Below are 46,600 nucleotides of genomic sequence, written 5' to 3' on the forward strand. Positions count from 1 at the left end.
AGGTCGATCCAGCCGGGCGACATCCAAGCGCCCTTGCCATCGATCCTTTCGACGTCGGCGGAGACGGCAAGCGACGGCCCGACCTCGGCGATGCGCCCATCCGCGCCGACGAGCACGTCGACGACGCTGCCGGGAGTCGCCTGCCCGAACGCTATCGGCTTGACGTTGGTGATCAACAATGGCCGTTTCGGTTCATATCCGGAAGACATGAGCTACAAGTCCTTTCGAAGTCTGGGATCGAGAATGTCGCGCAATCCGTCGCCGACCATCTGCAGCGACAGGACGGAGAGGATGATGGCAAAGCCCGGGAACAGCGTCATCCAGGCGGCCTGATCGAGATATTGCCGACCGGCGGCGATCATCGTTCCCCAGGTCGGAATATCCGGGCTCACGCCAAGGCCGAGGAAGGAAAGGCCAGCTTCGGCAAGCATGGCGTTGGCAAACAGGAAGGTGCCCTGCACCAGGATCGGCGACAGCAGGTTCCTGAGCACATGTCGCGTCATGATATGCAACGTCGAAACGCCGAGCGCACGGGCCGCCTCCACATAGGGCAGTTCGCGGATGACCAGCGTCGAGGCGCGAACGATGCGGGCGAGCCGCGGCGCATAGACGATGCTGAGCGCGACGATGACCGTCGTCAGCGATGGTCCGAGGGCCGCGACCAGCGCGATCGCCAGCAGGATGTCGGGAAAGGCCATCATGGCATCGACCAGCCGGGCGATCGGCGTATCCAATTGCTTGAAGAAGCCGGCCAGCAATCCGAGCGTGACGCCGATCACAGCGGCCAGCAGGACGACCGCGCCGCCGACCAGCAGGGACAGGCGGCCGGCATAGATGGTACGCGTGAAGACATCGCGGCCGAATTCGTCTGTGCCGAAGAAATGAATGAAGCTCGGCGGCTTCAGCCGGTTGACGATGGACAGCTTGCCCGGCGCATAGGGCGCTATCAACGGCGCGAGGACGGCGAGCAGCACGAATATCGTCAGCACGGCGACACCAAAGACGACTGTCTTGCGCTTGAAGAGACGTCTGGCGAATTTGCGGCGCTCGGCGCCGACGGTGGTGTCTGATATCGCGGCCATCAGTAGCGCACCCTCGGATCGACCAGCAGATAAAGCATGTCGATCGCAAAATTGATCAGCACATAGAGCCCGGCGATGACGAGCAGCGCGCCCTGGATCACCGGATAGTCACGCCTGAGCACGGCGGACACCACGAGGTTGCCGATGCCCGGGAGACTGAAGATGGTCTCGGTCACCACCGCGCCGGAGATCAGCACCGCGGCGGTCAGACCGATGACGGTGAGGATCGGGATCAGCGCGTTTTTCAGCGCATGCTTCAGGATCACCTTGCGTTCGATAAGACCTTTGGCGCGGGCGGTGCGGATATAATCGTCGCCAAGCACGTCCAGCATCGAAGCGCGGGTGAAGCGCAGGATCAGTGCCGAGGAGACGACACCAAGCACGATCGAGGGTAGCGCCAGATGATACATCCGGTCCACGAATGACGAGCCTGGCCCGCCATATCCGGAGACTGGAAAGATACCGTGGCGAACGGCAACGGACTGAATGAGAATGAGGCCGAGCCAGAAGCTCGGAATGCTGGCCGCCAGCATGGCGAGCGCTGTCGCCGCCTGATCGAAAATCGAACCGCGACGATAGGCGGAATAGATGCCGATCGGCAGGGCGATGATGCTGGCGATGATCAGCGAAAATACGGTCAGAAAGAACGTCGGCTCGGCGCGCTCGACAAGCGCTGCGGACACAGGCTCGTTCAGAAAGATAGACTGACCGAGATCGCCCCGCAGAAGCTGGCCGAAATAATAGAGGTATTGCAAGACCAGCGGCTGATCGAGGCCGAGCCTTGCTCTGAGGCTGGCGATGTCTTGCGCCGTCGCATCCGGGCCGAGCATGACCGCGGCCGGATCACCGGGAGTGACGCGCACGATCACGAAGACGATCGTGACCACGAGGAACATCACGACGATCATGCCGAAGAGGCGCTGAAGGATATAGCGTATCATGTCCTGTCCGATCCTCCGGCCGCGTCAGTCGCGGCCGGAATGACGAGCCTATGGGCTGCTACTTCTTGATCGATGCGTTCCAGAAATACGGCCAGGGCGCCGCCTCTACCCCTTCCAGCTTCTGCGATTTGGCAGCCAGAGCATTGAAGTCGCCGATCTTGATCAGCGGCACTTCGTCGTACATCACCTTCTGGACATCAGCCCACAGCGCCACGCGCTTGTCGGGATCTACAGCGGAATTGAAGGCATCGACCGCGACCTTTCGGGCCGGCGTGTCCCACCAGCCGGGCGAGCTGGTCGACATTTGTCCCATCAAGGCCGGCTCGGGCAGGAAGGGGCTATGCGTAATATAGATATCCCACAGCTTCGGATCGGCGCGGCGCTGGGTCAGCGTTGCCCAATCGACCACCTGCATGTCGACATTGAAACCGGCCTGCTTCAGATATTCGGCCGCAACCTGCGCCATCTTGTAGTGGAACTCGTACTGGCGACTGGTGAGGATACGCAACGGCTCCCCATTATAGCCCGCCTTCTTCAGCAGAGCGCCGGCGGCCTCGGGATCGGCGACATTATAGGCGCCACTCGTGCCGGCATCCGTGTTCCACGCATAGGGCTTCGGGTAAAATGCGGCATCGAGCGAATAGAAATCGGTGCTACCGAAGGCGGCGGCAAGCATGTCCTCCATGCTGAGCGCAGTGCGTACTGCTTTGCGGATATCGACGTTCTTGGTGATACCGTTCGCCGTATTGAAGACGAAGACCGGATAGCCGAAGGGCTTCAGCATGACCGGCGCGGACGCCGTCGAGCTTTTCAGGCGATCGAAGGATTCGACCGGCAGCGAGTCGACATAGTCATATTGACCGGCAACCGCTGCCTCGACGCGGGTATTGGCGTCGGGAACGGGGACAAAGCGGATTTCATCGAGATATTGATGCCGGGCGCCGCCGTATCCATCAGCCTCGCCGCCGCGGGATTTATAACCGTCGAAGCGCACCAACTGAATATATTGGTCGGCCTTGCGCTCCTTCAGCATGTAAGGACCGGTGCCGACAAAGACGGTCATCGGGTCTTCCTGATGCTTAGCCGGAATGATGATCGCCGCCGAATTGTTGAAGGCGAGCAGCGAAAGCAGCGGCGCATAGGGCTGCTTCAGCATGATTTTGACCGTCGACGGATCGACCGCCGTGATGCTGTCGATGATACCGGCGGTCTGCTTGCCGCGTGAGGCAATCTTGGTCCAGCGATTGAGCGACGCAACGACATCCGCCGAGGTCATCTCGCTGTTGTCGTGGAATTTGACGCCAGTGCGAAGCTTGATCGTATAGGTTTTACCGTCGGCGCCGATTTCGGGCATGCTGTCGGCCAGAAGCGGCGTTACCTTCCAATTCTTGTCGAAGGTATAGAGGGTCTCGAAAATGTGCTGCGAGACGATGCCGACCAAGTCTGCCGTCGACGCCATCGGATCCAAAGTCGGCGGCTCGCCGATCGTTGCGACATTGATCACACCGCCCTTTTCCTGCGCCAAAAGCGCGGAAGGCATGACGAGAAGGGCTGCTCCCAGAAGAAAGGCAAATTTGTTTCGCACGACATCATCCCCTTGTTTATTACATTATTACGGAACATTAAATGTTATAATGGAATGATAGCGGCGGTGCGTGCGATGTCAATATGGCTGGGAACATCGGAGGGCGCCTTGGTGCGCCCCTATTGGTCGGCCGGATCGAGACCACGCCAACACCGGGACCGGCGCCCGTTGTGGCGGCGATCTCGAAAACATTGTCTATGTGGTAAAAGGCAACGCGCGTGCGCTTGGTGAAAAAGCCCGACTATATGGCGGGGGGCAAAAGCCGCCAGCCGCAGTCACCTGCGACGGTATTTAATGCCCCGTGGAATCGGGAGGAGCACTGCGCAACGCGGAAACTGGCCGCCGCCACGGTGCTCATCAGAAGAACTACTGCCCCACTGATCGGCTCTTGCCGAAAGCAAGGCCGACCAGATTTCTTCTGAAGGACTAGGCCGTCAGGAACGCCGACGGCGGCAGCTGAAGAGCGGTGGCGATCCGCCTCAGCTTGGCCGGATCTATATCCGCGCCATCTTCGATTTCCATGATCTCGTCGTTGGCAAGACCACATGTCACCGCCAGATCTTCAATGCTGTAGCCCACGGTTTCGCGAGCCGCTTTCACACGCGCCGCCACATCGTCCGCCTGCAGGGCTTCCGTTTGAACCCTATTTAAATTGTTGACTGAAATGGACATTATCGTCTCCTTCTCTGCATAGATTCTTGCGAAGTCTTTTATGAGTCTTGGGACAGCCGCCCGTTAAGACGCCGATAACCTTTTATTTCAACCTTGTAATATGAACAAGCGCAAATCGTTGCATTGCACCAATCGCCCATTTGGCCGCCCGGAGATGCCGTCGATGCGCGGCATGGCTGACAACTGACCACAGTTGACCAAACTACGGATAGTTAACGGATTTTTCACCGATCGCGGAGCGCAGGTAACGATAGCGGAGAGGTCGGCGCTCGGCTTATCGTGCCCGAAATATCTGTGCATATGGATGAACGCCAAACCGAATTGATGCGCGAAGACGCCGAGGTGGCTTGCTTTTCAGATAAAATTCACCTGCGATTCGTCCGATCCCGAGCATCTTATCGGCATGGCAAAACAACGTCTATCTCACGCAGATCTAGCCTTTGGACTTGGAGACGCGCTTTGGCCGGCGAACGGCTCTCAGCTTCCCGCTGCTTCCACCGCCGCAGAAGAACTGGTCGCCACCATCGGACTCCAGTCCCGACACGCCCGTTCCAGGTGGCATATCGAGCCTCTCCAGGACCTTTCCCGTTTCGGGATCGATCCGCCTCACATCGCTCTCGTCACCTTCCCAGGTGCCGTGCCAAAGCTCTCCGTCGACCCAAGTGACCCCGGTAACAACACGGTTGGACTCGATCGTGCGAAGGATCGTTCCTGTCTGTGGATCGATCTGATGGATTTTCCGGCCACGATGCTCGCCCACCCAGAGCGTTCCCTCGGCCCATGCCAGCCCCGAGTCACCGCCGTTGCCTGGCGCCGGGATGGTGGCAAGCACGCGGCCGGTCGCCGGATCGATTTTCTGGATGCGGTCCTCGGCGATCTGGAACAGGTGCTGACCGTCGAAGGCCGTTCCCGCATGCGCGGCGACGTCAATCGAGCGCACCGTCTTTCCGGTTGCCGGATCAAGGGCGTTCAGCCGGTCTCCTGACGCAAACCAGACATGCAGGCCGTCGAAGGTGACGCCATGTATCTGGTCGGCGCCTGGAAAGGGCCCATACTCTCGGAGGATTTCGGCAGCGGATTGTTTCATATTCTCATCCTACTCGTTCGGCAGCGGACCGGGGAGTAACAAGATCGTCGGGAATCCAAGTACTGGCGGGGTCATCCAACGGCGCGCTCTCCCCAAGCCTAACGACTGCACTTTGCCTGCCGCGGCAAGTTGTTCAAGCGCCCGCTGCACGGTACGCGGGCTGGCGCCAATCGCAATCGCGAGAGCCGAACTCGACCAGGACTCGCCGTCAGCGAGGAAGGCGAGCACGGCTGCATGCTGCTCCTCAACAGGCGGCGCCAGCACCACGACCTCGCGCCCGCGGCGCGGCACCAGCGCAAAGCCTCCCTTCGTTGCCTTGACGTCCGCCAGTGTCCGCAACTCGGCGCGAAGCCGCCCCATTTCGACTCTAAGCCGTGCCCGGTGCGATTCATCGGCGTGTTTCGCCCGGAAGGCGCGTGCGAGGAGCATATTCCTCGGCACGTCTCCGGGCCAGGCCTCACCCATCGCACGGGCAAGCGCGAACAAAACAGGGCGCGTCGCAAGCGAAACGACGACTCCCGCGTCCCGAACAACATTTCGGCATGCGTCCACTACGAGTTCCCCTGACGCCAGAAGCGTCTCCACCTCTTCAAGCAGAAGCGGGTGTTCCTCGCCACGACGCATCAGGCGCGCCGCCGGCGTATTCAGGACAAGGGCAGCGCTTTCGACTTCCGCCATCAGCGCCGGGATGTTCGCTGCGCGCGCTGCCTGCTCGGCTCGGGTGAATGCCGCGCGCGCGGCTGTCGTCTGCAGGCGCCGAACGGCGATGCCGGCGACCACCAATTCGTAAGCGGCCCTCGAAACAGCAGGGAGCAGGGCCGGATCGAGCTCGGCCAGCATCCGTTCGGCCTCATCAAGATGGCCGATCAGGAGCAGCCGCCGGACTTCGAGATTGCGTGCGTGCGCGGCATTCATCCGGTCGCCATGCGCTTCAAGCGTTGCCCGTGCTGAAGCGAGCGCCTTGGCGGGCCAGGCGAGATCGCGCGAGACAAGCGCAATCTCAGCCTCTGCGACGATACAGCGTGCTCGAGCCATGGCCTCTTTCGGACCGAACGCGCGCGCAGCACTTTTGAGGAGCGCCTTTGCCCGGGCGAGATCGCCGAGCTGTGCCATCGCGATGCCTCTGAGCGCCAGCGCAGGTGCGTCGTCACGCAGGGCGACCCGCTTCAATGCGCCGAGAGGATCACCCGCCGCCAGCGCCCGGGCCGCGGCGGTGATCATCGAGTCCATCGAAATCCCGTCAAACTTGTAACTCCCATCGTTTCGATAGGCGGGCGTATTTTATGACGGCCACCAAACAACACGTCGCATCTTGAGCGATACGACGACAAACAGTCAAAGGAGAAGCACAATGACGGCACATTTGACCGCGACTCGCGAAGAGTGGTTGGCCGCAAGGCTCGATCTGCTTGAGGATGAAAAGGAACTCACGCGTCGCAGCGACGAATTGGCGCTGCGGCGTCAAGCGCTGCCATGGGTCCGGATCGACAAGGACTATCGGTTCGAGACCGACGAAGGAAATGCCTCGCTGGCGGATCTCTTCAGGGGACGCTCGCAACTCCTCGTCTACCATTTCATGTTCGGCCCCGACTATACGGCCGGATGCCCCTCCTGCTCTTCGATCGCGGATGGGTTCAACGGTTTCGTCGTCCATCTCGAAAACCACGATGTCGCCTTCTCGACGATATCGCGCGCGCCGCTCGCAAAGCTGCAAGCATTCAAGCAGCGGATGGGATGGACCTTTCCGTGGGCATCCTCGTTCGGCAGTGAATTCAACCGCGACTTCGCCGTTTTGTTCACCGAGGAGCAGCAGCGAGAAGGTGGCATACAATACAACTTCCGTCGCGAAGCGCCCTCGCCTCAGCTTGTCGCGGGCAAACCCGAGGGACCGGTCACGCAAATGGCAGCCATGACAGGAACCGACGCCGCCACATTTACGCGCGAAAGACCAGGCGTCAGCGCCTTCGTGCTCGACGACGGCATCGTGTACCACACCTATTCCAGCTATGCGCGCGGGCTGGACGGCCTATGGGGCATGTATCAATGGCTCGACCGTGCCCCCAAAGGGCGCAACGAGAATGGCATCTGGTGGCGCCACCATGACAAATATGCCCGGGGCTGACGTTCGATGTCTCTTCAATCCAACAGCCCAAAAGAGACCTCACCCGCGGGCAGCGGCTCCGCCCTCGACCCAAGCGGCAACGCCGCAGCCAGGGGCATATCCGGTTGGCTATCCCTGGCCGCGGCACCGACGTTCGCTGTCATGGCGCTGCTGACGGCCACTGCCGGCGGCGCGGATATGATCTGCTCTGCCACCGACCGGGCTTCATCGCTCAGCGGAATGGTCCCTATGTACCTGCTCATGAGTCTGTTTCATTCCGCTCCCTGGCTGAAGCTTCTCTCCAGCGGCGCCCACCGGTCATGACCCGGTGGGTGCGAGACAAACGGCGATCGGTGGCGATATCACGCCCTCTTTGAGCAGCGATGTTGGTCGCTGAACTGTAAAGATTGCATTCAATCTTTTTTGGTAATTCTCCGTTAGCAATTCATGTCGGTGGTTTTCCGACGGCGTGGATTCGGTCGTCGACTGTTTTTTTGCGTACGGGTTGATATGCGTCTAGCGGCTGTTTCAGCAATCTTTCTTGCTTCTCTGATCTTGTCGGCTTGCGTCGCCAGCCCCGGCCCGGAAGACGTCCCAGCCGGAGCACCGTCGCAGGAAACAACCAGTTCCATCACCCGATCGAGTGGCCCCGTGCCCTCTGCTGACGTGGGCCACACCAGAGTCACTGTGCAGGTAAGCCAGCAACAGCAAGCATTGGTCTCGACAGGGCCGGAGCCGCAGGCATTCTTACCCACGGCCAAAAACGACGACATACCGATCCCGGCGGAAAAACCGGTCGCATTGCTCATGCCGGCCAACCCTATGGTCACGGCGGCTCCGCAAACACGCATGCAAATCTACAGCCGTCATTTCCGTGACGCCAAACCCATCAACTTCGGCAGTTCCTCACCGAAAAAGCTCGCTGTGCACGGCGTCGATGTTTCGCGCTGGCAGGGTGAGATCGATTGGGAGAAGTTGCAGGCGCAGGGCGCAAACTTCGTCTATTTGAAAGCGACCGACGGTGGCGATCACCTAGATCCGATGTTCAACAAGAACTGGCGCCGGGCCAAAGAGGCCGGGCTGAAACGGGGGGCCTATCACTTCTTCTATTGGTGCCGAACCGCCGGCGAACAGGCCGACTGGTTCATCCGCAATGTTCCAAGGGAGGCAGGCGCCCTCCCGCCGGTCATAGACGTCGAATGGAATGGCGACTCCAGTTGCAAGAGACGGCTTTCACGCGAGCATGTCCTGGAAAAAATGCAGGTTTTTATGGACAAGCTTGAGAGGTATTACGGCCAACGCCCGATCATCTATACCTCTCCGGATTTCTACCGCGACAACTTGAAGGGCGAGTTCGCCGATTATCCCTTCTGGCTGCGCTCGGTCGCTGCGCACCCCTCCAAGGTCTATCCGGGACGCAAATGGCTCTTCTGGCAATATTCCGGTTCCGGCCTCTCGCATGGCGTCGAAGGGCGGATCGACCTCAATGCTTTCCATGGCAGCGAGGAAGAGTGGCACAACTGGCTGGCGTCGCGTTCGAATTGAGCCGACGGATACGCCGAGGTCGCCTCACTTCCAGAAGAACCAACAGGCCAACCTACTAGCTTATACCGGAACGGCTCAGGACTGTTGGGCTGGATTTCTGCCAGCCGAGGTGCCATCATCCGTACCAAGCCTGTCCCTTGATGCCTTGCCGCATGCATGTGCCGGTTATTTGTGTCTGGGATCGTTGGACGCTATTGGGATCGCTCGCCATGTGGAACGAATCTTTCATCAGGATGAACGAGATTTCGCGCCGGACACTGCTAGCAGGCTCGCTTGCGTCCACGGCCGTGTGGATGATGCCGCCTTCCTTCGCCGCGGCTGAGGATGGCGACGTTTCCGAGTCTGCCAAAGCCGCGCATGACGCCGTCGAGGCGGTCCGCGAGGCGATCCTGCGAATCTCACGCGAGGTCTGGAAGACCCCGGAGCTTTCGCTACACGAGGAGAAGTCGTCGGAGATCCATCTTCGAGAATTGCGGGAGGCCGGCTTCAAGATCGTCAGCACCGGGACCTCCGGCATACCTACGGCGTTCGTGGCCGAATGGACGCAGGGCGAAAGCGGACCGAAGATCGGCTTCCTGCCGGAATACGACGCACTTCCGGACCTCGGCAATGCTGCCGAGTCGCGCCAGACGCCCGGCCCCACAGGTGTCGAGGTCGGTCATGGGTGCGGCCACAACATGTTGGGCGCGGGCTGCACCGGCGCGGCGTTCGCGTTGAAGAAGATGATGATCGACAAAAATGTGCCGGGAACCATCCGGGTCTATGGCTGCGCGGCAGAGGAAACCGAGGGTGCCAAGGTCTATATGGCCCGCGACGGGCTGTTCAGTGACCTCGACGCCTGCCTCGCCTGGCATCCGGGACCGATGAACGCCACAGGCCTGCTCAGGAGCGCGGCCGCCAACATACTGCGGATACGTTACATCGGCCAGACCGCTCATGCCGGCGTCGACCCTTGGGAAGGCCGCAGCGCGCTGAAGGGGGCCGAACTTTTCGGCATTGGCATCCAGTTCATGCGCGAGCATATGAAGCCGACTACGCGTCTGCACTACATCTATACGGATAGTGGCACCGCGGCGAATGTCATCCCCGCCTCCGCCGAGATTATCATGGTGATTCGCGATCAGGATCGGGAAGACGTCAATAGCGTCACGGAATGGGTCAAGGATGTCGCCAGCGGCGCGGCCACCTCGACGCAGACCCACGTCGAAATTGATCATTTCTTCGGGATGTACGATCTGCTGCCGAACGAAACGCTGGTGAACCAGATCCACGCCCATATGACGAAGCTCCCCATGGAGTGGACGGAGGAGGAGCAGGGATTCGCCAAGGCCTTTCAGCGCGAAATGCAGCTGCCGGAAGCCGGCCTCATGCCCGTCATCATGCCACTGCTGCCCGAAATCACCACTGGCGGCAGCACCGATGTCGGCGACGTGAGCTTCAACACGCCTACCGGCCTTTTCGCCATAGCAACCATGCCGATCGGCGTTGGCCTGCATACCTGGCCGGTGACAGCCTGCGGCGGTATGAGCATCGGCGACAAGGGGTCGATCTATTCGGCAATCATAATGGCCGGCGTCGGTTACGACCTGATGACCAGCGCCGAACTGCGCGCTGCCGCCCGTGCCGATTTCGACCGCCGCAAGGCCGGCCGGAAATATGTGTCGCCGCTGGCAGAAACGAGGCTGCGTCCCGATGGAATACCGCAGCATCTGCTCATGCGTGATGGAAGCCAGGAACTCGGCGTCGAGTTTGTGGAGGAGGCAGTCGACTCGAAGACGCCCATGCCGTAAGGCTGCTCGCAAAACGTTCGGATCGAAACCTTGCTTCAATCTACCGTAGTAGATACTCTCGGCAATGCCCCCGCAATGGCAAAGAGCAGCAATACCCTCCTCGCCGCGCAGGCCCTCCGGCACATTCGGATTTTGTCTTCGGCGGAGTGATAGTTGCGCGTCGCACACCGTATGTCTTCGGTGACCTGTTCGGCCACTGGTTTCTGCAGTCCGGATTTCTGTCTAAACATATTGCCACACTCTCCCGCCGCCACATCTAGAAAGCGAAATAATCAGCTCGCTCATCTTCGAGTGCTGAGGAATCGAATAACATTTTAGGAGAACCGCCATGGTCGACGAAAAACAGCTCATCTCGAAAATCACCTGGCGCCTGATGCCCTTCTTAGGGCTTCTATACCTGGTAGCCTACATCGACCGTCAGAATGTCAGCTTCGCCAAGCTGCAGATGGTCGATGCGCTCGGGATGAGCGAATATGCCTATGGCCTCGGCGCGTCCCTCTTTTTCATCGGCTACTTCATCTTTGAAGTGCCGAGCAATCTGATGCTGGAGAGATTTGGCGCCAGCAAATGGTTCGCCAGAATTCTCGTATCCTGGGGCATTGTGACGACACTCCTCGCCTATACGCAGAATGCGACGATGTTCTACATCCTGCGCTTCCTGCTCGGCGCTTGCGAGGCGGGCTTCTTCCCCGGCGTTCTCTACCTTCTCACGCTCTGGTTCCCGTCGGCCTATCGTGGGACGATGGTCGGGCTGTTCATGATCTTCAGCGCGTTTGCCAACGCCGTCGGCGCGCCGCTCGGCGGCACCCTGCTCGATCTCGACGGGCTCTACAATACTTCCGGCTGGCAATGGGTGTTCCTCGCAACGGGCATTCCAGCCATCATCTTGGGCATTGTGACACTGTTCTATCTATCGGACCGACCGGCGCAGGCGCATTTCCTCTCGGACGAGGAGAAGCGCTGGCTGCAGGACAGGCTCACCTCCGAAAATGCGGGCATGGAAAAAAATGCCGATAACGGTTTCAAGGCGCTCGTCGACCCGCGCGTGCTGCTGATGGCGCTCTGCTATGTCGCCTTTCCGCTCTCGGCCTATGGCCTGAGCTACTGGCTGCCGACGATCGTGAAAAGTTTCGGCGTCGGCAATACCGAGAACGGTTTTCTCAATATCATTCCCTGGGTGCTGGTCGCGATCTCCCTCTACGTCGTTCCAGCCATGGCGAAAAACGCGAAATCCAAGACGGCCTATATCGTCATCCCGGCTTTTGTCGGCGCGATAGCTCTGCTGCTTTCCGCGCTGATCCCGGACCACACGCTGCAGTTCGCGTTCCTGTGCATCGCTGCTGCCGGTATCTTTGCCGGTCAGCCGGTCTTCTGGAGCCTGCCCTCGCGATTCCTTAAGGGTGCCGGCGCCGCAGCAGGCCTCGCAGCGATCAACTCCGTTGGCAACCTCGGCGGCTTCGTCGCCCAGAACGTCGTGCCATGGATCAAAGATGCAACTGGAAGCACGATCGCACCGATGTTCTTCCTGGCCGCATGCCTGGCCATCGGCGGCCTGCTCGTATTCGTCGTGGAACAGCAGATATCGCGCCGGGAACGGATCGTCAGGGAAACTCAGGTTGGAGCCGCGGCATCCCCGAAAATCTGACTGGCCCACCATCTGCTATTTTGGCCGTCGGCGCGAAATCGTTCGGGCGGTCAGAATGCTCCATCAAAACCGCGTTATTTTGCGCGTGAAGGATCTTTTGTCTGCTTAAACTAGGTGGGCAGGCTTTCCGTACACTGAAGATGAACATGTCTTCGCCCTCCGCATTCGGGCTGGGCGAGTTTCATGTCGATTACACCAATCACATTCATCGACTGATTGATCGGTGACCTTGGCTCGGGATCTCCTCGACCCGGCCTGTTGGGCGCAGCGCCTCGATAGTTCGCGGCCGACAATCGCGGCTTGACAAACTATAAAATCCGATACGATATATGAAAATATAAAGTGCGCGGGGCCGGAGGAGGCAACCTTTGCAAGAACTTGATGATATTAAGCGTGATATCGAAGCGTCCCCTGCCACGCAGGTGAAGCGTATCGAGCTATTCCTGTTTTCGTATCCCATGATCGGCGTCGACCGCGGCGGCATCGATATGCCGGGCGCAAAATCCTCACGCGCACGTTTGGCCGTTTCCATCGAGACTCGTGACGGCGGGAAAGGCGCCTATGTCGGTGGCCAGGCCAACGCCATGGCGCAGGCTTCAGCCTGCGCGCGCGCTATTTTGGGCATGGATTGCTTCGCACGAGAAAAGGCCTACGAGCTGATCCGGCGGCAACTGCGCAAAGAGGATCGCATGGGCGCCGGCGTCATCGACGTGGCTCTCTGGGATCTCGCTGGACGCCGGCTCGGAACATCGGTGGCCAGCCTGCTCGGCGGCGGCAAGGATCGGGTCAAAGCCTATGCCAGCACCTGGTTTGGCGGCGACGGCGGCGGACTTGCGACCCCTGAAGCTTTCGCCGACTTCGCCGAAGCCTGTTACGAAAAAGGCTACCGCGGCTTCAAGATGCATGGCTGGACCGACGGCGGCTATGAGCGCGATGCCGCGACCGTGCGCGCCTTGGGCCGGCGCGTCGGCGGCCGCATGGCGCTGATGCATGACTCTGCCTGCCACTTCAAGACATTCGCCGATGCGCTCGCGGTCGGTCGCGCCTGCGACGACGCCGGCTTCTACTGGTATGAAGACCCCTATAGCGATGGCGGGCTCGCGGCGCATTCGCATCGCCGCATGCGTGAATTGATCAAGACGCCGCTGCTGCTTGGCGAACACGTTCGCGGCCTGGAGTCGATCGCCAATCTGGTTCTTGCCGACGGCACGGATTTCGTCCGCGCAGACCCCGACTTCGACATGGGTATCACCGGCACGATGAAGATTGCGCATTTTGCCGAGGCGCTCGGTCTCGATGTCGAGCTGCATGCGCCTGGCCCGGCACATCGCCATTGCATGTCGGCCATCCGCAACACGAATTTCTACGAACTTTCGATGGTCGGTCCTTCGGGCGCCGATTTCAATGCGCCTGTCTATACCTGCGGCTACAGCGACCATCTCGATGCCGTCGGTGAGGACGGCTGCTTCCCGGTTCCGACCGGTCCAGGCCTCGGCGTGGACTATGACTGGGATTTCATTCGGAGCAATGCCACGGCGCACGCCGTCATCGAATAGGTCGTCAATCAAGCGAAAGGGAGATCGCTTCGGAGATGGACCAAACATCCAGAGAACCAGGCGCTGCGATCAAGCGGATCGAGATATTTCTGTTCTCGCAGCCGGTGAAGAACGTTGCGTTCGACGTCAGCCCGAGTGGCATCGATATGCCAGGCGCCGAGAGCCAACGCACGCGCATCGCGGTGACGATCGAAACAGCCGATGGCTCGCGCGGCGAATATAGCGGCGGGCGGTCCGATGCAGTTGGACAGACGCGATTCTGCGCCAAATGGATTTTGGGCGAAAACGCACTTGGCCGCGAACAGATCTATGAGCGGATCCGTCGCTTCCTGCGCAAGGAAGATCGGATTGGCGCCTGCCAGATCGACAACGCGCTCTGGGACCTGGCGGGCAAACGGGCCAGTGCCTCCGTCAGCCAGTTGCTCGGCGGCTTTCGCACCCGGCTTCCGGCCTATGCCAGCACATGGTTCGGCGGCGATGGCGGTGGCTTGGCGACGCCGGAGGCCTTCGCCGGGTTCGCCGAAGAGTGTTACGGCCTTGGCTATCGCGCCTTCAAGATGCACGGCTGGACCGACGGTTCGCCGGATCGCGATATCGCCGCGATCAGGTTGCTTGGCAAAACCGTCGGCGGTCGCATGGCGCTGATGCATGATTCCGCCTGCCATTTGAAGACCTTTGCCGATGCGCTTGCTGTCGGCCGCGCCTGCGACGAAGCGGGCTTCTTTTGGTATGAGGACCCTTACAGCGATGGCGGTCTGGCAGCGCATGCCCATCGCAGGCTGCGGGAGCTGATCAAGACGCCGATCTTGCTCGGCGAGCACGTTCGCGGACTTGAAGCCGTTGCCAATCTGGTGCTGGCGGATGGCACCGATTTCGTCCGCGCCGATCCGGACCTCGATATCGGCATTACCGGCACGATGAAGATCGCCCATTTTGCCGAGGCCCTTGGCCTTGACGTCGAACTGCACGGCAACGGGCCGGCCCATCGGCATTGCATGGCGGCCATCCGCAACACGAACTTCTATGAACTTGCCATGGTTGGTCCGTCGCGCGGTCAGGCGACAGTGTCGATCTACCGGGATGGCTATTCGGACCTGCTGGACGATGTCGGTGCCGATGGATGCTTCGCCGTGCCCGACGGCCCGGGTCTCGGCGTCGAATATGATTGGGAAATGATCAAACGAAACACGCTCGAACATTTCGTCATTGAGTGACGTTCGCAATACCCGGAGGAGGAGGGACGAACATGACAAGAAGAACAAAGGCCGCGCGGCCGCCTGAGGCCGGCGCCAAGGGCGGCATCACCCGCCGCACCCTGTTGGCCAGTGTCGGCATCGCTGCCGCGATGGCCCATATGCCACGCGCTTTCGCCGCCGGCGATCCGAAGAGGATCAGCATCCGCCTGGGATCGCGCGATATCGGCTCGGTCGATCCGGCCATGACCAAAACGGGCGACGATGAAACTGTCGCACTGCAGATTTTCAATTCGCTGGTTTCGCCCCCGCGCGGGACGCTCGACGTCGATTTGGACAAGTTGCAGCCGGTTCTGGCAAAAAGCTGGGATATCTCGCCGGATCGCAAGACCTGGACATTCCACCTTCGCCCCGGCGTGAAGTGGCACAAGGGTTACGGCGAAGTCTCCGCAGAAGACGTCAAATTCTCGTTCGAACGCCAGATGGATCCAAAGCTCGGCGGCGTGCACGGAGCAAGCTTCAAATCGATCGACAGCATCGATATCGTCGATCCGTTGACCGTACGCTTCAATCTGAAGGCGACCGATCCATTCTTCCATGTCGAGGCGCTGATCCCCGGCTTCGGCCGGTTCATCGTGCCGAAGAAGGCTGTGGAAGAGCTGGGCGAAAAGTTCGGCTTCCAGCCGGTGGGCAGCGGTGCCTTCGAATTCTCCGAATATCGCCCGCAGGAGGCGATTATCCTGAAGGCGTTCGACGGTTACTTCGGCGGCCGCGCGCCGCTCGACGAGCTTGAGCTGCGCTATATCCCCGACAACAATGCCGCGACCATCGCCTTTATCGGCGGCGAGCTCGACGTCACAGGCGGCGATCGCGATCCGAAATGGGTCAAGAACATGCAGGCGCAGAATCCGGATGCCGTGATCAACACGCTGCTGCCGGGAAGCTTGCAGTTCATCTCTTTCAACATGACGGTCAAGCCCCTCGATAACCTCAAGGTCCGCCAGGCTCTGGCCTATGCCATCGACCGCAGCCAGTGGGCGAAGGCCTTCGGCGTTGTCCATGGCGATCTTCCAGCCATCGTTCCCGAGGAATTCTTCGGCGCCCTCAAGGCCTCCGACATCCCGGCGGAGCTGCGTTACGACTACAGCCCCGAGAAGGCCAAGGCCCTGCTGGCGGAGGCCGGCTATCCCAATGGCTTCTCGCTCGACGCAATCATCAGCGAGCGCGACGACTACAAGACCAATATGCTGATGGTACAGGACATGCTGCGCAAGATCGGCGTCAACCTGAACCTGCAGGTGCAGGATCACGCCAGCTACCAGGCCAATATCCGCCAGGATCGGGGCACGGTCGTCGAATTGTCGACCGCCATGGAACCGACGGCGCCGCAGGTTCTGAACGAATTCCTGTCGAAGCAGGCGGCTGTCGGCAAACCCTCTTCGCTGCGCAACTTCTCCCATTACGGCGAAGTCGGCGGCAACATCGACGATCTGGTTGCCAAAGCAGTCGCGGAAGCGGATGCCGCCAAGCAGCTCGAATACCTCAAGCAGGCGCAATTGCAGGTGTTGAAGGACGTTCCGCTCATCACGCTGCAGACGGCCCCGATCATTACCGCTTTCCAGGGGAAAATCGACCTCGGATACAAGCCGGTCAGCGGATACGGCCAATTCGAATATTCGACCGCCAAGCTCACCGATAGCTGATTGTTTGACGGACCGGGCCGTCGCGCCCGGTCTTAAGCACCAACCGGCATCACGCGTCGGAGGAACCAGAATTGCTCGGCTTTGTCCTCAAACGAGCGGGGGAAGCGATTTTAACCGCTTTTCTCGTCTTCAGTTTCGTCTTCTTCGCCATGCGCCTCCTGCCGGGTGATCCCGTCGTCGCCATGCTTGGGGACCGGGCCGGCGCGGAGGCGATCGAGAATGCCCGCAAGGCTCTCGGCCTCGACCAGCCGCTGATCGTGCAATACGGGCAGTTCCTTTGGGGTCTGCTGCATCTCGATCTCGGGCATTCCCTGGTCAACAAGGTGGATGTCGGCGCCACCATGGCACGGCATCTGCCCTATACGATCATGCTGACCATCGCCTCGACGATCATCGGCATTATTGTCGGCCTGCCACCGGGCGTCTGGGGTGCGCTGAAGCCGGGCGGCGGCGCCGACCATTCCTCACGCCTGGTTTCCCTGTTCGGCTCGGCGCTCCCCGACTTCTATGTCGGCCTTGTGCTGCTCGTCATCTTTGGCCTCAGATTGCATTGGTTTCCGCTGCTTGGCGGCGGCAAGACTCCGTTCGATCTGCGCTACCTGGCTTTGCCGGCGATCACGCTCGGCGTACTCAAGGGTTTCGGGTTGATCCGTTTCACCCGCACTGCAGTGCTCGATGCCAGTGGCCGCGACTTCGTCCGCACGGCCCGCTCGCTCGGGCTGTCGGAGCGCACGGTCGTTTGGAAACACATCTTCCGTAACGCCATGATCCCGATCACCACGCAGATTTCGTTGTCCATCATCGCCACGCTCGGCGGCACGATTGCAATCGAACTGGTGTTCAACCGCCCCGGCGTCGGGCAACTGCTGGTGGGCGCCATCACCTCCCGAGACTATACGCTGATACAGGGAGGGCTGGTCATTCTGTCCGTTCTCGTCGTCGCGGTGAACCTCGCCACCGATCTCCTATACGTCGTCTTCGACCCGCGCGTGAGGACCAATTGATATGCTGGACCGCTTCTTCATCGGCATCGCCCTCATCATCCTGGTGGTCCTGCTCGGGGTCGTGGCCTTAGGTCCGGTCATCGAACCGCATGATCCTCTGCTGCAGAATGTCGACATGCAGGAGGCCGGCCCCTCCGCACAATATTTGCTCGGCACCGACACGCTCGGCCGCGACGTTCTCTCCCGGCTGATCGAAGGGGCAAGGCTTTCAATGACGATCGGGCTCGCCGCGCCGCTGATCGCCGGCGCCGTCGGCATTTCGCTAGGCATGGCGGCTGCTTTCTTCGGCGGCTGGACCGAGCGCATCGTCACACGCGTTACCGACGTGATGATGTCTTTCGACCCATTGCTGCTCGGCGTTCTCATCGTCGCCATGCTCGGGCCGGGCATCCAGAATCTCTCGATCGCGATCGCGTCGGCACTGGTGCCTTCTTTCGTCCGCTTGGCGCGCGCCTCCGCTCTCTCGGTCAGGCAGGAAAGTTACGTCGATGCCTCGATCGCCATGGGCCGGCCGAGCTTCGGCACGATCTTTGTTCATATCCTGCCGAATATCGCCGGGCCCCTTGTGGTGATGACCACTATCTGGATCGGCACGGCCATTCGCCTGGAGGCGTCGCTAAGCTTCATCGGCTTGGGCGCCCAGGCGCCCGCACCGTCGTGGGGCAACATCGTGCGCGAAGGCGTATCGAACCTCTTCAGCTCGCCATTGCCCGCCCTGTTCGCCGGTCTCGCGATCACGCTCGCCGTATTGGCCTTCAACATATTGGGAGATGCCCTGCGTGACTATCTCGATCCGGATCGGATGACGCGATGACGATGCCATTGCTTTCGATCAAAAATCTGCGGGTCAATTTCAGGAACAAGGGAGCGGATGTACCGGCCCTGCGCGGCATCGATCTGGCCGTCGCTTCCGGTGAATGTCTTGGACTGGTCGGCGAATCCGGCTCCGGTAAGAGCCTCACCGCACTTGCCGCTATGGGGCTGCTGCCAATGGCGGCCGATGTTGTCGCCGGCGAGATTTCCTTCGATGGCCAAGACCTGCTGCAGCTCAACCGCACGCAGCTCGATCAGGTCAGGGGCAAAGACATTTCGATGATCTTCCAGGAGCCAATGACCGCACTCAATCCCGTGATGACGGTCGGCCGGCAGATCACCGCGCCGATCATGCAACACCTGAAGCTCTCGAAGGCTCAGGCACGGACCCGGGCACTCGATCTCCTTGCCCGCGTCGGCATCCCGGACCCGGTCGCCCGGTTCTCGGCCTATCCGCATGAATTGTCCGGCGGCATGCGCCAGCGCGTGATGATCGCCATGGCGCTGTCCTGTGAGCCCAAACTGGTGATCGCCGACGAGCCGACCACGGCACTCGACGTGACCATTCAGGCGCAGGTGCTTGAGCTGCTGCGCAGCCTGCAGGAGGAAATGAACCTCGCGGTCATCATCATTACCCATGATTTCGGCGTGGTGGCCGAACTTGCCCAGCGCGTCTGCGTCATGTATTGCGGCAAGGTGGTCGAAGAAGCCCGGGCGATCGATCTCTTCGATCGTACGATGCATCCCTATTCGATCGGCCTTTTGGGCTCGACGCCATCCCTGGAAAGCCCGTTGGTCCGCCGACTGCCGGCAATCGGCGGCGCCGTGCCGCATATCTCCGAAATCCCCTCGGGGTGCGCATTCAATCCGCGCTGCGGCGAGCGGCTGGCCGTTTGCGACAAACAAATTCCGGCTCTTGAGAACTACGACCGCGGCCAGCGCGTCGCCTGCTGGGCGAGGAGCCAGGCAAGATGAGTGCATCCATTCTGAAAGTCGAAAACATCGCCAAGACTTACGGCAGCAGCTTGCGGGCGGTCGATGGCGTCTCCTTCGACATCAAGGAGCGTGAGACGCTGGCGCTGGTCGGCGAGTCCGGCTGCGGCAAGTCGACGGTTGCCCGTCTGGTGCTCGGCCTCACCAAGCTGACGGCCGGCCGGATCGAGTTCGACCAAGCTAATATATCGCAACTCTCACAGCGACAGCTACGCTCGGTGCGCCGCGAACTGCAGTTCGTTTTCCAAGACCCCTATTCCTCGCTGGATCCGCGCATGACCGCCGGCTCCATCGTGACCGAACCGATGGTCGTGCACGGCATGATTTCCGGTCCCAAGCAGCGCCAGACGATCGCCGGTCAATTGCTGGAAGCCGTCGGCCTCAGCGCCAGGCACATCGGCCAGCGACCGCGGCAGTTTTCGGGCGGCCAGCGTCAGCGACTGGGCATCATCAGAGCTTTCGCCCTCAGCCCGAAGCTGATCGTCGCCGATGAACCGGTTTCGGCGCTCGACGTGTCGATCCGCTCGCAGGTCCTCAACATCCTGCAGGACCTGCAGGAGGAAAAAGGCACCGCCTATCTGTTCATATCGCACGACATGCCGACCGTTCGCCATATCGCCGATCGGGTTGCCGTCATGTATCTCGGCAAGATCATGGAGATCGCGCCGAAAGCGAAATTCTTCCAGGAACCGCACCATCCCTATAGTCAGGCGCTTCTCTCGGCCGTGCCCGCGGCGCATCCGGCGCGTCGGAAGAAGCGAATTCTTCTGCCTGGCGACCCGCCAAGCCCGGCCGCGGTTCCGGCCGGCTGTCGTTTCCATCCGCGTTGCCCGATGGCGAAGGACATCTGCAAGACCACCGAACCTCCGCTGCAATCCGTCGGCGACGGACATTCTGCCGCCTGCCATTTCGCCGGCCCCTGGCCGATCAAGTTCAAAGAGCTCGCTGGAGCCATGCTCAACGATTGAGCGTCGAAGGACTTTCTGCGAATGCCCCTCCATATCGACCAAGGCGCGATCTCTGCCTATCTGCAGGTGATCGTGGTCAACATCCTTCTGTCCGGCGACAATGTCATCGTCATCGGCATGGCGGCGGCTGGACTGGACAATAGGTTGCGGAACAAAGCGATCGCCGCGGGGATCACGGCCGCCGCCATCATCCGCATCCTGTTCGCGCTCGTCGCGGTGCGGTTGCTCGATATCACAGGTATCACCTTGGTCGGCGGCTTGCTCCTGCTATGGGTCTGCTGGACGATGCTGAAGGAATTGCGGGTGGCTGATGAGGAGGAGGCCGCCGATTTGACGCCCGGTGCCTGTGGTGTAGTGGCGATGGGATCGAAGCTCTTCCGGCAAGCGATCACGCAGATCATCGTTGCCGACGTCTCCATGTCGCTCGACAATGTCCTGGCTGTCGCCGGTGCCGCCGAACGGAACATGGGTGCATTGATTTTCGGCCTGGTTCTCTCGGTGCTGCTGATGGGCTTGGCATCGTCCTTCATCGCCATGCTATTGAGCAGGTATCGCTGGATCGGCTGGGTCGGCCTTGTCGTCATCCTCTACGTCGCAATCGGCATGATCTACCGCGGCGGCGAGCAATTGCTGCCTTTGGTAACGGCACTCTAGCCGTGACACTTCCATTGAAACGGCCCGCGACCGCGACAGCTTCACAAACGGGCGCGACGTCACAGGTTTGTTGAGCCTTTTTCAGCACAATAGAAATCGATGGAAGCGCTTGCCACCTTACCGTTTGGCACGCCCGCCATATATTCATAAAAATGAACGCTCGGCGAAGGATAGCGCAGTGTTTGAAGCTTTGGCGACGAATGCCGCCAATCCTCGCCTTGATGCTGGCTCTGGCATCCGCTTTCAGCCTGGCTGCCCCGCTGACATGGGGAGCAGAGCGTGTAGCCATAGTCCTGAGGATAAACGGCGCCATCGGCCCGGCAACATCAGACTATGTGAAGCGCGGCCTTCAACGCGCCGCCGAACAGGGTGCGAGCCTTGCCGTACTACAGATGGACACACCCGGCGGTCTCGACACGTCGATGCGAGACATCATACGTGCCATACTCGCCTCGCCGGTGCCCGTGGCTGGATTTGTGGCCCCTAGCGGAGCACGAGCCGCCAGTGCCGGCACTTACATTCTTTACGCAAGCCACATCGCCGCGATGGCGCCGGGTACCAATCTAGGCGCGGCTACTCCGATCATGATCAGCGGCGGTCCCTTCGGCGGTGGCACGGAACCCGACCAAGGGAACCCCGGGGGAACGCCCGGCAAGCCAGATAACACGCAGGGACAAGCCCCCCATAACGCCAGCGAGGCGAAAGCTGTCAACGATGCCGTCGCCTATATTCGCGGGCTTGCCGAATTGCGCAATCGCAACGCCGATTGGGCTGAACGAGCGGTGCGCGAGGCCGCAAGCCTCTCATCGACTGCAGCCGTGCAGCAACACGTCGTCGATTTCACGGCAACCTCCGTCGAGGACCTCTTGACCCAGGCGCAGGGCCGCATCGTTCGGGTCGGACAAGCGGATGTCCGCCTCGATACCGCCGGCCTTACCGTCCACGAATTCGAGCCGGACTGGCGGACGCGCGTGCTTTCAGTGATCACCGATCCGAACATAGCACTCATCCTCATGATGGTCGGCATCTACGGCATAATCTTCGAATTTCTCACCCCGGGGACATTTGTCCCTGGCACGATCGGGGCCATCTGCCTGCTGCTCGGTCTCTACGCCCTGGCATTGCTGCCGGTGAGTTACACCGGCGTAGGATTGATTGCCCTCGGCGTAGGGATGACGGTCGTCGAAGCTCATTCGCCATCCTTTGGCGCCATCGGCGTCGGTGGTGGGATTGCGCTCGTGCTCGGCGCGGCCATTCTGTTCAATACGGATGTTCCCGGCTTTGAGGTGTCCTGGGGCGTGCTGGGTGGCATCGCCATCGCCGCCATCGCATTCAGCCTCATCGTCGCCCGCCTAGCGATCCTGTCGCGCTGGCACAAAGTCAGCACCGGCACCGAACAGATGATCGGCATTTCAGGCAAGGTCGAAAGTTGGACAGGTGGTTCGGGGTACGTCTTTGCGCGTGGCGAACGCTGGAAGGCAATTTCTCCGGAACCGCTTGCCGCCGGTGACGCCGTCAAAGTGATCGCCCGCAACGGTCTGACGCTCGAGGTGACACGCAGCGCATAACAAACTCGCGACTTTTGAAAGCAGGAGGAAAAGTCATGGGCATATTCGCGGATCTCGCCTTCTACCTGGTGATCGTCCTTATTTTGCTGCTCGTCGTCGCATCTGCCATCAAGATCCTGCGCGAGTACGAGCGCGGCGTGGTTTTCACGCTTGGCCGCTTCACCGGCGTGAAAGGCCCCGGCCTGTTCCTTCTCCTCCCCTACGTCCAGCAGATGATACGCGTCGACCTGCGCACGCGGGTGCTCGACGTTCCCGGCCAGGACGTTATTTCCCATGACAACGTCTCGGTTCGTGTCAGTGCGGTAATCTATTTCCGGGTCATCGAGCCTGAGAAATCGACGATCCAAGTCGAGGACTTCATGATGGCGACAAGCCAGCTCGCCCAGACGACGTTGCGTTCGGTGCTCGGCAAGCACGACCTCGACGAGATGCTGGCAGAGCGCGACAAGCTCAACAACGATATTCAGGAAATCCTCGATGCCCAGACCGATGCCTGGGGCATCAAGGTCGCCAATGTCGAGATCAAACATGTTGACATCAACGAATCCATGATCCGCGCGATCGCCCGGCAGGCGGAGGCCGAACGCGAGCGGCGCGCCAAAATCATCAATGCCGACGGCGAGCAGCAAGCGGCAGCGAAGCTGCTCGAAGCGGCCGAAATCCTGGCCAAGCAACCGGAGGCCATGCAACTTCGTTATCTAGGCACGCTGAATGTCATCGCCAGCGAGAAGAGCTCGACGATCCTGTTCCCCTTCCCCATGGAATTCGCCAACTTCCTGCACGCCAAGACGGATAAACCACCGCAATAGCCAAGCGGCAATCTGACCCGCAATTGCTAGCCGCGAGCCTGGATCTTTCGCGGCGCAAGGAAATTTTCCATCTCCTCGAAGGAGAAAGCCGAAATCGGCAGCGGTGTACCACCGTCGATCGCGAGATCGGCAAGAATTTCTCCGACAACGCTGGTGAACTTGAAACCATGGCCGGAACACGGCGAGGCGACGACGACGCGCGGCTCGCCGGGCACGAAATCGATCAGGAAATCCTCGCTCGGCAACATCGTGTAGCGGCAGGTCACGGCATTGACGCGAACGCCCGCAGCGGCTGGGAGACGCCTTCCGATGAAGCCGTCCAGCAGTGCCGTATCCCTATCATTGACAGGCGGGTTCGGCCGGTTCGGATCGATCGGCTCCATGAAATGTGCGTGGCGGCCGATCTTGACGCCGTCGACGCCGATTGCCGGGAAGCCGAAATAGGAGCCATCCTCGCCTTCGTCGCGGAGGAAAGCGGGCATGCGATGCGGCTGCGTCACGAAGCCGTCGCGCGGCTGATACCAGGCGACGACCTGCCGGATCGGATTGGCGTGTTCCCGCAACTGCGGCACCAACTCGGCGATCCACGAACCGGTCGAGACGATTACCTTCCTGGCACGATAGCGACCGACGTCGGACGAAATCGTCACTCCGGCATCATCGGGCTCGATCGCCGTCACCTTCTCGCCGAAATGCAGGATCGCGCCATCCGTCGCCGCCAGCTTCAGATAGCCCATGACCGCCGCTTCCGGCCGGAGATAGCCGCCTTGCGGATCAAGTAGCGCGATCTCGTCTTCGTCCAACGCGAAGGCCGGAAAACGCGCCGCCATCGCCTTCCGATCCAACTCCTCATAGGGCAGAAGATGCAGTTCGCAGGAGGCCCGCGTGCCGCTGACAATCTTGCTGTCCGGCTTGCCGATCTGTAGGACACCGGTAATCGTCAGGACGTCGGCGCGCAACCGCGCTTCCAGCGCCCGCCAGTTTTCGTAGGCACGCTGCAGCAGCGGCACATAGGACGGGTCTTCGAAATAACCGAGGCGGATCAGCCGGCTGTCGCCATGCGACGAACTCAAGGCATGGGCGGGAAAATGAGCGTCGATGCCGATCGCCTTGACGCCACGCGCCGAAAGAAAGGAAATTGCGGCACTCCCCATGGCGCCGAGGCCGATGACGGCGACGTCAAACTGAGCGGTCATGAAGATATCCTATTATGTAAAATCGGGTGGCAGCGTCTCGCGGATCAGGTTCCGCAAGCTTTCGATATCGCCGCTCAAGGGCCGGTCGTCGGCATAATGAGGTATGCGCTCACGCACCATCCTGTAGATGGCATCAGTGCCCGCCGCACGAGCCCCGGCAGCGCTGAGGAAATCATGCGCCTGTGCCGCCGCCATCAATTCAATTGCCAGGATATATTCGGCGTTGTCGATCACCGCGAGCAGTTTGTTCGCCGCCGCTGTCGGATGCGCCAGGAAATCCTCCTGCAGGCCGGAAGTCACTCCGCCGTCGGTGCAGGCGGGTGCCGCCAGCCGGCGGTTTTCGTTCGCAAGTGCCGCGGCCGTATATTGGGCGATCATGAAACCGGAATTGCTGCCGGCGTCGCTGGCGAGAAAGGGCGGCAGACCGCTGACCAGCGGATTGACCAGCCGGTCCATGCGCCGTTCGCTCATCGCCGCGATCTGGGCGAGCGCGATGGCAAGGCTGTCGGAAGCTTGCCCGAGCGCCGGCGCAACCGCATGCGCTTCCGACGAGACTATCGGGTTCGCCGGCGTGCCGGAAACCGCTGGATTATCGGTGACGGAGGTAAGCTCCTGATCGACAACACCAGCGGAATTATCGAAGACGTCACGGGCGGCGCCATGGGCATGCGGAATGGCGCGTAGGCTGAGAGCATCCTGCGTGCGCCGGCCCAAAGCTGCGGCGATGAGGCCGCTACCCTGCAGCCGGGCGCGCAACGAGGCGCCGACCGTGGCAATGCCCTTGGAGGGGCGCAGCGCCAGCACGGCTTCATCGAATGCCGCCACCTGACAACCGGCCGCCTCCAGCGTGAGCACCGCGATCGCATCGGCCCAATTAAGCAAGCGCTCGGCACCAGCCAGCGCCACGCTGGAAAGACCGGTGGCGCATGCCGTGCCGTTGACGAGGCTCAGTCCTTCCTTGGCGCCGAGCACCAGCGGTTCGAGACCGATCGCGGCCAAGGCTTCGCGACCGGACATGGCTTTACCGCTGACCCTGGCGTTCCCCTCCCCGATCAGCACCAAGGCGATATGGGCATTGTGTATCAGATAACCTGCAGAACCTTTCGAAGGCACGTCGGGAATGCAATCTTTTTCGAGAAAGGCCGCGAGATGACTGACAATCTCCAGCCTCACGCCGGAATGGCCATGGGAAAAATTGGCAATCTCAGCCGCGATAATGGCACGCACCTCTCGCGGCGCCAGCAGCTCTCCGACGCCGCAGGCATGGCTGAGGATGATATTGCGCGACAGGCGGCTCTGGGATTCACGGTCGACCACGGTATCCGACAGCGCGCCGACGCCGGTATTGACGCCGTAGGCGCGCGCACCGGTCTCGACGATGCGTTCGACGATCCGACTTGCATGAATGATGCGTTCCCGGACGGCCGGTGCGAGCGATAGAGGCGCCCCGTCCGCCACGCTAGCGATATCCCGCCAGCTCAGCACCGTTCGAAGCGTAACAGTCATGTCGGATTTCCGAAATGTCCGATGAACTGGCGGAAGGCTGGCGAGGCGCCGCTGCCGAACATCTCCTGCGGCGGGCCGCTGCTTTCGATCAGGCCCTCGCGCATGAAGACAACGCGGTTGGAGACGTTGCGGGCAAAGCTCATCTCATGCGTGACGACGAGCATGGTCATGCCCTCTTCCGCCAGCGAGCGCATGACGCGCAGCACCTCCCCGACGAGTTCCGGATCGAGCGCCGAGGTCGGTTCGTCGAAAAGCATGACCTTCGGTTTCATGGCGAGCGAACGAGCGATTGCCGCGCGCTGCTGCTGGCCGCCGGACAGGAGCGCCGGATAGGCATGGCGCTTGTCGGCGATGCCGACCTTTTCGAGCAATGCCTCGGCCTCGGCGATGCATTCGGCCCGCGGCCGCTTCAGCACATGCACGGGACCCTCGATGACGTTTTGCAGGATCGTCATGTGAGACCAGAGATTGAAAGACTGGAACACCATGCCGAGCTCGGAGCGGATATGATCCACCTGCTTCTGGCTGGCCGGCTTGGTTTTGCCGCCGTTATGCACCATCCGAATCTGCTCGCCGTCGACCCAGATCTCGCCGTCATTGGCGATCTCCAGGAGATTGATACAGCGCAGAAAGGTCGATTTGCCCGAACCCGAGGCGCCAAGCAGCGAGATGACATCGCCGTCCTGCGCCTCCAGGGAAATGCCGCGCAGAACCTCGTGCGTGCCGAAGCTCTTGCGGATATTGCGGACCGAAAGTCTGACGACGCCGGGCATGATCGCTCCAATCCAGATCTAGGCCAGTTTCCTTACGCCTTCAGCGCCGCCGGAACGGCGCGACGATGGCGAGACAGATGATATTCCAGCAAGCCAAGCGCCTGCAGGATGATGAAATTCAAGATGAGATAGATGGCGGCCGCGCAGAGGAAGACTTCCATCGTGCGGTAGGTATGCGAGATCAGCCGCTGGGCCACACCGGTCACCTCCCAGACAGTGACGAGACTTGCGAGCGCCGTCGACTTCATCATCAGCACGATTTCGGTCGAATAAGCAGGGAGTGCATGGCGGAAGGCGATCGGCGCCAGGACGCGCCGCACCAGCAGGAAACCGGACATGCCGATCGAACGCGCCGCTTCGATTTCGCGCGGCGAGACCGCGCGAATACCGCCGCGGAAGATCTCCGCAGTATAACCTCCGGTGCAGAGCGCCAGCGACAACACCGCACAGACGAAAGGTTCGCGCAGCAGCGGCCAAAGGGGCCCATAGCGGATGAAGCCGAATTGGGCGAGCCCGTAGAAGATGAGGAACATCTGGATGAGCAGCGGCGATCCTCGGAAAACGAAGATGTAGCCCTTGGCAATGGCGGACAGGATTGGATTGCCGCCCACCCGCATCCAGACGATCAGGATTGCGAGAACGCCGCCGATGGCGACCGACAGGAAGAACAGCGCCAGCGTCGTCGGCAGAGCTTCGAGCAGCGTGGCCATGGTCTGTGCGAGAAAAGCGAAATCCATGATCGAATCCTCAGGCCTGGCCCATCGCGGAGGGCATGCTGCGATTGGCGCGCCGTTCGGCGCCGTTGAAGACGCGATCCGACAGGCTCGTCAGGATGAGATAGAGTGCGCCACCGACGACGAAGAACAGAAAATATTGCCGTGTCGAACCGGCGGCGACCTGACTGGTCCGCATCAGCTCGGCAAGGCCGGTGACCGAGATCAGCGCGGAATCCTTGAGGCTCAACTGCCAGACATTGCCCATGCCCGGAATGGCGAAGCGTAGCACCTGCGGCATGATGATGCGCCGAAATCTCAAGGCCCCATGCATTCCAATCGCCAAGGCGGCTTCGAGTTCGCCCTTGGAGACCGCGAGATAGGCGCCGCGGAATACTTCGGCCTGATAGGCGCCCGAGATGATGCCGACCGCAAGCGCGCCAGCCGCAAAGGACGGCATGCCCAAAAAGCCCTCATAGCCGAAGGACTTGCCGATGCTGGTGATCGCGCTCGATCCGCCGAAATAAATGAGATAGATGATAAGCAGCTCCGGCACGCCGCGGAAAACGGTTGTATAGACGTTTCCAAGCGTCTTCAGAATGAGATTGCCGGAAAGCTTCGCGGCCGCGACAATGGCACCGAAGACAGCACCGATCGCCAATGCGACGGCGGTGACGCATAGCGTCATCAGCGCCCCGAGCAAAAGCAGCGCCCCCCAGCCGGTCGAGCCGAAACCGATCAATTGCAATGTCGCCATCACCTTCGTTCCCCGTATCGAGCGGTCAGTCTTCTTGATTGCTCAAAATCATAGCATGCAGGAAGCGGCATTGAAGCCGAGAGCCGGCGCTTCCGCCATGCGGAGGCGCCGGCTAAGGATTATTCCTGCGGGGAGACGTCCGTCTTGAACCACTTCATCGAGAGGTTCTTCACGGTGCCGTCGGCCAGTGCCGACTTGATTGCCGTGCTGAACATGTCACGCAGATCCGCGTCGGACTTGCGAACGCCAAGGCCTTCGCCGACGCCCCATATCGGGCCGGCAATTTGCGGGCCGGTAAAGGCGAGCGCGCCGTTGGCGGCATCGAAAGCCGTCTGGAAATAGACGGCATCGTCAAAACCAAGATCGATACGGCCGTTCTGCAGATCGAGGTCGCGGTCGGCGCCGGTCTTGTACTCGCGGATCGTCGCGACGTCGCCGAAGTTGTCGTAGATGAACTTGGCGTAGACGGTAGCGGCCTGGATGCCGATCGTCTTGCCCTTGAAGGCTTCCTTCAACGCGTCGATCTCCTTAACGCCGGTCTGACCGGGCGTCATCTTCACGGCCGCTCCGGTGCCTGTGGCATTGGCCAGTGGGCTATCCTTTGCAGTCGCAAAGGCGGCCGGAGTCGCGGCATAGGGAACGGTGAAATCGATGACCTGCTTGCGCTCGTCTGTGATCGACAGCGCATCCATGATCACGTCGAACTTGCCTGCGTTCAGGGCGGGAATCATGCCGTCCCAGTCGGACGCCACGAGCTTGCAGTCGACCTTCGCCCGCTCGCACAGAACCTTCGCCAGCTCCGGTTCGAAGCCGCCGAGCGTGCCGTCGGAGTTGGTCAGATTCCATGGCGCATAGGCGCCTTCGAGCGTGATGGTAACCGTTTTCCAGTCCTTCGCCTGAGCTGCGGGACCGGCGAGAACGGAAAGCGCCAGGGCGCTGGAAAGAAGCGCATGCCTAATCTTCATCGAAGTTCTCCTCTTGAGATCGAAATAGCCAATCTTTGTTTTATGCCAGTCTTCGCCGGCTTGCCGTTCACCGACCGGCATCCGCCGGTCAGTTCAATCGGGTAGTTGTATAGGGTACCATATGTGATATTTTGTGATATGCAAGTCCCAAGTCGAATTACAGGCGAAATTCCTGCTGCACAAGGATTAGGCAATGAAACGCGGTACCGATCGGAAACGTGAGCTGGCCGAAAACGACACCGGCCCATTATACGCCGGCGTCAAGCAGATGATTCTGGATCGGATCCAAAGCGGCGAATGGCCGCCGAAGCATCGTGTCCCCTCGGAAAACGAGCTGGTCGTGGAACTTGGCGTCAGCAAGATGACCGCCAACCGCGCGCTGCGAGAACTCGCCAACGAAGGGGAACTCGTGCGTATTCAGGGCGTAGGCTCCTTCGTCGCCGAACGCAAGGGCTATTCGGCCCTGTTCGAGGTTCGCAACATCGCCGACGAGATTGCCGAACGTGGCCATGTTCACGAGGCCTCAGTCGTCGTTCTGGCCCGGGAAACCGCCTCTCCAGAGGTTGCCGACGCGCTCGAACTGGAAATCGGAGGGGCTGTTTTCCACTCGCTGATCGTCCACAGCGAAAACGGAGTCCCGGTGCAGATCGAGGACCGTTTCGTTCATCCCGAAGCAGCGCCCGAATATCTCGAGCAGGATTTCACGACGCTGACACCGAACGCCTATCTGACGGCCGCGGCTCCACTCAGCGGCTCCGAGCACATCGTCGAGGCGGCGATGCCACAGCCCTGGGAATGCAAGCTGTTGACGGTCCTGAAGACCGAGCCTTGCCTGACGATCCGCCGGCGCACCTGGTCGGCGCGCCAGGTGGTTTCCATCGCCCGCCTCGTCTATCCCGGACATCGCTACCGACTTGAAGCGCGCAGCGGCAAGATGTTCGAGGAATAAAACACCGGTCAGCTTGTATATGGAAGACGGTACGCTTAAGCGAAGAGCGCTCTGAGCAACCGCACTCAGCCGCCGCCTCGCCTTTCCCTGCTCTTCGCTGCCGGATCCGGCAGCACCGTGCCAAACACGTGGTCCCAGAAAAGCGACGAAACGCCATAATTCCCCTCGTCGGTAGACGCATGATGCTGCGCGTGCCAGCGCTTGGCGCGGTAGAGATAGGTATCATGCGGAATCCGCCAATGATGCATGGCGTGATGCATTGTCCCGTAAGTGAGATAGCCAAGGGTCATGCCAACGGTGAAGCCTGACGCCACGCCAAATCCAAAGGCCCACCACGATGGCAGCAATACGCCCGCGACCATGAAAAACAGGCTCAGCCAGATCGGCGTGTCAATCAGTTCTGCCGGTGCGTGGTGGTGTTGAATATGCATGTCGCGCACATAGACGACATGGTGCAGCACGAAGCGGTGAATCAGGTACTCGACCAATGTCCATGCGGCTGCGCCGATCACGATCGCAGCGATCCAGATCAATGGTTCGCGATCATAGCCCAAAGTGAAGTAGGCCGCACTCAGTCCGACAACGGTGATCGGGTAGACGACGAAATCGGTATAATAAGCGATTGCATTTGGTTTTCGCGAGATTGGCCGCCTCATATAGCTTGCTCGCTGCATTTGCTGTGAATATTCGTGATGAAATTCTTCGGTCTATACAGGCGGAAACCAATCATATGCCCTCTATCACCATCTGCTTGAGAATACGCAAAGAAGCCAAAGCACGTTAATATTCACATCGTAAAATCAGCATCCCGCTCCATTTCGGTCGCGAGAGACCAGCGCTCAAAGCCGGCTAATTTCGAGGCGGCATAGAAACATGCCGGATAAGATGTCTCTCAAAAAAATGACACGCAAGTGAACATCCCGCCAAGTCGTGTGATGTCGGCTACGTCGGACAGGACGCCGCTCTGCCCGGAGCAGGAGAGTTGAGAGAGATTAAGACAGCCCACCGACTAAAACGATAGGGCGCGTTGTCGCTGGCTAGATCGCCCGAAATTGGGTTCGCTATGGTGTCAAGCAGCGCGGGTATAGTCGCTTTGCGGGCCGCCTGATTCATAGCTTTCAAAATTACTGATTTAGGTCTTTCAAAATTAGGTTCTTATGTTTAGGGTCACCCCCGATCAGAGGAGCTGTTTATGCGAAGGTATAATTTGCGATTGGACGGCGAGGCGAAGTGGAAAATTGTCGACCGCGTCACCATGCGCACGGCTGAGCTAGGCGGTGTTGCTTTGCAACGACTGCCGTGGGCCGAGGCCTGCGATATGATTTCGATATTGAACTCACTCAGCGCGATTGAAAGCGCCTCGCGCGACTATGAGGCTTTGACGGCAGCCGAGTAATTGGCTTGCCATCCCCCAGTGCTTCAGTCTGGTTAATCTCCGGCGACCTTTCAATCGGCGGGTTCCGTTACATCGTCCGATGGCGCCGTTTCAACACTGGATCTTTCCAGGACATCACGAACCTAATCTATTTTCCCGACGGCCGGGCCGACACCCAGGATATCCTTGGCCTCGGCTAGCGTCTTTTCCGTCACGACCCCAGTCTTTGACGCTTGAGCTAGGGCGCGGGCTCATTAGCACGCAGCCAAATTCGGATTGATGCGAGCTTTACGAACGCCAGATAGTTGGCTGCGAGCTTGTCATATCGGGTTGCAACGCGCCGACATTGCTTGATCTTGTTGAAGAACCGTTCGATCATGTTGCGCGCGCGATACAGATACGGGCTGAAGCAGATCGCGTCTTTGCGATTTCGTTTCGGCGGAATATTCGCCCATGCTCCTTGCTGGCGGGCAAGCTCCCAGATCCAATCCGCGTCGTATCCGCGATCCGCGAGTAACATCGTTTGTGGAAGCAAGGCGCTGAGGAGAACCGAACACAACCGATTGTCGTGCGCCTCACCGGGCGTGAGCGCGAGATGGACCGGCGAGCCATTGGCGTCCACCACCGCGTGAATCTTGCTCGTCGGGGGCCCTCGTGAGCGACCCATATCTTGATGATTGTTGTCGGCGATGCAAGCTCCGTGCTGGTGCTCGCGGACGACCGAGGTATCGATCATTTGCATCGCCGCGTCACGACCGGCGGCCAGTGCATCCATGATCCGGTCCCAGACGCCAGCCCGCCGCCACCGAACGAAGCGATTGTAACAAGTGGTGCGGGGACCGTAGTTCTTCGGCGGGGTCGCGCCATGGCGCACCAGAACGCAGTACCCAAAAGATGCCATTGAGCACGCGACGGTCATTTACGCGACGAACGCCGCGCGGCTTGTTCGGCAGCATCGGTTTGATGGCGGTCCATTCGTGATCGCTGAGTTCGTAGCGCATGATTCGTGACTTCGATTTCGGAGCTTGAATCGCGCCTCGGGCCGCGCCCTACGGCTGTGCCACTAATGCTCTGACTTGACTTCCGCTTTCGGCGGCATAGCAGACTTGGCCGGACTTGGCGCGACCCGGTCGCGAATGACCCGACTCCGACATTGGCAGCTTGTTCTTGGGCCCATGTGGAGCACCGTTTCCGCTCGCTAATGTGGTAGACTCTATCCTCGGCCTGAGGACGCATAGCTCGCAAGAGAGTCTCGTGCGGCCGAACGAGGGAAACCGCCCATGCCCACTTTGCAGCCCGTGGATCGGTTGGAATTTCAGATCCTGATCGACAATCTGACCGATAGTTTGTCCACGGCCCCGCCGAATGTCACGCTTGAGTGGACAGCGCTTATGCGGGCGGGCATGCGACAATTGTCCGGCCGCTGCCAATGTTGTGCGAATCACGGCTTGGCAGTCGTCGTCAAAGCGTTTCGCGGCGCGGCGAGCCGCGTTGTTCTGTTCGATGCCGGTCCGGTGGAGTTCGCGGTCGAATACAATGGGACCCGGCTGGGCATCGACTTCGCCAGCATCGATGCTGTGGTGCTCTCGCACGGGCACTGGGACCACGCCGGCGGGCTGCCGATTGCGTTTGACCTCATCACCAAAGCAAACGGCGGCCGCGCGATTCCCTGCTATTTGCACCCCGGCATGTTTCGCCAGCGCGCCTTGCCGCTCACGGGCGGCGGATTACTTCCCATCCGCGAGATCCCCTCGCCGGACGATCTCGCTGCGAAGGGAGCCGTCCCGGTCGTCACGACAGAGGCGCAAGTCCTGCTCGACGATATGTTTCTAGTCAGCGGCGAGATTCCCCGCATGACGCGCTACGAGAAGGGGTTCCCCGGCCACAAGCGGCGGAGCGAGGACGGCCAATCTTGGGAAGATGATCCGCTCATCATGGACGAACGCTTTCTGGCCGTTCACGTGGGCGGCAAAGGCATTGTCGTACTCACGGCCTGCTCGCACGCAGGTATCATCAACGTTCTCAAACACGCGCAATCCAGTTTCCCGGCAATCCCGCTCTATGCTGTTGCTGGTGGCTTCCACTTGGCGGGCGGCAACGAGAAGATCATTGCCGAATCCGTGCGCGACATCGGAACGTTCGGTCTTACCTTGATCGCGCCGGGCCATTGCACGGGCTGGCGGGCGGTGAATGCCCTCGCGAACGCCTATGGTGACAGCACCGTGGCACCCTTGGCCGTCGGAAAGATATTCGCAATCTGACGCGCGATGATAGCCGCCATCTTCGGATACTTAGAATTCATATAGGCGTGATAATTGCGCTTCAGCGAGTTGAGGCTGCCAAGCTCCGCCGTTTCCGCTTTGACCTTGGGCGGCGTACTTCTCGAGCTTCTCGCTAGCTACGCTCAGCTCGTCGCGATTCGCGCAGCGGCGGAATCATTGGCACAGGCATCGTCCACCCCGAAAACACGGGGATAGGACAACCCCCTTGAATTTCCTTGTCAGATTTCCTCGTTAAGGACGTTTTCGACCCTCCCTTGCCTGTTATTTTTGAACGGTCTAAATTACGCAAGAAATGGTTGCATCTATCGGCGCATGGCACCGGATCAATCCAGCCATTGCGGCTATGGCGATATTGTTCGGAATCAAAATGATCTGGAATCATCGCGTTACACGCATCACTATCGGCCTCGTGCTACTGGCGGTCGCCATTGTTGTCTTACTGCCGGGATTAACAGGTTTCACAAGCCTCGACGGCACGGTCAATGCACGGTTTGCGGTCGTGAACGCCCCGATTGATGGAATGATTGCGGGAGATCCGTTAAGGGTCGGTGCGCCGGTCAAAGAGGGACAGACACTTGCCGAGATCAACAATCCACGCGTAAACCGCGCAATCCTCGCGTCGCTACAAGCGGACCAAAATACGGCGCGCGATAGTGTGGCGGCGCTTCAGAAGGAGCGGGACGAGCTTACTCAGCTTCGCGATCAGCTTGCCACGCGATTGGAGGTCTATAAGAACACCACCATCGCCAACCTTGAACGTGAAGTCGAGATCCTGCGGAAGCGGGTTGCGGTTTCACAGGCACAGGATCTTGTCGCGCAAGTCGACCTAAACCGTCGACTGGACCTCGAATCAAAGGGCATTCTCACCCAAAGGATGGTCGATGCGGCCCGCGCTGCCGGAGCCGTGACCGGCGGCGAGGTCGAGATCAGCAATTTGACGGTCGATCAGTTGCAACAAAGGCTTGACGCTGTTCGACAGGGCATATTCGTTTTCGGCGACGGGCAGAATGATGTGCCTTATTCACGACAACGCCAAGACGAGGTCATCGTTCGCATCAACGACCTGAATTCGCGCATAGCGGAAAATCAGACACGCGCCACTGAAGTCGGAAAGCAGCTAGCCCAGGAAGAGAACCGAATTCACAGCCTTGAATCGGCAGCAGCGATCGCTCCATTTGATGGTGTCGTTTGGAGCAGAAATATCGTCAATGGCTCCAACGTCGTGCTCAACAATGAGCTGATGCGCGTGCTCGATTGCCGCGAACTGTACGTTGATATTCTTGTTCCGGAGGTCGACTACGACGAAATTTATCCGGGACTTGCTGCGGAGGTACGGCTGTTCGGGCGCGCCGATGTTTTCAACGGGGAAGTCATCTCCGTGCGGGGCAGCTCAGCGGTTATCGAAACGGATTCCTTTGCAGCCACTCAGCCTGCCTCGACTCAGCGCAGCGCCCGTATCCGGGTTCGTCTCGAACCGTCCTTTCTGAACGGTGATTTCGGCAATTTCTGCCAGGTGGGGCGGACAGTTCAGGTGCGTTTCTCAAAGAACGGTGTCGGCTTCGATAGCGCCGGCCTGTCAAAATGGGTGAAGAGCCTGTGGTTCAGCATCTTCTAGCGCTCGCGCCGACTATTCTTGTTTTAGCGTTCTTTATGCTCGGCCCTTTCAACTGGTCGCGTTACCATACCTGGGCGCGGGCGATTACGTGTGCTTTCGTCGCAGCGGTCGCGCTGCGCTACATGCTGTGGAGGCTGATCGAAACCGTTCTTCCTTATCCCAATGACGGCTTCGGTTTCTACTGGGTCTGGTTTCTTTTCATCGTCGAGATTCTGGCTTTTTCGGAGGTCGCCCTCTTTCTGATATTGATGAGCCGTTGCGTAGATCGAAGCGCAGAAGCCGACAGGCTTGCACGGACCTTCTTTGCACGTGCCGAAGGTGAGCTGCCGAGTGTTGATGTCTTCATTCCGACCTATAACGAGCCTCTCGATGTCCTCGAAAGGACGATCGTCGGGGCGCTCTCGCTGGATTACCCGGCTGACAAGTTGAAGGTATACGTGCTCGACGACCAGCGACGGGACTGGCTCAAGACCTATTGCGAAGAAAGGAATGCAATCCACGTCACGCGCCCGGACAACGCGCATGCCAAAGCAGGCAACATGAATAATGGCCTGAAGGTTAGTGCGGGCGAGTTCGTGGCGATTTTCGACGCGGATTTCGTTCCCTACCGGCATTTCCTTCGCCGGACGCTGCCCTTTTTCTCCGATAAGAACATTGGCATCGTGCAGACCCCGCAACATTTCTTCAATGTCGATCCGGTGCAGTCGAACCTGGGGCTTGAGAATATTTGGCCGGATGAGCAGCGCTTGTTCTTCGACGAGATTGCGCCCAGTCGGGATGTCTGGGATGTCAGCTTTTGTTGCGGGTCGTGCTCGATTGCGCGGCGCAGCGCCATCGATGCAATCGGCGGGTTTCCGACCGAGTCCATCACCGAAGACCTGTTGACGACACTATCTATGCTCAACAAGGGTTACAAGACGCGCTATCTGAACGAGCGCCTGTCGATGGGATTGGCCGCCGAAAATCTCACCGGCTATTTTGTGCAGCGCGAACGATGGTGCCAGGGCGGCATTCAGACGCTCTACCTCCACAACGGCCCGCTACGCGGCCCGGGCTTGTCGCTGTTTCAGCGGATCATGTTCCTGCCGGCATCGTGGCTCGTCCAATATTTGACTCGCTTCACGATATTGATCGTACCCGTCGTTTATCTCTGGTCTGGTCTGCTGCCACTTTATTTCACCGGCATCACCGACTACATCTCCTATCAGATTCCGTTGTTAGCCGCTTATTTCCTTCTCATGTTGTGGATAACGCCGACACGGTACCTGCCTGTTATTTCAAGTGCCGTCGGCACCTTTGCGACGTTCCGCATGTTGCCGACCGTCGTCTCCAGCGTGGTCCGGCCTTTTGGTAAGCCGTTCAGGGTTACGCCAAAGGGTAGCAGCAACGAGGCGAACCAATTCGACCGATATAGTTTCGCCTGGATCGCAGGCTTGATTACTGTCACGGCCCTCGGCTTGTTGATCAACATCGTGCCGGAGACGTCGCATGTGCAAGGGCAATTCTCGCCCATCGCCGCCTGCTGGTCCGGCATCAATATCATCGTGCTTGCCGTTGCATCCCTGATTTGCTTCGAGAAACCCCGGCGATTGTTTCATGCATTCAAGCTTGACGAAGCTGTCACTGTCGGTGGCGTTGAGGGTCGCGTCGTCAGCCTGGCGCTCGACAAGGCGGTCGTCGCAGTCCCTGTCGAGACCCGCTTTCAATCCAAATCCGTCGCGCTCCAGATCGATGGCTTTGAACCCATCGCAACGGAACTCAAGCAAGTTACACAGCGAGGCAAGAGCATAAGTCGCAGCGGAGACAAGCAGGCCTACTACTTGCATCTGCATTTCGACATCAAGGGGGCTGCCCGCGACAAGATGATCGTCAAACTCTACACGGGCGGCTATTCACGAGATGTTCCCGACATCGACAAGGTTGCTGTCTCAATCAATCTATTGCTGCGCACATTCGGGCGAACGCGGACATTGTAGGTGCGGCAATTGCTCGCGTCTTCCCCGCGCCGGGAAAGAACAATGACGGCTTGCGCCTCACGATCACCGCAAACAATCGATCGGCGCCATGGCTCCACTGGCACCATTTTCTATCGAACAGCGGAGGTGGAAGGCGGTGCATCTATTGCTCCTGCTCCGCCTCCCACCTTTTGTCGCCGGCTAATTTAGCTCAGGCCAAATATTGGCCGGACAGGAACCTGTCCAGCGGCCTTTCAGCAAAATAGCATCCGCTCGCTCCAGCGGATTCGACCGGCAACCTCGTTCATCACTGCATTTTATAGATCCGGAAGATACTGTGGCACCCGCCGCAGGCGAACTCTCAATCGGCAGGCTCTATTTCATCGTCCGACGGTGCCGTTTGAACGGTGGATCTTTCCAGGGCATCACGAACCTGATCTATCTTGCCGACAGCAGGCCCAACGCCCAGGATATCCTTGGCCTCGGCCAGCGTCTTGTCCGTCACGACCCCAGTCTTTGACGTTTGAGCTAGAGCCGAGCGCAGGGCTTCGTCGCTAAGGGCCGGATCAGTCGGAACAGCATTGATCCCATTCTTGAGTTCGAACTCGGCATAATCCATGACATAAGCTCTGACAGCAGCCATCTTCGGATCATTTGAATTCATATAGGCGTGATAGTTGCGCTTCAGCGAATTGAGGCTACCAAGCTCCGCCGTCTCCGATTTGACCTTGGTCGTGGCGTGCTTCTCAAGCTTCTCGCTCGCAACTGAAGACTTCGAGAAATGAGAATGGGAATGAAGGGAATGAGCCGCGTGCTTCGCGTTCCCCGCATCTCCATCATCATCGGTTGCCGCGGCGGTTGCCCGATCGTCCGCCCGCTCACTTGCTCGATCATTGGCCCGATCGCTTGCCCGATCACTTGATTGTCCGTCGTCGGACTTGTCATGACTGGAATTTTCGCTGCCATGGCTTCCGCCATTGCCGTTTCCATTGCCGCCGCCATTGCCATTGCCGCCGCCGTTACCGCCTTTGGCATATGCGATGCTTGCGAGACCGATCGCAGCACCACCCGCCGGGACAACGGCAAGCGTCATGGCGACCATGGTCGTTCCGAAGACTGAACCGAATTTCATGCGCTTCTTCCTTTCATTCCTGGTCGTGCTCATCCGCTGCCACGTCACCGTGACGCGGGACGAGCAATGGGCAACCACATCGCTCGCCCCGTGCAACTGCGACGCGGGACGAGCAACGAGTAACCGCGCTGATGTCCACAATATTGCCGGAAATAAAAGTTTCTACCGGGGCGGGACCAATGCTGTCTGTGATCGGACCTTAGGCTTATTGCGGATGGCCAAAAGTCCGATAGGTTTCACAGGCGCCTAGGGGGCGTCGATGCCGGAACTTACCGGCGAGACGAACCCACCGTCATTTGACGCGCTGCCCGGCTGCAATAGGTATGCCGAAGGTGGTCATCGCTGAAAGTAGCCAGAGATGCAGACGAATCTCAAATCAATGCTGTCGCCTGCCCGCTTAATCGCCAGCTGGAATTCCCAATCCCTGGCGAAACAATTTCTGCTGTTTGGCGGCTTCGTTTCCGCTTGCGCGATGCTCCTCGTCGGCGCCTTCGTCACCGACCTCATCGAGGAGACCGTCACGCGCAATTCTGCGGCCAGCACCGCGCTTTATGTCGACAGCGTCATTGCGCCTCTGCTTCCGGATATGCAGACGACCGAATTCCTGGATGATACCGTGACGCGCGCCCTCGACGAAACGCTTGGTGAGGGTGCGCTCGGCAGCCGCCTGATGTCCTTTCGCCTCTGGCGCAGCGACGGCACCATTCTTTATTCCAACGACAAAAACCTCGTGGGTAAGAAGTTTCCGCTCAGCAATGACCTGAAGACGGCATTTGCCGGGACGATGGTGGCGCAATTCAATCAGCTCGACGATGTCGAAAGTGTTGCCGAGCGCAACAGCGGCAAGCCGCTTCTGGAGATCTACAATCCGGTCCTCCAGCCTTGGTCGGGAAAGGTCGTGGCCGTTTCTGAATTTTACGAAGTGGCGTACGACTTCGAACGCAGCCTGAACGAGGCCCGTTTCAGAAGCTGGGTGGCGGTCGCGCTGTTCACGCTGACATTCTTTCTCCTTCTCTCCATTATCGTCCTTCGCGGAAGCCGGACGATTGAAAGTCAGCGCAGCGCTCTCAAAGCGCGCATCGGGGAACTGTCGACGCTGCTGCGGCAGAACGATATTCTGCACGCCCGCGTTCAACGCGCTTCGCAACGCGCCGCCGCGCTCAACGAGAGCTATCTCAGGCGCATCGGCGCCGATTTGCATGACGGACCAGCCCAGCTCGTAGCCTATGCGTCCTTGAGATTGGACAGTCCGGCTTTGGTGAACCCAGCCACTCCGGCGCATGAGCGAGAACAGTCGCTTAGCGCGATCAAAGCAAGTCTGGACGACGCGATGGCAGACATCAGAAGCATCTGCAGCGGGTTGGTGTTGCCACACATCGAGGCGGCAAACCTCTCCGAGCTGTTACAACGCGCGGTCCGCGCCCATGAGCAACGAACCGGCGTCAAGGTCGGCCTATCCTATTCCGACACGACGCGAGAGCTTTCGACATCCGCCAAGATATGTGTATATCGGTTCGTGCAGGAAGCGCTTAACAACGGCTATCGTCATGGTGAGGGCGCCGCGCAGCAAGTGAGGCAGACCATCGAAGACGGGCAGATCACGATCGCAGTGTCGGACAAGGGGCCCGGCTTCGATCCGGCGTATATACCTCCGAGCAGCCTTGGTTTGGCAGGCCTCAGAGAGAGGGTGGAAAGTCTTGGCGGTACTTTCGACTTAAAATCTTCCAAAGACGGAACGATCGTTCAAATGTCGCTGAACGCAATGGAAATGGAGCAGACATGACGACAGCAATCAGTCTAGCGGTGATCGACGACCATCCATTGTTCCGGGAGGGGGTCATTCGCAGCCTCGCCGAGATCGATGGTTTTGCAATCGTTGGCGAAGGAAGCACGAAGGAAGATGCGATTCGGATTTCCGAGGAAAAGCGTCCGGACGTTCTGTTGTTGGATATCTCCATGCCCGGTGGGGGCCTCGACGCACTCCCGCTGATCCTCGAGCGAGTGCCCGGTCAGAAAATCGTGATGTTGACGGTCTCCGAAGCAAGCGACGATGTGACAACGGCTCTCAAGAACGGAGCAAAAGGGTATGTCCTGAAGGGCGTAGGCTCTAGAGCACTGGCCGACATCCTCCGCACGGTGGCTTCCGGAGAGAGCTATGTCGCTCCCACTCTTTCCGCCCGCCTGCTTTCCGGCGGCAGCAACGGCTCCGTGCAAAAAGCCGATCTTCTTCGAGACCTGACAGACAGGGAAAGCGAGGTACTTGAGTTCGTCGCAGCCGGACTGAGCAATAAGCAGATCGGCCTGAAGCTTGATCTCCACGAGAAGACCATCAAGCATCATATGACCCAGATCTTCACGAAACTGGGTGTTGCGAACCGAACAGAGGCCGCAATGGCTTTTCGCGATGCGCTTGAAAATCGTGGTTAGAGCGCGGCGCGTTTATTTGAACGCGCAAAGGTCGCTCTAATCTATGGAATCTAGTGAAGGAGATTCTGCAGTCGCAGGTGATCGGCCGTGGTCGCGCCGCGATTGATGATGGTGCGGCCCTTCGAATCCTTCATGACATAACGTCCATTTTGTATTGCTTCACTGATGCCGTCGTCGTGGCGTACTTCCATCGACCCATCATTGGCGTCGGTCGAGTCGTCAGAGTCGGTTTGCGACTGTGTGGCGCTTTTTCCGTTGGCTTTGCCATTGCCGTTGCCGTTTCCGCTATTGCCACCGTTGCCGTTACCGCTTCCGTTACCCCCGCCATTTCCATTGCCGTTTCCGCTATTGCCACCGCCGTTACCGTTGCCGCCGCCATTGCCATTACCTCCGCCGTTGCCCCCGCCGTTACCGTTGCCGCCACCTTTTGCATGGGCGGTTTGCGCAACAAGTCCGACAGAGGACCCGCGAATCTCGACGGTGTAAGGCGTAGCCACGAGCACCAGCGCAAACGAGGCACCGAGAAGAACCGCGATCGACTTTTCGCGTAAAGACATGGCTGGCTTCCTACACGCCTATAAATACACCACTGTGCCGAAGAACCGTTCACCGGATTCGAAACAGCTACTCCGCGACGATATCAGATCGCTTTTGCAACCGAACCGTCAACCTTTGTCTTGGCTAAAACGCAAATCTCGGACTTTTGCAATACCGGCTAAGACCTTGGTCCAGCGCATCTATCGGACAAAGGTCGCAAGGACCAGCCGACTGAAGCCCAATTGCGAACAGCGAGATTGAAAGAGCGTTCGTCCTGCGCGTAGTACTGCGTGGGGAGCAATCGATTCATCAGACGGGAAGTGCAGACGAATGCCTTTCGTTGCACTCGGTTGTTGGTGGTTCTGTTGCATGCGGCAAAGGGACAATCTGTCATGGGCGCCGCGGAGATTCCCACCATCCCTTCCGTTTCATGTCGGGACAGCTGAACGCGAAAGACGTCAAAATGAAAACGCAGTGGAAAAAATACCTGGATCAAACGAGACCGCCCGGCGCGGTCGCCGATTTCTCAGCCGCCGCTTTCGTCCTTCAGGTAGCGATGAATATCCGGGTCTTGCTGGACTTTGTGGACCCGACACCTGAGTGCAATTATTACGCGGAACGCGTTATCGCCTGTGCTGAAATATACGGCCATGCAAGAGAGGCAGGTTCGGCACTGCCGTTTACGGACGCCGAGAAGGCGCTAGCCGAGACCGTAACGCTTTTTGCAATCGAGTTGCAACAATGTCCGCCAACGCCGCGAGCAGGCGAAGTGTGGTTGGCCAGAAGACGTCGAACTGCACCGTCTCAGCCGACAACGATCAATGAAGGCCAATTCGGAAGCGCCTCCTTGTAACGACCATCGCGAGGAGGAAGACTGCTGCCCGCTGCGGCAGTCGTCAGGCGCTACGCTTGATCCTCTGCCGGCGTCGCGGGCGGAGGGCTTCTGAACGGTGTATCCATACCGAGAACTCGCCGGACGAGATAATCCAACGACAAACGCCCCGGCCCCCAAGCCATGATACCAAGCGCCATCGCCACCCAGGTGATATGAACGGGCCATCCGTCGGGAACAGTCAGTTCGACAACGGCGGTCATAATGAGAAGACCTGTCGCGGCAAAGCGCGTGGCAAGGCCGAGCACCAGCAGAGTTGAAAACACCACCTCCCCTGAACCCGATAGGAATGCCATCACCGCCGGCGCCGGATAGGGATATGGCCCACCTGGAAGATGCAGCATGAACTCACTCGAAAAGAGCTCGACGGCCGTGTCGCTCAACTGTAGGAATCCGTCCCATTTAAGGATGCCGGAGCGCCAAAACGGCACGGCCAGTCCCACACGCAAAACCAGTTGCGCAAAGGACGGCTGAGCGACCATCTGGACCAGCCAGTTTGCTTTCTCGACTAATTGGACAAGTGGCGCGAATGGCTTGGTGACAGCCAGTGCTTCAAGCGTTTTCGACATCGGAATTCTCCATGTAGATCTCAGCAAAAGCGCCAGCTTCGATCATCTCAGCCAACATGCCCGCAAGATCGAACGCGGGGTCGACCTCCAGTGCCGCGGCCGCGGCTGCCTCGAGAGGACCACCATCGGCAAGACAGACGAGGAATGCGGCTCCGCCGGGAGGCAGCAATCGAACCATGACGTCGAGTTCCGGTCGGGTGACCAGCGCATCTTCGGGGACGATGTGCTCGATGCGGTTCACCGGTTCGGAGCTTCGGTTTGCGGCGAAGATCGTCACTGCCGGAAATTCGGAGGACAGAATTCTCGTCGCGGGATGGGCGCGAAATCGAAGTTCGGGCAATTTCTCCGATGCCACGCGCGATAGATCGTCTGACGAGACGATCGGGCAATCGGCGGCGTGATAGGCATCCAACCAGGCCCGCTCCAGCCGCGCGACGTCTCCTAACCACGGCATCGGCTGTGCATATTCATAGGCATCGATAAAAGTAGGGAAATCGCGGCCGTATTCGAACAAAAGCGGTGAAGTTGGCGGCGTCTCACGAATATGGAAACGCGCCATCGCGCGAAAGAAATCCGGTCCCGTTATGCGTTGGGTCGCCGGGAAAATCGCGATCAGCGCCTCGATCAGGCTCACGGTGACATTGTTGCGGTAGACGTTGTAGCGCTTGTCCGCAGCTTTGCCACGCGGACCAATCACCGAAACCGGCGTTTGCTGTTCCGGATCGAGCAGGGACGCGGAGAAAGTCGAGGTGAATGACCGATCACCGCGCCCGATGGACAGGACGTCAGCGGATCGCATAGCACTGACCCACGTTCTGCGAGCGCCTATCGAGGATAGCCTGGGCCGCAACGGCCTCGGTGCGCAGGATCGGCCAATCCGGGATCTTGCTGTCCCATTCGACCAGGGATGGAATTGCGCCGCAGCGGTCGATGACGATCTCATAAAGGCGCCACACCGCGTCGGCGACCGGCCCGTCGTGACTGTCGATCAGCAGCAATTCGCCCTCGTCGTCCGTCTGCTCGGCATGACCTGCGAGATGGATTTCACCGACTTTCGACAACGGGAAATCGGCAAGATAGTCCAGCGCCGAATATCCCTGGTTCGTGGCCGAAACAAAGACATTGTTGACGTCTAGCAAGAGACCGCACCCAGTCCGCCTTGCAATCTCGCTCATGAAATCCGTTTCGCTCATGGAGGATTCGGCGAAGAGCACGTAGGTCGATGGATTCTCCAGCAGAATGGCACGCCCGATCGTCGTCTGCATTTCGTCGATGTGATCGCAGACATGGGCGAGCGTGGCGCTCGTATAAGGCAAGGGCAGCAGGTCATTCAAATAGGTGTTCTCGTGGGTCGACCACGCCAGGTGCTCCGACACAAGTGCCGGTTCGTATCTGATCACCAACTCGCGAAACCGCCGAAGATGATCCCTGTTCAGGGGCTGCGGCCCGCCGAGAGACATGCAGACGCCATGGAGCGAGATCGGGTGAACCCGACGCACAAGCTCGAGCGCGTGATGAGGAGGGCCGCCGGCGCCCATGTAGTTTTCGGCATGAATTTCAAAAAATCCCTGCCGGTCGGTTTCGGCCAGAATTGCTGGCAGATGTTCCGGCTTGAAGCTTGTGCCCGCCAAGCCGTGAACGGAATGGAAGGGAAAGCGGAGCTCAGCACCCGCTTCGACGACAGGAGCGACGGTTCGATTGTGGGCGTTCATCTTGTCTTCTCCGCTTTCCAATGGCCGTGTCGATCAGAGGTCGCGCTTGAGCGGCGTCAGCGAGCCATGACGGCCACCCGGGATGTCGAGCGAGGCACAGGTGCCGCCCTGAACGAACTTCCAGGAATTGCCCTGGAAATCGATGGTCGACGTACCTTGGCAGGTGGTTCCCGGGCCGGCGGCGCAATCGTTTTGGCCCTTCAGAGCGACACCGTAGCACTTCTCCTTGTGGGCCGCGGTCGCTGCACTGACTTCAGCCTTCGTCAGCGGCGCCGCGGCGGCCATGGACGCAAGCGCCGTCGTCACCGCGCCGGCGAGCAGGACAGAACTCACAGTAGCTTTCAACATGAACTATCTCCATTGGGTTCGTTGACACCCCTGTCATTGGGGCACGTCAGGTACTCGTTTGCAGAGCGAGATTCGTTACAGTGGAGATTGTCACGAAGGCGTGATCGTCGGCGTTTCGGCCCGAGCAGCGTTGCGGCTGCCGCCGCGCGCGATCGCAAGCCCGCTATTGGGCAAAATTCGTCAATTAAAGTTTTTTTAGAGAAATAAAGTCATTCTTAATTCTACCGGTAGCCGCATGTCTTTTCAGCAGCAGTAGATTCGTCGGGTTTCACCTGGCGATCGCACAGGCGGGATCAAACCGCACCGGAGGTTCACTGATCCATCCTGTTGCGGGGCGCCATGAAAAATTTGAAGATTTCAAGCCAGCTTATATTGCTCGTTACCGGGCTTATGATCGCCTTCGCGGCGGCTACCTATTTGCAAATCCGCTCGTCCGTCGACTCCATCTACAACGAGCGATACGAGATGCTACGCACGCAGGTCGAGTCCGGCATTTCCGTCCTGAAATTCTATTATGATCAGGAAAAGGCCGGCAAACTGACCGAAGAACAGGCGAAGGCCCAGGCCTATGCCGCCGTCAACGCCATCAGATACACACCGGACGGCTACCTCTTCGGTTACGACTACGACATCACCATGGTCTTCCATTACGATACCTCGAAGGTCGGCAAGAATCAGAAGGGCCAGCCCGACCAGACGGGTCACTACTATCGCGAGGAACTGGTCAAGCTCGGCCAACAGGGCGGCGGTCTCACCGACTACTACGCCAGCAAGCCCGGCGAACCGGCGGACGCCACTTTCCGCAAGACCGCCTACGCCCGCGCCTTCGATCCTTGGAAGGTCGTCGTCATTACCGGCGTCTATATGGACGACCTCGATGCACAGGTCCATGCGAAGATCTGGACGGCCTTGTGGTCGAGCCTCGTGCTCTTCGTCGTCGCACTCGCCGGCGCCTTCGTTGTGATCCGCGGCATTTCGAAACCCCTGACGGAGGTTCACGCCGCATTGAAGGCCGTTGCCGATGAAGACGTGAAGGTCGTGATCCCGCATGTCGGCATGCGCAACGAAATCGGCCTGATGGCCAGGGCTACCCTGGCGCTGCAGGAAAAGATCCGCGAACGCCATGCGCTGACCGAGCGCCAGGCGGCCCAGGAGCAGGAAATCAACGCCGAACGCCAGCAGAACCTG

General features: G+C 59.6%; 45 protein-coding genes (1 of these 45 only partly in view). 24 read left to right on the forward strand and 21 right to left on the reverse strand.

All coding sequences use genetic code 11. The features are described 5' to 3' along the window. From PY649_RS24090 to PY649_RS24120, 7 genes are all read right to left on the reverse strand, one after another. On the reverse strand, window positions 1–209 hold the beginning of the coding sequence (locus PY649_RS24090) for an amidohydrolase/deacetylase family metallohydrolase (RefSeq protein WP_285871310.1). Its footprint begins 994 nt before the window's first position; the window shows 209 of its 1,203 coding nt (coding positions 1–209); it begins with the start codon at window positions 207–209; the stop codon falls past the left edge of the window. Between the two features lie 3 nt (window positions 210–212). Continuing rightward, on the reverse strand, window positions 213–1,082 hold the full coding sequence (locus PY649_RS24095; protein ID WP_285871311.1) for an ABC transporter permease: 870 nt from the start codon (window positions 1,080–1,082) through the stop codon (window positions 213–215). Continuing rightward, the gene (locus PY649_RS24100; RefSeq protein ID WP_285871312.1) at window positions 1,082–2,023 is read right to left on the reverse strand and encodes an ABC transporter permease; all 942 of its coding nucleotides are present in this window, start codon (window positions 2,021–2,023) and stop codon (window positions 1,082–1,084) included. The genes PY649_RS24095 and PY649_RS24100 overlap by 1 nt, the downstream gene beginning before the upstream one ends. 58 nt (window positions 2,024–2,081) lie before the next feature. Continuing rightward, window positions 2,082–3,563, reverse strand: coding sequence for an ABC transporter substrate-binding protein (locus tag PY649_RS24105; protein WP_432761397.1), 1,482 nt, complete (start codon window positions 3,561–3,563; stop codon window positions 2,082–2,084). 471 nt (window positions 3,564–4,034) lie between these two features. Then, window positions 4,035–4,280 carry a helix-turn-helix domain-containing protein gene (locus PY649_RS24110; RefSeq protein ID WP_285871315.1) on the reverse strand — a complete coding sequence of 82 codons (246 nt, stop codon included), beginning with the start codon at window positions 4,278–4,280 and terminating at the stop codon, window positions 4,035–4,037. 433 nt (window positions 4,281–4,713) lie between these two features. After that, window positions 4,714–5,367 carry a Vgb family protein gene (locus PY649_RS24115; RefSeq protein ID WP_285871316.1) on the reverse strand — a complete coding sequence of 218 codons (654 nt, stop codon included), beginning with the start codon at window positions 5,365–5,367 and terminating at the stop codon, window positions 4,714–4,716. Between the two features lie 9 nt (window positions 5,368–5,376). Next, the gene (locus tag PY649_RS24120; protein ID WP_285871317.1) at window positions 5,377–6,597 is read right to left on the reverse strand and encodes a helix-turn-helix domain-containing protein; all 1,221 of its coding nucleotides are present in this window, start codon (window positions 6,595–6,597) and stop codon (window positions 5,377–5,379) included. 121 nt (window positions 6,598–6,718) lie between these two features. Here PY649_RS24120 and PY649_RS24125 point away from each other — a divergent pair, with 121 nt between their 5' ends. The 15 genes from PY649_RS24125 to PY649_RS24200 all read left to right on the forward strand — a co-directional run bounded on the left by PY649_RS24125 (window position 6,719) and on the right by PY649_RS24200 (window position 23,709). After that, complete coding sequence (locus tag PY649_RS24125) at window positions 6,719–7,489, forward strand: DUF899 domain-containing protein (RefSeq protein ID WP_285871318.1); 771 nt, start codon at window positions 6,719–6,721, stop codon at window positions 7,487–7,489. Window positions 7,490–7,495: 6 nt separating this feature from the next. Continuing rightward, window positions 7,496–7,792 carry a hypothetical protein gene (locus PY649_RS24130; protein WP_285871319.1) on the forward strand — a complete coding sequence of 99 codons (297 nt, stop codon included), beginning with the start codon at window positions 7,496–7,498 and terminating at the stop codon, window positions 7,790–7,792. Between the two features lie 186 nt (window positions 7,793–7,978). Further along, window positions 7,979–9,013, forward strand: coding sequence for a glycoside hydrolase family 25 protein (locus PY649_RS24135; RefSeq protein WP_285871320.1), 1,035 nt, complete (start codon window positions 7,979–7,981; stop codon window positions 9,011–9,013). A gap of 209 nt (window positions 9,014–9,222) precedes the next feature. Beyond that, window positions 9,223–10,803, forward strand: coding sequence for an amidohydrolase (locus tag PY649_RS24140; protein WP_285871321.1), 1,581 nt, complete (start codon window positions 9,223–9,225; stop codon window positions 10,801–10,803). A gap of 328 nt (window positions 10,804–11,131) precedes the next feature. Continuing rightward, window positions 11,132–12,448: an MFS transporter gene (locus PY649_RS24150; protein ID WP_285871322.1), complete on the forward strand. Its 1,317-nt coding sequence runs from the start codon at window positions 11,132–11,134 to the stop codon at window positions 12,446–12,448. 368 nt (window positions 12,449–12,816) lie between these two features. Continuing rightward, window positions 12,817–14,004, forward strand: a complete 1,188-nt coding sequence (locus PY649_RS24155) for an enolase C-terminal domain-like protein (protein WP_285871323.1) — start codon at window positions 12,817–12,819, stop codon at window positions 14,002–14,004. 35 nt (window positions 14,005–14,039) lie between these two features. Continuing rightward, the gene (locus PY649_RS24160; protein ID WP_285871324.1) at window positions 14,040–15,218 is read left to right on the forward strand and encodes an enolase C-terminal domain-like protein; all 1,179 of its coding nucleotides are present in this window, start codon (window positions 14,040–14,042) and stop codon (window positions 15,216–15,218) included. Between the two features lie 32 nt (window positions 15,219–15,250). After that, window positions 15,251–16,900, forward strand: a complete 1,650-nt coding sequence (locus PY649_RS24165) for an ABC transporter substrate-binding protein (protein WP_285871326.1) — start codon at window positions 15,251–15,253, stop codon at window positions 16,898–16,900. 71 nt (window positions 16,901–16,971) lie between these two features. Continuing rightward, window positions 16,972–17,904: an ABC transporter permease gene (locus PY649_RS24170; protein ID WP_285871327.1), complete on the forward strand. Its 933-nt coding sequence runs from the start codon at window positions 16,972–16,974 to the stop codon at window positions 17,902–17,904. Between the two features lies 1 nt (window position 17,905). Then, window positions 17,906–18,718, forward strand: coding sequence for an ABC transporter permease (locus PY649_RS24175; RefSeq protein ID WP_285871328.1), 813 nt, complete (start codon window positions 17,906–17,908; stop codon window positions 18,716–18,718). Then, a complete protein-coding gene (locus PY649_RS24180) occupies window positions 18,715–19,692 on the forward strand; it encodes an ABC transporter ATP-binding protein (protein ID WP_285871329.1) in 978 nt (325 codons plus the stop codon). The genes PY649_RS24175 and PY649_RS24180 overlap by 4 nt, the downstream gene beginning before the upstream one ends. Beyond that, complete coding sequence (locus PY649_RS24185; RefSeq protein WP_285871330.1) at window positions 19,689–20,678, forward strand: ABC transporter ATP-binding protein; 990 nt, start codon at window positions 19,689–19,691, stop codon at window positions 20,676–20,678. Before PY649_RS24180 ends, PY649_RS24185 begins: the two co-directional genes overlap by 4 nt. Before the next feature lie 21 nt (window positions 20,679–20,699). Continuing rightward, window positions 20,700–21,332, forward strand: a complete 633-nt coding sequence (locus tag PY649_RS24190) for a YjbE family putative metal transport protein (RefSeq protein ID WP_285871331.1) — start codon at window positions 20,700–20,702, stop codon at window positions 21,330–21,332. 200 nt (window positions 21,333–21,532) lie between these two features. Continuing rightward, entirely contained in the window at window positions 21,533–22,900 is a 1,368-nt protein-coding gene (locus PY649_RS24195) for an NfeD family protein (protein WP_285871332.1), read from the forward strand. A gap of 35 nt (window positions 22,901–22,935) precedes the next feature. Further along, window positions 22,936–23,709, forward strand: coding sequence for a slipin family protein (locus PY649_RS24200; RefSeq protein ID WP_285871333.1), 774 nt, complete (start codon window positions 22,936–22,938; stop codon window positions 23,707–23,709). Window positions 23,710–23,735: 26 nt separating this feature from the next. Here the strand turns inward: PY649_RS24200 and solA are convergent, their stop codons facing one another. The 6 genes from solA to PY649_RS24230 form a co-directional block, all read right to left on the reverse strand. Then, window positions 23,736–24,905 (reverse strand): N-methyl-L-tryptophan oxidase, encoded by a 1,170-nt coding sequence (solA, locus tag PY649_RS24205; protein ID WP_285871334.1) that lies wholly within the window; start codon window positions 24,903–24,905, stop codon window positions 23,736–23,738. A gap of 12 nt (window positions 24,906–24,917) precedes the next feature. Then, window positions 24,918–26,411, reverse strand: a complete 1,494-nt coding sequence (locus PY649_RS24210; RefSeq protein ID WP_285871336.1) for an HAL/PAL/TAL family ammonia-lyase — start codon at window positions 26,409–26,411, stop codon at window positions 24,918–24,920. Beyond that, a complete protein-coding gene (locus tag PY649_RS24215) occupies window positions 26,408–27,184 on the reverse strand; it encodes an ABC transporter ATP-binding protein (RefSeq protein WP_285871338.1) in 777 nt (258 codons plus the stop codon). The genes PY649_RS24210 and PY649_RS24215 overlap by 4 nt, the downstream gene beginning before the upstream one ends. Window positions 27,185–27,216: 32 nt before the next feature. Beyond that, on the reverse strand, window positions 27,217–27,921 hold the full coding sequence (locus PY649_RS24220) for an ABC transporter permease (protein WP_285871339.1): 705 nt from the start codon (window positions 27,919–27,921) through the stop codon (window positions 27,217–27,219). A 10-nt stretch (window positions 27,922–27,931) separates the two neighbouring features. Further along, window positions 27,932–28,654 carry an ABC transporter permease gene (locus PY649_RS24225; RefSeq protein ID WP_285871340.1) on the reverse strand — a complete coding sequence of 241 codons (723 nt, stop codon included), beginning with the start codon at window positions 28,652–28,654 and terminating at the stop codon, window positions 27,932–27,934. 119 nt (window positions 28,655–28,773) lie between these two features. After that, the gene (locus PY649_RS24230; RefSeq protein ID WP_285871341.1) at window positions 28,774–29,619 is read right to left on the reverse strand and encodes a transporter substrate-binding domain-containing protein; all 846 of its coding nucleotides are present in this window, start codon (window positions 29,617–29,619) and stop codon (window positions 28,774–28,776) included. Window positions 29,620–29,812: 193 nt separating this feature from the next. On the opposite strand from PY649_RS24230, the gene hutC reads away from it, so the two are divergent. Further along, complete coding sequence (hutC, locus tag PY649_RS24235; protein ID WP_285871343.1) at window positions 29,813–30,568, forward strand: histidine utilization transcriptional repressor HutC; 756 nt, start codon at window positions 29,813–29,815, stop codon at window positions 30,566–30,568. Between the two features lie 65 nt (window positions 30,569–30,633). Here the strand turns inward: hutC and PY649_RS24240 are convergent, their stop codons facing one another. Next, window positions 30,634–31,224, reverse strand: a complete 591-nt coding sequence (locus PY649_RS24240; protein ID WP_285871344.1) for a sterol desaturase family protein — start codon at window positions 31,222–31,224, stop codon at window positions 30,634–30,636. A gap of 536 nt (window positions 31,225–31,760) precedes the next feature. On the opposite strand from PY649_RS24240, the gene PY649_RS24245 reads away from it, so the two are divergent. Next, a complete protein-coding gene (locus PY649_RS24245) occupies window positions 31,761–31,964 on the forward strand; it encodes a hypothetical protein (RefSeq protein WP_285871346.1) in 204 nt (67 codons plus the stop codon). Window positions 31,965–32,181: 217 nt separating this feature from the next. On the opposite strand, the gene PY649_RS24250 is transcribed toward PY649_RS24245, so the two are convergent. Further along, window positions 32,182–32,944 (reverse strand): IS5 family transposase gene (locus PY649_RS24250; protein ID WP_285871347.1). Its coding sequence is split into 2 segments (ribosomal slippage): window positions 32,182–32,799 and window positions 32,801–32,944, totalling 762 coding nucleotides; the frame shifts between segments, so codons are not numbered across the junction. Window positions 32,945–33,241: 297 nt separating this feature from the next. Here PY649_RS24250 and PY649_RS24255 point away from each other — a divergent pair. From PY649_RS24255 to PY649_RS24265, 3 genes are all read left to right on the forward strand, one after another. After that, window positions 33,242–34,204 carry an MBL fold metallo-hydrolase gene (locus PY649_RS24255; RefSeq protein ID WP_285871348.1) on the forward strand — a complete coding sequence of 321 codons (963 nt, stop codon included), beginning with the start codon at window positions 33,242–33,244 and terminating at the stop codon, window positions 34,202–34,204. A gap of 388 nt (window positions 34,205–34,592) precedes the next feature. Further along, on the forward strand, window positions 34,593–35,840 hold the full coding sequence (locus PY649_RS24260; RefSeq protein WP_285871367.1) for an HlyD family secretion protein: 1,248 nt from the start codon (window positions 34,593–34,595) through the stop codon (window positions 35,838–35,840). Next, a complete protein-coding gene (locus PY649_RS24265) occupies window positions 35,822–37,816 on the forward strand; it encodes a glycosyltransferase (RefSeq protein WP_285871350.1) in 1,995 nt (664 codons plus the stop codon). Before PY649_RS24260 ends, PY649_RS24265 begins: the two co-directional genes overlap by 19 nt. A gap of 340 nt (window positions 37,817–38,156) precedes the next feature. On the opposite strand, the gene PY649_RS24270 is transcribed toward PY649_RS24265, so the two are convergent. Next, a complete protein-coding gene (locus tag PY649_RS24270; RefSeq protein ID WP_285871351.1) occupies window positions 38,157–38,927 on the reverse strand; it encodes a hypothetical protein in 771 nt (256 codons plus the stop codon). A gap of 358 nt (window positions 38,928–39,285) precedes the next feature. Between PY649_RS24270 and PY649_RS24275 the strand changes: the two genes are divergently transcribed. Together PY649_RS24275 and PY649_RS24280 are read left to right on the forward strand one after the other, a co-directional pair. Further along, entirely contained in the window at window positions 39,286–40,710 is a 1,425-nt protein-coding gene (locus tag PY649_RS24275; protein WP_285871352.1) for a sensor histidine kinase, read from the forward strand. After that, complete coding sequence (locus PY649_RS24280; RefSeq protein ID WP_285871353.1) at window positions 40,707–41,354, forward strand: response regulator; 648 nt, start codon at window positions 40,707–40,709, stop codon at window positions 41,352–41,354. Before PY649_RS24275 ends, PY649_RS24280 begins: the two co-directional genes overlap by 4 nt. A 50-nt stretch (window positions 41,355–41,404) precedes the next feature. Here PY649_RS24280 and PY649_RS24285 read toward each other — a convergent pair whose 3' ends face one another. Continuing rightward, window positions 41,405–41,911 carry a hypothetical protein gene (locus PY649_RS24285; protein ID WP_285871354.1) on the reverse strand — a complete coding sequence of 169 codons (507 nt, stop codon included), beginning with the start codon at window positions 41,909–41,911 and terminating at the stop codon, window positions 41,405–41,407. Between the two features lie 443 nt (window positions 41,912–42,354). Here PY649_RS24285 and PY649_RS24290 point away from each other — a divergent pair, with 443 nt between their 5' ends. After that, window positions 42,355–42,744 (forward strand): hypothetical protein, encoded by a 390-nt coding sequence (locus PY649_RS24290; RefSeq protein ID WP_285871356.1) that lies wholly within the window; start codon window positions 42,355–42,357, stop codon window positions 42,742–42,744. Window positions 42,745–42,794: 50 nt separating this feature from the next. Here the strand turns inward: PY649_RS24290 and PY649_RS24295 are convergent, their stop codons facing one another. The 4 genes from PY649_RS24295 to PY649_RS24310 are packed head-to-tail and all read right to left on the reverse strand — an operon-like array spanning window position 42,795 to window position 45,412. Beyond that, the gene (locus PY649_RS24295; RefSeq protein WP_285871358.1) at window positions 42,795–43,352 is read right to left on the reverse strand and encodes a DoxX family protein; all 558 of its coding nucleotides are present in this window, start codon (window positions 43,350–43,352) and stop codon (window positions 42,795–42,797) included. Beyond that, the gene (locus PY649_RS24300; RefSeq protein ID WP_285871359.1) at window positions 43,336–44,151 is read right to left on the reverse strand and encodes an HvfC/BufC N-terminal domain-containing protein; all 816 of its coding nucleotides are present in this window, start codon (window positions 44,149–44,151) and stop codon (window positions 43,336–43,338) included. The genes PY649_RS24295 and PY649_RS24300 overlap by 17 nt, the downstream gene beginning before the upstream one ends. Next, entirely contained in the window at window positions 44,138–45,064 is a 927-nt protein-coding gene (gene bufB / locus PY649_RS24305) for an MNIO family bufferin maturase (RefSeq protein ID WP_285871360.1), read from the reverse strand. Before bufB ends, PY649_RS24300 begins: the two co-directional genes overlap by 14 nt. A 33-nt stretch (window positions 45,065–45,097) precedes the next feature. Further along, a complete protein-coding gene (locus PY649_RS24310; RefSeq protein ID WP_285871361.1) occupies window positions 45,098–45,412 on the reverse strand; it encodes a BufA1 family periplasmic bufferin-type metallophore in 315 nt (104 codons plus the stop codon). A 339-nt stretch (window positions 45,413–45,751) separates the two neighbouring features. Here PY649_RS24310 and PY649_RS24315 point away from each other — a divergent pair. Further along, the coding region (locus tag PY649_RS24315; protein WP_285871362.1) for a cache domain-containing protein at window positions 45,752–46,600 on the forward strand (849 nt) is incomplete at its 3' end.

Origin of the sequence: Rhizobium mayense (assembly GCF_030272705.1) — a bacterium.
Taxonomy (GTDB): Bacteria; Pseudomonadota; Alphaproteobacteria; order Rhizobiales; family Rhizobiaceae; genus Rhizobium; species Rhizobium mayense.

Coding starts and splice junctions, on each gene's coding strand:
- PY649_RS24095 (WP_285871311.1), bottom strand. CDS start 1,082: ATGGCCGCGATATCAGACACCACCGTCGGCGCCGAGCGCCGCAAATTC.
- PY649_RS24100 (WP_285871312.1), bottom strand. CDS start 2,023: ATGATACGCTATATCCTTCAGCGCCTCTTCGGCATGATCGTCGTGATG.
- PY649_RS24105 (WP_432761397.1), bottom strand. CDS start 3,563: ATGCCTTCCGCGCTTTTGGCGCAGGAAAAGGGCGGTGTGATCAATGTC.
- PY649_RS24110 (WP_285871315.1), bottom strand. CDS start 4,280: ATGTCCATTTCAGTCAACAATTTAAATAGGGTTCAAACGGAAGCCCTG.
- PY649_RS24115 (WP_285871316.1), bottom strand. CDS start 5,367: ATGAAACAATCCGCTGCCGAAATCCTCCGAGAGTATGGGCCCTTTCCA.
- PY649_RS24120 (WP_285871317.1), bottom strand. CDS start 6,597: ATGGACTCGATGATCACCGCCGCGGCCCGGGCGCTGGCGGCGGGTGAT.
- PY649_RS24125 (WP_285871318.1), top strand. CDS start 6,719: ATGACGGCACATTTGACCGCGACTCGCGAAGAGTGGTTGGCCGCAAGG.
- PY649_RS24130 (WP_285871319.1), top strand. CDS start 7,496: ATGTCTCTTCAATCCAACAGCCCAAAAGAGACCTCACCCGCGGGCAGC.
- PY649_RS24135 (WP_285871320.1), top strand. CDS start 7,979: ATGCGTCTAGCGGCTGTTTCAGCAATCTTTCTTGCTTCTCTGATCTTG.
- PY649_RS24140 (WP_285871321.1), top strand. CDS start 9,223: ATGTGGAACGAATCTTTCATCAGGATGAACGAGATTTCGCGCCGGACA.
- PY649_RS24150 (WP_285871322.1), top strand. CDS start 11,132: ATGGTCGACGAAAAACAGCTCATCTCGAAAATCACCTGGCGCCTGATG.
- PY649_RS24160 (WP_285871324.1), top strand. CDS start 14,040: ATGGACCAAACATCCAGAGAACCAGGCGCTGCGATCAAGCGGATCGAG.
- PY649_RS24165 (WP_285871326.1), top strand. CDS start 15,251: ATGACAAGAAGAACAAAGGCCGCGCGGCCGCCTGAGGCCGGCGCCAAG.
- PY649_RS24175 (WP_285871328.1), top strand. CDS start 17,906: ATGCTGGACCGCTTCTTCATCGGCATCGCCCTCATCATCCTGGTGGTC.
- PY649_RS24180 (WP_285871329.1), top strand. CDS start 18,715: ATGACGATGCCATTGCTTTCGATCAAAAATCTGCGGGTCAATTTCAGG.
- PY649_RS24185 (WP_285871330.1), top strand. CDS start 19,689: ATGAGTGCATCCATTCTGAAAGTCGAAAACATCGCCAAGACTTACGGC.
- PY649_RS24190 (WP_285871331.1), top strand. CDS start 20,700: ATGCCCCTCCATATCGACCAAGGCGCGATCTCTGCCTATCTGCAGGTG.
- PY649_RS24195 (WP_285871332.1), top strand. CDS start 21,533: ATGCCGCCAATCCTCGCCTTGATGCTGGCTCTGGCATCCGCTTTCAGC.
- PY649_RS24200 (WP_285871333.1), top strand. CDS start 22,936: ATGGGCATATTCGCGGATCTCGCCTTCTACCTGGTGATCGTCCTTATT.
- solA (WP_285871334.1), bottom strand. CDS start 24,905: ATGACCGCTCAGTTTGACGTCGCCGTCATCGGCCTCGGCGCCATGGGG.
- PY649_RS24210 (WP_285871336.1), bottom strand. CDS start 26,411: ATGACTGTTACGCTTCGAACGGTGCTGAGCTGGCGGGATATCGCTAGC.
- PY649_RS24215 (WP_285871338.1), bottom strand. CDS start 27,184: ATGCCCGGCGTCGTCAGACTTTCGGTCCGCAATATCCGCAAGAGCTTC.
- PY649_RS24220 (WP_285871339.1), bottom strand. CDS start 27,921: ATGGATTTCGCTTTTCTCGCACAGACCATGGCCACGCTGCTCGAAGCT.
- PY649_RS24225 (WP_285871340.1), bottom strand. CDS start 28,654: ATGGCGACATTGCAATTGATCGGTTTCGGCTCGACCGGCTGGGGGGCG.
- PY649_RS24230 (WP_285871341.1), bottom strand. CDS start 29,619: ATGAAGATTAGGCATGCGCTTCTTTCCAGCGCCCTGGCGCTTTCCGTT.
- hutC (WP_285871343.1), top strand. CDS start 29,813: ATGAAACGCGGTACCGATCGGAAACGTGAGCTGGCCGAAAACGACACC.
- PY649_RS24240 (WP_285871344.1), bottom strand. CDS start 31,224: ATGAGGCGGCCAATCTCGCGAAAACCAAATGCAATCGCTTATTATACC.
- PY649_RS24245 (WP_285871346.1), top strand. CDS start 31,761: ATGCGAAGGTATAATTTGCGATTGGACGGCGAGGCGAAGTGGAAAATT.
- PY649_RS24260 (WP_285871367.1), top strand. CDS start 34,593: ATGATCTGGAATCATCGCGTTACACGCATCACTATCGGCCTCGTGCTA.
- PY649_RS24270 (WP_285871351.1), bottom strand. CDS start 38,927: ATGAAATTCGGTTCAGTCTTCGGAACGACCATGGTCGCCATGACGCTT.
- PY649_RS24275 (WP_285871352.1), top strand. CDS start 39,286: ATGCAGACGAATCTCAAATCAATGCTGTCGCCTGCCCGCTTAATCGCC.
- PY649_RS24280 (WP_285871353.1), top strand. CDS start 40,707: ATGACGACAGCAATCAGTCTAGCGGTGATCGACGACCATCCATTGTTC.
- PY649_RS24285 (WP_285871354.1), bottom strand. CDS start 41,911: ATGTCTTTACGCGAAAAGTCGATCGCGGTTCTTCTCGGTGCCTCGTTT.
- PY649_RS24290 (WP_285871356.1), top strand. CDS start 42,355: ATGAAAACGCAGTGGAAAAAATACCTGGATCAAACGAGACCGCCCGGC.
- PY649_RS24295 (WP_285871358.1), bottom strand. CDS start 43,352: ATGTCGAAAACGCTTGAAGCACTGGCTGTCACCAAGCCATTCGCGCCA.
- PY649_RS24300 (WP_285871359.1), bottom strand. CDS start 44,151: ATGCGATCCGCTGACGTCCTGTCCATCGGGCGCGGTGATCGGTCATTC.
- bufB (WP_285871360.1), bottom strand. CDS start 45,064: ATGAACGCCCACAATCGAACCGTCGCTCCTGTCGTCGAAGCGGGTGCT.
- PY649_RS24310 (WP_285871361.1), bottom strand. CDS start 45,412: ATGTTGAAAGCTACTGTGAGTTCTGTCCTGCTCGCCGGCGCGGTGACG.